Here is a 55,554-nt window from a genome sequence, read left to right as displayed (position 1 = left end):
TGGCGGATGCGGGCAGTCTTCTCGGCCAGCTCATCGGAGCGGCACTCGGCGGCGGCGTGCGCGGCGGCGGCACGCCGGCGCAGGCGGCGCAGGGTCTGCCCGGCGGCCTCGGCGATATCCTCGGGCAAGTGCTCGGCGGCGGCGCGGGCGGCCGCGCACCGGGGGGCGGCCAGGGCGGCCTGCCCGGCGGGCTCGGTGACATTCTCGGCCAGGTGCTCGGCGGCGGTGGCGCGCCGGGCGGTGCCGGCGGCGGGCGCGCTCCGGGCGGACAGGCCGGCCTGCCCGGCGGCCTCGAGGACATCCTCGGCCAGATCCTCGGCGGCGGCGCGCCGGGTGGCGGCGTATCGGGCGGCGCGCCCGGCGGCGGCCGCGCGCCGGGCGGACAGGGCGGCCTGCCCGGCGGGCTGGACGACATTCTCGGCCAGATCCTCGGCGGCGGCGCGCCATCGCCCGGACGGAGCTCCGGCGGGGCGCCCGGCGATCTCGGCGACCTCGCGCAGGATGCCCTCGGCCGCGGCGGCTCTTCGCCTGCCACGCCTGACGATGCATTCCCCGCGCCTCCCCCCTTCCCCGGCTCGGCGGCGCCGGCCCCCGCGCCAGCTCCCACGCCGGCTCCCACTCCTGCGCCGGCGCCGCGCTCCGGCAGCGGCGACCTGATGAAATACGGCGGCCTCGCCGTCATCGGCATGCTGGCGTGGAACGCCTTCCGCAAATGGCAGGCGCAATCGGGCGGACGCACGCCGCTCGCCGCCGGAATGCCGGACGCCTCCGGCTTCGCGCCCACCGCTGCGCCCGGCGGGGCCGATGCCTTCTCCGGCGTGCTGCTGGCCGCCATGGCCGCGGCGGCGCAGGCCGACGGCTCCATCGACGAGGAGGAGCTGGAGCGCATCGGCGGCGGGCTCGCCCGCATGGGCGCCGCCGCCCCCGAGCGCGAGGCGCTGATTGCCTATCTGACGACGCCGGTGGACCCGAACACGGTGGTGGCCGCCGCCACCGGCCCCGAGGCGGCGCTGCAGATCTATGCCGCCTCCGCCCTCGCCATCCGCGCCGACAACGACGCCGAGCATCGCTACCTCGACAGCCTCGCCGGCGCCCTCGGCATCGATCCGGCGCTGAAGGCCCAGCTGGACGCCGACCTCGGCGCCTGATACGGCCGGGCGGGTTCGGTCGGGCAAGCTCGGCCGCTGATGCGGGACGTGGGCGATCGACCGGCCGCCCCCCTCGCGGGGCGCGCCTTGGGGGTGCGGCTCGCCGCGCCGCAGGGCGCGCCGGTCTGGCCGGGCCACCGGCCCCGACCTTGCGCGCCAGCCGCGAAGGCACGAGAGCGACTTGCGCAACGTGGCCTCGGCGCGGCCGCGCAGCCAGCCTCCGAGCCCCGTGCGCGGCCCCCTGTCTCGCCGCGCGCCCACAGCTCGGAGGACGCCGGACGGCGCGCCCGCCGCCAGGCGAAGGAACGGACGTCAGCCGGCGCGGTCAGGCCCCCGAACCGCGCCCGGGCTTGAGGCCCGCACCTGCACACTCCACCGCGCCCGTGGCGGCATCATGCGCCAATGCGCTGAACGGCGGCAGTTGCCCGGCACGGTCAGGCTCTCTGCATCATCCCAGGGCTGGGGGCGCACCAGCACCGTCCACCGCGCCCGTGGCGGCATCTCATTCGCCTACGTGCTGAACGGCGGCAATTGCCCGCCGCTGTCACGCCCTCTGCATCAGGCCGGGGCTTAAGGCCAGCACCAGCACCGTCCACCGCGCCCGTGGCCGCATCTCGTGCGCCAATGCGCTGAACGGCGGCAGCTGCCCGCCACGGTCAGGCTCTCTGCATCATCCCAGGGCTGGGGGGCGCACCAGCACCGTCCACCGCGCCCGTGGCGGCATCTCATGCGCCAATGCGCTGAACGGCGGCAGCTGCCCGCCGCTGTCACGCCCTCTGCATCACGCCAGGGCTGGGGCCCCACCAGCACACTCCGCCGCGCTCGTGGCGGCATCGTGCGCCAACGCGCTGAACGGCGGCGGCGGCCCGACACGGTCAGGCCCTTTGCACCGTGCCGGTGCGGGGGCTGCACCGGTAGCGGCCGCCCCGGCTCCGGCCACTCGAGCCCGACGCCGGCACCGACGGCCCACCCGCTCACGCCATCGTTAGGCGCGCCGCCGCAACGCCGCCGCGGTCGCTGTCGTAATGAAGGAGGCGGGCAGCAGCGCCCGCTTGAGCCGCGAAGGTCCCATGCCCCTGTTCCACGAGCGCTCCGGCAAATTCAGCCCGGAGAAGACGCTGTTCCTCGTCGCCTCCATCCTGCCCGCCGTGTGGCTGGCGGGGCTCGCGGCCAATGGCGGACTGGGCGCGCGCCCGCTCACGGAGGCGATCCACTTCACCGGGCTGTGGGCCATCCGCCTGCTGGTGGCGAGCCTCGCCATCACGCCGCTGCGGCGGCTGCTGGTGCTGCCCAAGCTCTATTTCGGACGGCGCATTCTCGGCCTCGCCGCGCTGTTCTATGCCGCGCTCCACCTTGTGCTGTTCTTCGTGGATCAGGGGGCCGGCCGGGCGCTGAGCGAGATCGCGCTGCGCATCTATCTCACCATCGGCGCCGTGGCGCTGGCACTGCTGATCGCGCTCGGCGCCACCTCCTTCGACGGCGCCATCCGCCGCATGGGCACGGAACGCTGGAACCGCCTGCACGCGGCGGTCTATGCCATCGCAGTGCTGGGCGCCGTGCACTTCTTCCTGCAATCGAAGCTCGACGTGACCGAGCCGGTGCTGATGGCCGGGCTGCTGATCTTCCTGTTCGCCTGCCGCATCGCCTACCGCCTGTGGGGCAACGTGGCGCCGCTGGGCGTCGCCGGCCTCGCGGTGGTCTCCGCCGCGCTCACGGCGGGGGTGGAAGTCGCCTGGTATGGCCTCGCCACGCGGGTCGATCCCTGGCTGGTTGCGGAGGCGAACCTCTCGTTCGACCTCGGCCCGCGTCCCGCCTGGTGGGTGCTGGCCGCCGGCCTCGCGGTGGCCGCTCTCGCGGGCCAGCGCGCGGTGGACGCGCCTCCACAAGGCCGGCGGCGCGCCGGGCGGCCCGCGGCCGGCGTGCCGCAGACCGCCACGGCGGACGGGCGGGGAGCCCCTTGAGCAGCCCCCCGCCCGCGGGTCAGGCCGCGGCGCGTTCCGGCACCGGCAGGCCGAGCCACTCGGTGTAGAAGGCGTCGATGTCCGGCTCGAAGTCGTGGATGACCGGGTACCAGGGGGTCGGAGCCTCCACGTCGTGGAGGGTGCCGCACTCGGGGCAGAAGTATTCCCGGATCACCTGCCACGAGGGCGTGGGCGCCATGAGGCGGGGATAGATCTCCTCCATCTTCGCCGGCGTGTCGCGCACGTGGACGTGGGCGTGGAGCTTCCAGTTCTCGCCGAAGCCGCAGAAGTCGTGGCCGCATTCACAGCGCACGGTCCACTTCTTCGAGACCTTCTGCTGCACCACATAGAGCTTGGGACCGAGCGGCAGGATGATCTTGTCATCCCACGGAACGCGCTCCTGCAGGATCTCCACATAGGTCACGAACCGCTCGGGGTCCTTTGGCGTGGAGAGCATCTGGTGCAGCGTATCGGGATCGATCTTGCCTTCGACGAGATCGACGATCTTGGCGCGGGTGTAGGCCATGGCTTCCTCCTGAACATCTTGATTTGCGAAGAAAAGGCGGGCGGCGGCGCGGACCGCCGCCCGGAGCGCGATCCGATCAGATCGACCAGATCCGACCGGCGCGTGCTCCAGTGGAGGGATCACTCCTCCACGAACTGCACGGTGGTCACGTCCGGCAGCTCGGAGATGTCCATGGAGTAGCGCGAGCCGTAGGTGGGAACGCCGATGTCCTCCTCGTTGAGCACCCAGCTCTCCGGCAGGTCCCAGAACGAGCGGAACTCGCGCTCGAACTTCGGCCCCAGCTTGAAGGACGCGGCGAACATCTGCTGCACCTGGGTGCCCGCATCCTTGGCGAGGATCTTCTCCCGCTCGCCCTTCATCCACTCCCGGGTGGGGATGGACTTGGCGATGCGCTCCCGGCGGATCTGCGCCCGGGCTGCCGCCGTCGCCGCCTCGTCCACGACGACGAGGCCGTCCGCCCCCTTCCTCACCACCACGCCGTAGACATCGCCGGCGAGGCGCTCCAGCACGTAGCCGCCGTTGATGTCGTCGGCGACCGCCTGCGGCTCGCGGTCGAGCGGATCACCGAAGCCGGGGCCGCCGCGCATGTAGTTGAGGTAGAGGTCGTAGTCGGAGAACATCTCCTCGGTGGTGATGGCCTGCTTGTCGCGCTTGATCTGCGCTTTCGGCAGCATCGCATCCCAGGTGGGGTTCTCCGGATCGGTGTCGCCGCCGAGCGGGATGTCGGCGCCGGAGGCGATCAGCTCCTTCAGCCCCGTCTTGTGGGCGGCGAAGCGATAGCCGGAGGCCGCCGGATAGCCGCCCATCAGGCCCCAGTCGGACGAGATGTGGCCGTTGCCCATGAAGAACATGGTCCAGTCCTTGGCATTCCAGACCATGCGCAGGCTCTCGAAGCCGCAGCCGCCGCGATACTTGCCGGAGCCGCCCGAGGACGCCTTGATCTGCCGGCCGAGATAGACCAGCGGCTCGGCCAGTTCCCAGATCTCCATGTCGCCCATGTCGCCTTCCGGGTTCCAGATGGCGGCGGCGTGGGAGAGGCCGTCCTGCACCGCGGTGGCGCCGGTGCCGTTGGCGGCGCACTCGAACGAGTTCACGGCGTGGATCTCGTCATACTGGTTGAAGCCGCCGCCTTGCAGCCAGTTGGAGGTGTTGGCGTTGCCGGCGTTCACCTCCTCCAGATAGCCGCGGCCGAAATAGGAGCGCGACAGGCCGCGCCACAGGGCCGTCCAGGCGGACACCAGGAAGTGCCACGAATAGGAGAAGGCGACGCGGCGGTCGTCCGGGTTCATCCAGGTGCCCTTGGGCAGGCGGAACTCGGTGCCGTAGGCGGCGCCGTCGTTGATCATCTCGGTGGGGATGAGGGTCTGGGTCATCATCACCCAGATGCCGGAGGTGAAGCTCACCTGATGGGCGTTGTAGGTGTGCCAGCCCCAGCGGCTCGCGCCCTCGAAGTCCAGCCGCCACGTGCCGTCCTTGCGGATGGTCATCTCGCAGGGGGCGTGCATGATGGTGTCGAGCTTGGCGAAGTCGGAGGGGACGCGCACGTCCTCGTGGGAATAGGGCACGTCCACGAAGCCCACCTGCCGGTAGGTGCCGGGGATGGTCATGGCCTTGATGCGGGCCTGGAGGCCGAGGCGCCCGTGCTCCACCGCCTCATAGGCGAACTTCCAATAGGCCTCGATGCCTTCTTCCGCGACCACCTCCTCCACCAATTTGCGGATCATGTGGCAGCCGGCGATGCGGGTGCGCTCGTCCAGCATCCAGTAGCGGGTGGTGCGCACCATGCGCTGGCTCTCGTGCAGCCAGTCGCGGAACAGGATGTCGTTCTCGCCCACCTTGCGGCAGGTGATGGAATAGCCATCGCCGAAGCGCTGCACCTGCCCCGTGGCCATGGAGCCGGGCCCCACGGCGCCGGTGTCGATGACGTGGGTGACGCCGCCCACCCAGCCGATCAACTCGCCCTCCCAGAAGATGGGGACGATGGTGTGGATGTCGCACGGGTGGACGTTCCCGATCAGCGAGTCGTTGTTGCAGAAGATGTCCTTGTCGCGGACGCCGGGATTGGCCTCCCAATTGTTCTCGATCATGTATTTGATGGCCGCACCCATGGTTCCCACATGGATGATGATGCCGGTGGAGGTCAGGAGGCTGTCGCCCGCCGCATTGTAGAGGGTGAAGCACAATTCGCCCTCCTGCTCCACGATGGGAGAGGCCGCGATCTTCTTGGCGGTCTCGCGCGCATCCACCACGCCGGCCCGCAGACGCGAGAACAGCTTGTTGTAGAGGATGGGCTCGCTCTCGCGCAGCTCCAGCTTTTTCAGGCCGGCATAGTGGCCGGTCGTCTTGGTCGCGGCCATGAGCCGGTCGCGGTGCTCCTTCAGCGTCTCGCCGCCGCGGACGATGCCACGGGTGGCGCCCTGAAGGGTGTTCTGGTTGACGGTCACGTTCATGGGTTCGTTTCCTCTTGAGATTGTTTGGGTTTGCGCCCCTCTCCCGGCTGAACCCGGCTGCGGCCGCGTCCAGCGCGCGGAGCTCGAGGTCGGCAAGAGCCGGCTTTCAACGGGAGAGGGGGCCGTGTCCGTTCTCGCCCTCACACCTCCTTCAGGTGGAACAGGCGGTGGCCGTCGAGCCAGGTCTCGAAGCCGTCGGGCACCACGAACGTGGTCGCGTCGGACTCGATGATGGCGGGGCCGGTGACGCGGTTGCCGGGGCGCAGGGATTCCATCTTGTAGAGCTGCGCATCCACCCACTTCTTCTTGCGATAGAACTTGCGGGTGCCGATCTTCGCCTCTTCCGGCGGGGTCTCGCCTTCCTCGGGCTCCTTCGGGATCTTCGGCTTGGGGATCGGAACCATGCCGCGCATGATGGCGCCGGTGACCGAATAGCCGAGCTCCGGCGAGCGGGCCGAGGCGGCGTAGACGCGACCGTAGGTGGCGTTGAAGGCGTCGGTCAGCTGGTCCCAGTCACCGGCCGTGCCGGCGGTGGCGATGGGGCTCTCGATCTCCAGGTCGTTGAGCTGGCCGCGATACTGCATGCGGTAGCCGGGCTGGAGCGTCACCTGGTCGGCCGAATAGCCGTTCAGCTTGAACTCCTCCAGCACGTTGTGGGTCAGCTCCTCCCACGCCGCCTGAAGCGTCTGCGCGGCCTTCACCTTGTCGGCCTCGGGCGCGTCCGGCGGCATGTTGATGTCGAGGGACTTGTCGTAACGATACTCGAAGTCCGCCGCCGCGCAGCCGAAGGCGGAGAAGCCGGCGGCCCAGGCGGGCACGATCACGTCCTCGAAGCCGAGGCCCTCGGTATAGCCATAGGTGTGCACCGGCCCGGCGCCGCCATAGGAGAAGCACACGAAGCTCGCCGGCGAGTAGCCCTTGCCGGAGATCATGGAGCGCAGGTAGTCGCGCAGGTCGCTGTCCAGCAGCTCGATGATGCCGGCCGCGGCATCCTCCACCGAAAGGCCGAGCTTGTCGGCGATCTGCACCTTGATGGCATCCACCGAGCGCTGCCGGTCGAGCTTGATGGCACCCCCGAGGAAGTTGTCCGGGTTGAGATAGCCGAGCACCATGTGGCAGTCGGACACCGACACCGTCTCGATGCCGCTGTCCTTCCAGCACACCCCCACCCGGTAGCCGGCGGAATCCGGCCCGAGCTTGATGGCCTTGGTGTAGGGGTCGAGCCGGATGAAGGAGCCGGCGCCGGCGCCCACGGAGTCCATCGCCACCAGCGGCAGCGAGAGCACGAGGCGCGCCATGTCCGGGTCGTTCTTGATGGTCATCTCGCCCTGGGTGATCAGCGCCACGTCGAACGAGGTGCCGCCGATGTCCGAGCAGGCGATGTTCTTGTAGCCCAGCACCTCGCCGAGATACTTCGCGCCGATCACCCCGCCGATGGGGCCGGAGACGATGGTGCGGGCCAGCTCCTTCGCCTTCCAGGAGATGGTGCCGCCATGGGTCGCCATCACGCGGAAGTCGAACTTGGTGCCGCGCTCCTTGAAGGCGTTGGAGATCTTGGAGAGCGTCTGCCGCGAGGGCTCGGCGGCATAGCCTTCGAGGATGGTGGTGTTGGTGCGGTGGGTTTCCTTGCGCACCGGATAGTAATCGGCCGAGGCGAAGACCGGGATCTTCTTGCCGCTCTTCTCCACTTCCTCCAGCACGATGTCGCGCACGCGGCGCTCGTTCACCGGGTTCTTGTAGGAGTGGAGCAGCGAGATGACGATGCCTTCCACGTCGGCGGCGATCAGCTCGCGGGCCGCCTCGCGGGCGCTCGCCTCGCGCAGCGGGATCACCTGCGTCCCCATCATGTCGGTGCGCTCGATGACGCCGCGGGTCAGCTGGCGGGGCACCAGCGGCGGGTCGTAGCGGTGGGTGTTGAGGTGGATGCGGTCCTCATAGGCGTAGCCGAGGTGGCTCTGCACCGCGCGGCCCATGCGGTGGAAGTCCTCCATGCCGCGATTGACGATGAGGCCGCACTTCAGCCCCTTGCGCTGGACCACGCGATTGAGCATCGCGGTGCCCGAATAGACCCCCGTCTGCAGCTGGGCGAGCGCCTCGTGGAGCGACATGCCCCAGTTGGCGAGCCCGTCTTCAGAAGAGGCGATGAGGCCCAGGGCCTCGTTCTGCGGCGTGGACTGGGCCTTGCCGACGACGAAGTCGCCGTCCTGGTCCACGAAGAAGGTGTCCGTCATGGTGCCGCCGGCATCGATGCCGAGCACCTGGACATTGCGCAGGTTTCCCACGGGAACGTTCACGCTGGTCTCCTCCCATTCCTGCCGGCCTGCTCTTTTTCGGGACCGGCTCGGGACAGGAGTGGCAGGATGCGTGCCAGAGACGCGCAACTGTAGAAAACGACGTAAATCCGCACTTATTTTGCATCGCACCATGTAATTATGAAATATTAGCCTGTCCGGTTTCCGGACACTTGTTGTCCGGACCTCAGGCGATCGGACGGAACGACTGCCGCGCAAGCCCCGCGCGGCGCTTGCCCAGGCGCGGCTTCTGCGCTTATCTGTGCGCCAAGGTCGCCGCTCCGGCTTTGATGCCGGGGATCGCAATGCGGCCATTGAGGGAGTGAACCGCCATCGGCCGGGAGCCGCGCCGCCGTCCAGCGCGCGGGAAACCTCCGTCCGCTGGCACAAGGCCCAGGCGGCGTCGATGGGGAACGCCGCGCCGCTTGGCCCGGAGGGCAGAGCTGGTGCCATATCGCGAGATCGCCCGTGCCTGGGAGGCGTTTCACCAGGACGGCGTCGCCTCATCCATCGTCCGGCCCGCCGTGCTGGCGTCCTGGCAGCGCTCGCGTGAGCACGCCATCACCGCCGACCGGCCCGCCGCGCCGCTGGTGAGCGAGGCCGAGCTGCACCGCCGCCGCCAGCGCAACACCCGCCTCATCGCCGCCGCGCGCCCGGCCATGGACGAGGCGCGCCACCTGCTGTCCGACGCCCGCTCCATGCTGATCCTCGCCGACCCCGGCGGCACCATCCTCGAGACCGAGGGCGACGTGCGCGCGGTGGACACCGGGCAGGAGGTGAAGCTCCAGCGCGGTGGCCTGTGGTGCGAGGCGGAGATCGGCACCAATGCCATCGGCACCGCCCTCGCCTCCGGGCGGCCGGTGCAGATCCATGCCTCGGAGCATTTCTGCGCCCCGGTGCAGCGCTGGACCTGCGCCGCGGCGCCGGTGCGCCACCCGCTGGATGGCGAGGTCATCGGCGCGGTGGACATTTCCGGCTCCACCGACACGTTCAACCCGCAGAACCTCGCCCACGCGGTTGCGCTCGCCCACCAGATCGAGGCCGTGCTCGGCCGGCGGATGGAGATGGAGCACGAGCAAGTGCTGCGGCACTTCCTGTCCAAGCGCTCGCTGTGGCTGACCGAGGAGATCCTCGCCTTCGGCCGCTCCGGCGCGCTCATCTATTCCACCGACCGGGCCTTGAGGGAGGTGGCGCGCCGCAACGGCGCCTTCCTTTCCGACGGCCGCCTCGCCGCACTGCGCGACATCGCGCCCGATGACTGGCCGGCGCGGGTGGCGGCGCTCTTGCCGGGCGCCAGCATCGAGATCGTGCGCGAGGACGGGGAGGAGATCGGCGGCGTGGTGGTGCTGCACGCCGCCCGCCGCCCGAAGTCCGTCACCCGCGAGGGCAGCCGCGAGGCCGAGCCCTTCCCCTTCGAGGCCATCATCGGCGAATGCGCGGTGATGCAGGAGGCGAAGGCCAAGGCCCGCCGCATGGCCGAAAGCGGCCTGCCGATCCTGCTGGAAGGCGAGACCGGGGTGGGCAAGGAGGTGTTTGCCCGCGCGATCCATGGCGCGCGTGCCCCGAGCGGGCCGTTCGTGCCGCTCAATTGCGGCGGCCTGCCGCGCGATCTCATCGCCAGCGAGCTGTTCGGCTACGAGAAGGGCGCCTTCACCGGCGCCGACGCATCAGGCAAGCAGGGCAAGGTGGAAGCGGCGGACGGCGGCCTGCTCTGCCTCGACGAGATCGGCGAGATGCCGCTGGAGCTGCAATCCTACCTGCTGCGGGTGCTGGAGGACGGGGTGGTCTACCGCGTCGGCGGGCACACCGGCCGGCGGGTCAACCTGCGGCTCGTCTCCATGACCAACCGCGACCTCTCCGGCGAGGTGGCGGCGGGGCGATTCCGCAAGGACCTGTTCTACCGCATCGCCGCGCTGCGCCTGCGCATCCCGCCCCTGCGCGAGCGCGGCGACGACATCCTGCTGCTCGTCGATCACCTGGGCCACGCGGCCGCCGCGCGCGCCGGGGTGGCGCCGCCCCGCTTCACCGAGGCGGCGCGGCAGGCGCTGCTGGCCTATGGCTGGCCCGGCAACGTGCGCGAGTTGCGCAATGTGGTGGAGATGCTGCTGGCCATGGGCGGCGCCGGCGGGCTCATCGACGCCGGCGACCTGCCGGCGGAAATCCGCGAGGGCGCGGCGCCGGTCGCCGGGGCCACCGATCTGAAGGCGGTGGAGGAAGCCGCCATCCGCGCTGCGGTGGAGGCCTGCGGCGGCAACCTCTCCCGCGCCGCGCGGCGCCTGGGCATCGCCCGCTCCACCCTCTACATGCGCCTCGCCGCACTAGAGGCCGCCGACGCCGCCCGCCGGCGCTGAAGCGGCCGGCCGCGGCGCGCCGAACATCCCGAGGCGCCGCAGATGGGCCGTCGCCGTCTCCCTCCCACGGGTGAGCACGGCGGGCCGCCGGCCATGCGCCGGCATCGGCGTGACGGCCATGGCGCCGTTCCCCCGGCGCCGATGTTCTGAGGCGGCTGGACACGCATGGGCATGAGGCAGACCCGACGCCCGCGGGCCGGCCGGCGCACACCCGCCACGGGCGCGTGGGGCGGGTCGGCAGCAGCGGACGGCATCGCCAACCGCGCGCGAGGCCAACCGCGCGCGAGGCCAACCGGGCGCGCAGGCTTCGGCCGGACGCGGGCGGAGCGCGGCCTCAGCCGGCCACCAGCTCTGCCGCCACCAGATCCTCCAGCGCGGCGCCTACCGACTTGAACAGGGTGACAGGCGCATCCTCCATCCGGCCCGGCCGGGCGCCGCTGCACAGCTCGTGCAGATCGGCTGCCACCTGCGCGCGGTTCCAGCGGCCGGCCGCCTCCGGCTGGAGCAGGTCGCCGGCCTCGGCCAGCGCGCCGCGATAGGTGTCCACATAGACCGTGCTCGCGGCCACCAGATCGTCATCGCTCTCGCGCATGGCGGGGGTGAAGGCGCCCACGAGATCCACATGGGTGCCGGGGCGCACGTCCCGCCCCAGCACCAGCGGCGCGGTGGAGGTGGTGGCGCAGGTGACGATATCCGCCGCCGCCACGGCCGCGGGAAGATCCGCCACCGGCATGGCGGGAAGCCCCTCCGCCGCCAGCGCGGCGGCCATCGCCCCGGCCTTCTCCGGCGAGCGGCCCCAGACCAGCACGCGCTCGATGGGCCGCACCGCGCAATGGCCCTGCGCCAGATGGAAGGCGAGGCGGCCGGAGCCGATCACCGTCAGGGTGCGGCTGTCCATGCGCGAGAGAAAGGTGGAGGCCAGCGCCGAGGCCGCGGCCGTGCGGCGATTGGTGAGCGCCTCGGAATCGAGGATGGCGCGCGGCACGCCGGTCGCTCCGTCGAACAGCACGTAGAGGCCGTGGACCGCGCCGAGATCGCGCGCGCCGTTGCCGGGAAAGACGTTCACCAGCTTCACGCCCAGCGCCGCCCCGCGGCGCCACGCCGGCATGGCGAGAAGATGCGCGGGCTGGCCCGGCACGCCGATCTCGTGGGCGTGTCGCAGAGGCGCTTCCACGGCGGCAGCGGCGAACGCCTCGCGCAAGGCGGGGATGAGCCGCTCATAGCCGAGCGCGGCCTCGATCTGCGCGCCATCGTAGAACCGGATCATGCATCCCCTCCCCTGCCGCCGGCCGCTGCCGGGCCGCGCTCCCGGTTTGCGGGATGGAGCGACGCCCGGCAAGCCTTCCCGCCAAACCCGCGGCGGCGACGTTCCAAGCCTGCGGCCGGTGAAGGCCCGGATTCCAGCAGTCACCGGACCCCGCGCCCTGCCGCCTCCGGTTCGGCGCCGGGAACCAAAGCAGTCGGCCACAACTTTGATCTGCAACAGGAGATCACGCCATGCTGTACGATTCCTTCGATCGCACAAGTCTCAGACGCTACTTGCCGGCCCGTCCCGACACCCTCCAGGCATCCGCTGACGGCGCTCCGATACTTGAATGGAGCGCGGAGTGCGCGGGCGCGCGCACCCTGTCGCGGGACGGCGTGCCGCTGGTCCGCCTCACCTGCCGGGGCCGGCGCTGGTGCTGGCGGGTGCTGGCCGCCGAAGCGCCGCCCATCCGCAGCGGCTCGGAGGCGGAAGCCCGCCAGCTCGCGCTCTTCTACGCCCGCCGCACCGCAGGAGCCTGAGCAAGGGGCGCCGGCGGCGGATGGGCCGGCCGCGCTCCGACCGCGAGGCGATGGATCGACGAGGGCCTCTCAACGATGCGGCAGGAGCATGCAGGGGCGGCCTCAGCGCATCACGGCTGCGGCCTCCCTGGGAAGAGGCCGCAGCGCGCGGCAGCACGCAAGAAGGCGATGCGCTGAAACGATCCCGGTCCGGAACCCGCACCGTCCCGCGCTCCAAGAGCCGGCACCATCTCCCCCACCGGCAGGCGCCCACGTCCCAACCGGCCGGGTCTCCCCGGCCGGCCGGGCGGCGCCAGGCTCAATCGCGCGCGGCGTGCGCTGGCTTGCCCTTGCGCCTGGTCGCGGCGAGATCGTGCAGCTCCTTCTCGCTCATGGTCTCGACCATCTGCCGGGAAGCACCCTTCAGCTCGCTCTTGCTGCGCTCGCCCCGCTTGGCCGAGAGGGCGGCACCGGCCGCCATCTGCTGGGCCCTGGATTTCGCCGGCATTTCATCCTCCCTTTCAGAACGTGCCGCGGGCCTTGAGCACCTGAAGCTCCGCCTGCTCCCAGAACTCGCGGTCGCGGCCCTGGGGAGAGCCGGCCTCCCGCCACAGCCCGTGGGCGCGGCGGCGGATCTGGTCGCGCTCGGTATCGCTCAGGCCGGACACGGCCGTGGCCGGACCGCTGGATTGCCGGGTGGCTTGATCTGTCTGGGGCATGGTTTCCCTCCGTTCGTTTCCGGGGGCGCGCCGGGGCGTCCCCCTTCGGGATGCAACGAGGCCGCACGGCGCCCGGTTCCCCGCGCGGCCGCAAAGCCGGGGACGGACGACGCAGCCGCTGCCCAAGCGCGCCGAAAATGCTCTAGAAAGAGCCACGGACGACATCGAGGAGACGGCCATGGCGAGCTTCCCCCAGACCGGCGCGATCGCCCCCGAGGCCAAAGCGCTGCTGGAACGCCTGGGCGTGCCCGCGGAGCGGCTTGCGGGCACCCTCGTCGCCCGCTCCCCCCTCACCGGCGAGGAGCTGGCGCGGGTGCCCGACATGAGCCCGGACGCCGTCGAGGCCGCCATCGGCCAGGCCCACGCCGCGTTCCTGGCGTGGCGCACCGTGCCGGCACCGCGCCGCGGCGAGCTGGTGCGCCTCCTGGGCGAGGAATTGCGCGCCGCGAAATCGGACCTCGCAGCCCTCGTCACCATCGAGGCGGGCAAGATCGCCTCCGAGGGCGCCGGCGAGGTGCAGGAGATGATCGACATCTGCGATTTCGCCACCGGCCTGTCGCGCCAGCTCACCGGGCTGACCATCGCCACCGAGCGGCCCGATCACCGCATGATGGAAACGTGGCACCCCATCGGCGTGGTGGGGGTGATCTCGGCGTTCAACTTCCCGGTGGCGGTGTGGTCGTGGAACGCGGCGCTGGCCTTCGTGTGCGGCGATGCCGTGGTGTGGAAGCCGTCCGAGAAGACGCTTCTGACCGCGCTGGCGGTGGAGGCGCTGTTCGTCCGCGCCGCCGCGCGCTTCGGCGGCGTGCCGGACGGGCTGTTCACGCTGGTGCCGGGGGGACGGGCGGCCGGCGAGGCGCTGGTGGACGACCCGCGCGTGCCAGTTATCTCCGCCACCGGCTCGACCGCCATGGGCCGGGCCGTGGCGCCGCGCATCGCCCGCCGGTTCGGCCGTGCCATCCTGGAGCTGGGCGGCAATAATGCCGCCATCGTCTGCCCCTCGGCCGATCTCGATCTCACGGTCCGCGCGGTGGCCTTCGCCGCCATGGGCACGGCCGGCCAGCGCTGCACGACCCTGCGACGGCTGATCGTGCACGAGAGCATCTACGACACGCTGGTCCCCCGGCTGAAAGGCGCCTACGCCTCCGTCACCGTGGGCGACCCCCGCGCGCCGGACACGCTGGTCGGGCCGCTGGTGGACGCCGCCGCCCATGGCGCCATGGAGATCGCGCTGGAGGCCGCGCGCGTCGCCGGCGGCACGGTGACCGGCGGCGAGCGCGTGGGCGCCGAGGATGCGCTCGACGCTTATTACGTCCGCCCGGCGCTGGTGGAGATGCCGGCCCAGACCGACACCGTGGCGGCCGAGACCTTCGCGCCGATCCTCTACGTGCTGCGCTACACCGATTTCGAGGAGGCCGTCGCGCTCAACAACGCGGTGCCGCAGGGCCTTGCATCCGCGGTCTTCACCACCGATCTGCGGGAGGCCGAGCGCTTCCTGTCGGCTGCGGGCTCCGACTGCGGCATCGCCAACGTCAATATCGGCCCCTCGGGCGCCGAGATCGGCGGCGCGTTCGGCGGCGAGAAGGAGACCGGCGGCGGCCGCGAGGCCGGCTCGGACAGCTGGAAGGCCTACATGCGCCGCGCCACCAACACCATCAACTACGGCTCGCGCCTGCCGCTCGCCCAGGGCGTCACGTTCGAGGTCGGCTGAACCCGGCCCCCGCTGCCACGCCAAACGAGGAGACCCCCATGCACCTGCCCAGTCCGCTCCCGCTCGTGGCCAAGGCGCCGGTGGTGCCCGTGGTGGTGGTGGAGCACGTGGCCGACGCCGTGCCGCTCGCCCGCGCGCTGGTGGAAGGCGGCCTGCCGCTGATCGAGGTGACCCTGCGCACGCCGGTGGCGCTGGAGGCGGTGCGCCTCATCGCCGCCGAGGTGGAGGGCGCCATCGTCGGTGCCGGCACTGTCATCGAGCGGGCGCAGATCGAGGCCTCGCTGGAGGCCGGCGCCACCTTCCTGGTGAGCCCCGGCACCACCCCGGATCTCGCCGCCGCCTTCGTCGAGACGCCGATCCCGGTCATGGCCGGCTGTGCCACGGCGTCCGAGGCCATGCGCCTCGCCGAGCTGGGCTTCGAGGTGCTGAAGTTCTTCCCGGCCGAGGCATCGGGCGGCGCGGCCTTCCTGAAGTCCATCGCCGGCCCCCTGCCCCATTTGCGCTTCTGCCCCACGGGCGGCATCGGGCCGGCCAATGTGGCGGACTATCTGGCGCTGCCGAACGTGGTGGCGGTGGGCGGCTCCTGGGTGGTGCCGCAGGACGCCATCCGTGCCGGAGATTTCGGCAAGGTGCGCGACCTCGCCCGCGCTGCGGCGGGCCTGAAGCGCGCGGCAAGCTTCGTCTGACCGACTGACACGCCCACGCCCTGAAACGACGAAAGCCCGGCCTGAGCCGGGCTTCTTGTTTGTGCGTGGTGCGATGATCGCGACCGACGGGGCGCCCGCCCTCAGCCGGCCTTCTTGCCCTCGCCCTCGGCCAGGAAGTGCTCCAGCCAGTGGATGTCGTACTGGCCATCGGCAATGGCGCGGGTGCGCACCAGCGTGCGGAACAGGGGCAGCGTGGTGTCGATGCCGTCCACCACGAACTCGTCCAGCGCCCGGCGCAGGCGGCGCAGGCACTCGTCGCGGGTCTTGCCGTGGACGATGAGCTTGCCGACCAGGCTGTCGTAGGTGGGCGGGATGACGTAGCCCTGATAGGCGTTGGAATCCACGCGGATGCCGAGGCCGCCGGGCACGTGATAGTGCGTGATCCTGCCCGGCGAGGGGCGGAAGGTGGTGGGGTGCTCGGCGTTCACGCGGCACTCGATGGCATGGCCCTCGATCACCACGTCCTTCTGGGTGAGGGTCAGCGGCTCGCCGGCGGCGACGCGGATCTGCTCGTTGATGAGGTCGATGCCGGTCACCATCTCCGTCACCGGATGCTCCACCTGGATGCGGGTGTTCATCTCGATGAAGTAGAACTCGCCGTTCTCGTAAAGGAACTCGATGGTGCCGACGCCGAGATAGCCAAGCTTGCGCATGGCGCTGGCGCAGGTCTCGCCGATCTGCTCGCGCTGGGCGGCGGTGATGACCGGGGACGGCGCCTCCTCCCACACCTTCTGGTGGCGGCGCTGGAGCGAGCAGTCACGCTCGCCGAGGTGGATGGCGTGGCCCTTGCCGTCGCCCAGCACCTGCACCTCGATGTGGCGCGGGGTGCTCAGATACTTCTCGAGATAGACCGCGTCGTCGCCGAACGCGGCCTTGGCCTCGGTGCGGGCGGTGGAGAGGGCCTGCGACAGGTCCTCGGCGGTCATGGCGACCTTCATGCCGCGCCCGCCGCCGCCGGCCGCCGCCTTCACCAGCACCGGGAAGCCGATCTCGGCGGCGACGCGGTGCGCCTCTTCATCCGAATGGATGCCGCCGTCGGAGCCGGGCACCACCGGGATGCCCAGCGCCTGCGCCGTCTTCTTGGCCTCGATCTTGTCGCCCATGATGCGGATGTGCTCCGCCTTGGGGCCGATGAAATGGATGTTGTGGTCCGCGAGGATCTCGGCAAAGCGGGCATTCTCGGCCAGGAAGCCGTAGCCCGGATGCACCGCGTCCGCGCCCGTGATCTCGCAGGCGGCGAGCAGGGAGGGGATGTTGAGGTAGCTCTCGCGCGCCGGGGGCGGGCCGATGCACACGCTCTCGTCGGCGAGGCGCACGTGCATGGCGTCGGCGTCGGCGGTGGAGTGGACGGCGACCGTCGCGATCCCCAGCTCCTTGCAGGCGCGCAGGATGCGCAGCGCGATCTCGCCGCGGTTGGCGATGAGGATTTTTCTGAACATCAGCGGTGCCTGCCTTCGCGGCCCGGCCCCGCGTCGCGATGACACGGGTGGGCCGAACGTTTCTGCTTCAACGCGCCGTCTTCACGCCAGCGGGCGCGCTCACTCGATGATGAGGAGCGGCTCGCCATATTCCACCGGCTGGGCGTTGCCCACCAGCAGGCGCGTCACCGTGCCGGAGCGCGGGGCGGGGATGGCGTTCATGGTCTTCATGGCCTCGACGATCAGCACCGTCTGGCCTTCCTTCACGCTGGCGCCCACCTCCACGAACGGGGCGGCACCGGGCTCGGCGGAGAGATAGGCCGTGCCGACCATGGGCGAGGCGACCACGCCGGGATGCTTCGACAGGTCGGCCGGGGCCTCGGCGGCCGGGGCCGTCGCGGCCGCAGCCGGAACGGGCGCTGCCGCGACCGGGAAAGCGCCGGCGAAGGGCGCGGCCTGGGCGATGGTGACCGGCGCGGGCGCGCGCACCACGCGGATGCGCAGGCCCTCGTGCTCCACCTCGATCTCGGTCAGGTCGCTGCCCGAGAGGAGCTCGGCGATCTCCTTGACGATGGCGGTGTCGATGGGGGGATTGGAGGGCTTCATGATGTTCCTGCTCTTGCCGGCCGCTCGGGGCCGCTCGAGGCGTTCGGTTCGGTCACGGGGTGGGCGGCAGGCCGGCGAGGGCCCGAAGGCCGAGCACGTAGCTCTGCGGTCCGAAACCGCAGATCACGCCGCGCACCACGGGCGAAAGATACGAATGATGGCGGAATGCCTCGCGCGCGAACACGTTGGAGAGGTGCACCTCGATGGTGGGCACCCCCACCGCTGCCACCGCGTCGCGCAGGGCGACGGAGGTGTGGGTGTAGGCCGCCGCGTTCAGCACGATCCCGCGGGCGCCGCGCGCCGCCTGGATCAGATCCACCAGCGCGCCTTCCGAATTGGTCTGCCGGAAGACGATCTCGAAGCCGAGCGCGGCCCCTTCGGCGCGGCATAGGGCCTCCACGTCGGCGAGGGTCGCCGCTCCGTAGATGCCGGGTTCGCGCGTGCCGAGAAGGTTCAGGTTCGGTCCGTTGAGGACGTGGACGGTGTCGGGCATCCGTTACTGATCTGCCGCCGGCACCCATTGGCCGGGTCGCAGCCTTATAGGGGCGCGCGCGCCGCAAGGAAAGAGAGGGCGGCGTCCCCGCATGACAGACATGTGTAAGCCGCCCCCGGGCCGATGCCCGCAGGCGGCGCTGCGGCCGGAGCCGCCGGTCACTTCTTGGGCGGGGCCTTGCGCGCCTCGGCGATGGCCGCCTTGAGCCGGTCCGAGCCCACGGCGCCGATCACCACCTGGTCGCCGACCACGTAGGACGGGGTGCCGTTGAGCGCCAGCGCCTCGGCGATCTTCATGCTCTCGTCGAGGGTGGCGTTGAGCTCCGGCGAGGTCGCCTGCTTCTGCAGCAGGGCGGTGTCGATGCCCACCTCCTTGGCCGCCGCCAGCGCCTTGGCGCGATCGGCCTGGCCGCGGCCGCCGAGCAGCGCCTGATGGAACGCCATGTACTTCTCGGGCGCCACCATGCGCACCGCCACCGCCACCTGCGCCGCCTCGACGGAGCCCGGGCCAAGCACCGGGAATTCCTTCAGCACCACGCGCAGGTTGGTGTCCTGCTTCATGATGTCCTGCAGGTCGGAGAGGGCCTTCTTGCAGTAGCCGCAGTTGTAGTCGAAGAACTCCACCAGCGTGACGTCGCCCTTCGGGTTGCCGACCACCACGCCGCGCGGGCTGTCGACCAGCAGCTGCTTCATCTCCTGCACCGCCTTCTGGCGCTGGGCGGCGTCGGCCACCATCTGGCGGCTCTCCAGCACGGAGATGGCCTCCTGCAGCACCTCGGGATGCTGGAGCAGGTAGTCGCGGATGATCGGGCCCATCTCCTGCTTCTCCGCCTCGGTGAAGGCGGCCGCCGGGCGGGCGACGAGAACGGCCGAACCGATGGCCAGCGCCAGCGCGGCGATGCGGGTGGCGAGAGGCCGGGAAGCGGCGCGGGGCGAGCCCGGATGGCGGGGCATACGTGTCTCCATGGGGTAGGGAATCGTCATGACAGGACGCGCTATTGGTTTGACGCGCTTTTGGGCGGCTTGAAATTCACGAGATCGTCGGCCTTCAGCCAGCCGGGCGAGCCTTGCGGGAACCGCTGGCGGGCGCGGGCGGCCAGCTCGCGGCCGGTCTTGAACTCGCCCGATGCGAAGAAGCCCTGCGCCGCGGCAAGATCGGCATTGGCGAGATCGCCGGAGCGGCCATAGGCCATGGACAGGGCGCGCCAGCCGGAGGCCGAATTGGGATCGCGCTGCGTCGCCTGCACCAGCTCGCGGATGGCCTCGCCCGTGTAGGCCGGATTGCCGGATTCCACCAGCGCCTGCCCCAGCATGGCGCGGATCAGCGGCGAGCCGCCGGTCATGGACACGGCCTTGCGCAGCGGCGCGACCGAATCCGCCGCCCGCCCGCTTTCCAGCAGCGCCTGTCCCTTCAGCTCGTAGAAATAGGGGTTGGCGGGATCGCGCGCGATCAGCGCGTCGATCTGGCTCACGGCGGAATTCACGTTGCCGAAGCGGTAGGCGGAGATGGCCCGCGCGTATTGCGCCGCCATGGAGGTATCAGAGGCCGGATAGCGCCGCGCCACCGCCTCGGGCCGCTCCATGAAGCCGACGAGCTTGGCGCGCATCAGGTCGTGGCGGGCCTGCAGCGCCGGCGAATCCTTGGTATTGTAGTAAGGACTTGCCTTGGCCAGCTCTTCGAGCGTCGCAATACGCTCGCGCGCCATGGGATGGCTGAGCATGTAGGGATCGACGCGCTGGCTGATGAACAGCTGGTCGTTCTGAAAGCGCTGAAAGGTCTCCAGCATGCCCTTGGCCGACTGCTGGGTGGCGTCGAGATATTTCACCGCCGACCGGTCGGCGGCCTGCTCCTCGCCGCGCTGGTAGGACAGCAGGGAGCGACGGATCATCTCCTGGGGTGCGGAGATGGCGGCGCCACCCACATTGCCGAGGTCGCGCCCGTTCATGCCGCTGGCAGCACCCGCCGCCACGCCGCCGGCCGCCAGCAGCATGGCCACGATGGCCATGGTCTGCGCGCCGGCCAGCTGCTCGCGCATGCGGGCGAGATGGCCGCCGGCGATGTGGCCGGTCTCGTGGGCGAGCACGCCGATGATCTGGTTCGGCGTCACCGAATCGACCAGCGCGCCGGTGTTGACGAAGATGCGCCGCCCGTCCGCCACGAAGGCATTGAACGAGCGGTCGGCGATCAGCACCACCTCGACATTCTGCTGGGCGAGGCCCGCGGCCTTGAGGATGGGCCGGGTGTAGTCCCTCAGCAGCGCCTCGATCTCGGCATCGCGAATGGTGGTGGGCGGCTTGCCGGTGGCCCGTTCCTGCGCAAGCGCGGCCTGCGCCGGGAGCGCCATGGCCGCGGCGAGGCACAGCATGCGCCCGAGCCGTGCGGCTCCTGCCCGCAGCACCGGCCTGCGCCGCAGAGCCGGAGCGGGGGAAAGCCCTTCAGGCGCCCCGCTCGCCATCGCGGCGCGCGCCGGGGCGGATGTCTCCACGGGCATCCTTGCAAGCATCGACATGGCTGCTCGGTCTCGTCTCTCTTTCTCGACCCCTGGGCCCTGCCCCGCCGGACAGCGCAGGACCCTCACCACTTGGCGCCCGGGGCCATGCAGGCTACGAGACTGCCGGACACTGGCGCCCGCCCGACCTTCGGTCAATGCGCCGGTCTTCACGTTGAGGCGAAGCTGCGCCCGGGCACGCGCGCGGCGATCCTGCCTCAGGGACAGTCAGAATGCGGCGGCAACACGGCGGCGCGGCCTGCGCGCGGCGTGGAAGGTCGCCCGCCATCAGGAAAGCCGGTCGTTTCCCCATGACCCATGCGCCGTTTCCCCCCGCCTCCGTCCGCCTCTCCCGCCGCAGCGCGGTGGAGCCCTTCATCGTGATGGACGTGATGGAACATGCCGCCCGCATCGAGGCGCAGGGCGGCCGCGTGATCCATCTGGAAGTCGGCCAGCCGGCCGCCCCCGCCCCCATGGTGGCGCGCCGCGCGGCCGCCGCCGCCATCGAGGCCGGCCAGGTTGGCTACACCGCCGCCCTCGGCATTCCGGCCCTGCGCGCGCGCATCGCCCGCCACTATGCCGAGACCCATCGGGTGGAGGTGGACCCGGAGCGCATCGTCGTCACCAACGGGTCGTCCGGCGGCTTCCTCCTCGCCTTTCTCGCCCTGTTCGAGCCGGGCGACCGGGTGGCCATCGCCGCGCCGGGCTATCCGCCCTACCGGCACGTGCTCTCCGCCCTGGGCTGCGAGCCGGTGCTGATCGAGACCCGGGCCGAGGACCGCCACGCCCTCACCCCCGAGCGGCTGCTGGAGGCGCATCGCGCCCGCCCGCTCAAGGGCGTGCTGGTGGCGAGCCCCGCCAATCCCACCGGCACCATGATGGACCGCGCCGCCCTCACCGCGCTCCACGCCTGCGCCCGCGAGCTCGGCCTCGCCTTCATCTCCGACGAGATCTACCACGGCCTCGACTATGCCTTTCCCGCCGTGAGCGCGGTGGAGATCGGCGACGACGTGACCGTCATCAACTCCTTCTCCAAGTACTTCTGCATGACAGGCTGGCGCGTCGGCTGGATGGTGGTGCCCCCCGGCGTGTCGCGGACCATGGAACGGCTGCAGCAGAACTTCACCATCTCGGTGCCGACCCTGTCGCAGATCGCCGCCGACGCCGCCTTCGACGGCCGGGCCGAGATGGACGCGGTGAAGGCCGGCTATCTGGAGAACCGGCGCATCCTCACCGAGGGGCTGCCGGCGGCCGGCCTCTCCCGTTTCCTGCCGGCGGACGGCGCCTTCTATCTCTACGCCGACGTGTCGGACTTCACCGACGATTCCGCCGCCTTCGCCCGCCGCATGCTGGATGCGGTGCATGTGGCGGCGACGCCGGGGGTGGATTTCGACCCGTTCCACGGCCGCAACTTCCTGCGCCTGTCCTATGCCGGATCGGCGCCCGACATGGCCGAGGCGGTGGAGCGGATCGGCGCCTTCCTGCGCCGGGGCTGACGCTCCGGCACCCCGGCGGGTCTCACGCGCGCGCCATTTCCTGCTAATGTGGGGCATGAGCCGGCTGAGCGACCAGATCGTCGAGATCACCCCCGATGTGCTGCTGAAGGCTTATGCCTGCGGCATCTTTCCCATGGCGGAGAGCGCGGACGATCCGGGGCTGTACTGGATCGAGCCCGAGCGGCGCGGCATCATCCCGCTGGAGAGCTTCCATATCTCCTCCCGCCTCGCCCGCACGGTGCGGCAGGACCGGTTCGAGGTGCGGGTCGACAGCGATTTCGAAGCGGTGATCGACGGCTGCGCCGAGCCGCAGGACGGCCGCGAGAAGACCTGGATCAACGAGCGCATCCGTCGCCTTTACGGCGAGCTGTTCGCGCGCGGGCGCTGCCACACGGTGGAGGCCTGGCGCGACGGGCGCCTCGTGGGCGGGCTCTACGGGGTGCGGCTCGGCGCCGCCTTCTTCGGGGAAAGCATGTTCCACCGCGAGACCGACGCCTCCAAGGTGGCGCTGGTGCATCTGGTGGGACGGCTGATCGCCGGCGGGTTCCGGCTGCTGGACACCCAGTTCGTCACCAGCCACCTGAAGACCTTCGGCGCGCTGGAAGTGTCGCGCCGGCACTACCACCGGCTGCTCGACCACGCGCTCCAGGCGGAAGGCGACTTCTACTGCTGGCCGCGTGCCGTGGCCGGGGCGGAGGCCCTGCAGCCGATCAGCCACACGTCGTAGATGGGGTGCTCCACCGCGTGCAGGCCGGGGCTCGATGCGAACATCCAGCCGGTGAAGATGCGCTTCGCCTGCCCCTGCAGCGTCACCTCGTTCACCTCGGCGAAGGCGGTGGTGTTCTGCGTCTCGTTGGCGGGGCGGGTGTAGCACGCGCGCGGCGTCACCTGGAGGGCGCCGAACTGCGCCGTCTCGCCGATGGCGACATCGAACGAGGTGATGCGGCCGGTGATCTTGTCGAGGCCGGCGAACACGGCGAGGGCATTGGCGATCTTCTGGGTCGGCGGCTGCACCACCACCACGTCGCCGCCCTCATCGGACCCCGGAGCGGCCGGAGCGGCCGGGGCAGCGGGCGCCGCAGGAGCGGGCGCGCCGACAGGCGGCGGCGGCAGGGTGCTGCGCTGGATGCCGCCCTGCGCGCCAGGCGGCGGCAGCGGACGGGGCGCGGTTCCCGGCGGCAAGGCGCCGGGAACGGGCGCGGCAGGACGCGGCGCCGGAATCGTGCCGGGCGGCAGCTGCTGCTGGGAAGTGTCGAACGTGTTGCGCGGCTGCGCGACCGCCCCGGGCGCGGTTCCGGCGAGTAGAGCCGCCGCGAGAAGCGGGACGGTGCGAAGAAGGCGCATCAGCACAAGAACCCGTAATCAGCGGCCGTGGGCCGCGCGCAGCGGCGCGGACAGGACCCGTCGGCCGCCGGACCATGACGAAGGGCACCCGCCGGCCGGACCGTGACGCATCCGGACCCGGACGGAAACCGGGGATCCCCTCTCAACCGCCGGATTCGGGCAGCGGCAAGGCGACCGGAAGGTCGCCTCACTCGCCGGGCGTCCAGGCCTTGTAGTCGCCGGTGACGCGGGGGCGGACGCCGCCGGCCAGCACCGAGCCCTTGGGCCGGTAGGCGCCGGGAGAGCCCGTCATGTTGCGACGGTGCGGCTTCTGCCAGGAGCGGGCGGTGTAGTTTTCCTCGGCCGGAGGCGTGTCCACGCGGTGGTGGATCCAGCCCCACCAGCCCGGCGGAATGGTGGTGGCATCGGCATAGCCGGGGTAGATGACCCAGCGGCGCTCGAAGCCGAGCGCCGGGTCCAGCTTGCCACCCTTGGTGCGGTAGTAGCGGTTGCCGAACTCGTCCTCGCCCACCAACTCGCCGAAGCGCTTCGTCCACCACATGGTCCCGATGGTCTGCTTGTTCCACCAGGTGAAGATGTAGAGCAGGAGGTTCTTCACGGCCCGCGCCTTCGTTCAAAAATCGGGCGGAACATGCCATCTGGCACACCGGAAGTCCACCGGCCCGCATGCTCCGCACCCGCCTTTATGGCATGAACAGCAGCATCACATAGACGAAGAAGACGATGATGTGGACCACGCCGTTCAGCGCGTTGGTCCGCCCGGTGCCGAACGAGAGGATGGACAGGACGAACGTCAGCAGCAGCATCGTCCGGTCCTCGTTGTCCAGCCCCAGCACCATGGGCCGGCCGATGAGGCTCGCGATGACCGCCATGGCCGGGATGGTCAGCGCCACCGTCGCCAGCGCCGAGCCGAGCGCGATGTTGAGCGAATGCTGCAGGTGGTTGCGCGCCGCCGCCCGCACCGCGCTGATTCCCTCCGGCAGCAGGATGAGCATGGCGACCAGCGCGCCCGTCACGGCGTCCGGGTCCTCCAGCGCGAACTGGCCGAGGAAATCCTCGAACGCAGACGCCACGTGCTTGGACAGCGCCACCACCACGGCGAGGCTGAACACCAGCATGGCGAGCGCCCCGGCGAAGACCCAACCGGTCGGCGGCTCGCCGGAATGCCCCTCGGGCTGGCTCTCGTAGTGCTCGCGGTAGCGCACCGTCTGCATGTAGAGAAAGGCGCCATAGAGGGCGATGGCGATGAGCGACATGTAAGTGAGCTGCGCCGCCGAGAACGCGCCGGTGGCCCCCGCATGGGTCTCGCTCGGCAGGATCAGAAGCATGACGCCGAGGGCGATCATCACCGACAGATAGCCGGAAACCCCCTGCTGCTGGATCGTCTGCTCATGGTGCTTGAGGCTGCCGAGCAGCAGGCACAGGCCGATGAGGCCGGTGTTGACGATCATCAGCACCGAGAGCACCGCCTCGCGGGCGAGGGTCGGGTTGTTCTCGTTGTGCAGCATCATGGAGCCCATGACGGAGACCTCGATCACCGTCACCGACAGGGTCAGCACCAGCGTGCCGAAGGGCTGGCCGAGCCGCGCGGCCACCACGTCCGCGTGCCCCACCGCGGTATAGGAGGTGCCGCACAACAGAAGCACGGCGCCCACCGAGAGCAGGACCACCACCAGCCCTTCCGCTCCGGGGGCGACCGCCGGATAGAGCCAGAAGGCCAGCGCCAGAAGGAAGCCCAGAGCGGGCAGGACATAGGAAACGGCCTTGGCCCTGCTGCCCGTCATGCCCCGCCTCCGGCCTGTTGCGCGCAGGCTGTTCCCACATCCCGGCGGGAGCCGCAAGCGTGGCAGCTCGCGCCGGGATGCGCGGGTGTCAGAGCGTCACGGCCCGGCCGCCGATCTTCCGCTCCGCCAGGAGGCAGAGATAGACCGACGCGAGGGTGGCGCCGGCGAGGGCAGTGATCTCGGCATGGTCGTAGGGCGGCGAGACCTCCACCACGTCGAACCCCTTCAGGTCGAGCCCGCCCAGCCGCCGCAGGCAGGAAATCACCTCACGCGTCGAAAGGCCGCCGCAGACCGGCGTGCCGGTGCCCGGCGCGAACGCCGGGTCCAGCGCATCGATGTCGAACGACAGATAGACCGGCGCATCGCCCACCCGGTCGGCGATATGGGCGGCGAGCGCCATCGGCCCCATCTCGCCGGCGGTGATGCCGTGGACGATCTCCAGCCCGTAGGTCTGCGGCGCGTGGGTGCGGATGCCCACCTGGATGGAACGCTCCACGCGGATCAGGCCGTCCTTCACCGCGCGGGTGATCATGGTGCCGTGGTCCACCCGCTCGCCGCCATCGTCCCAGGTGTCCTGATGCGCGTCGAACTGCACCAGCGCCACCGGCTCGCCCAGCCGGGCCACCAGCGCCTTGAGGATGGGATAGGTGAGGAAGTGATCCCCGCCCAGCGTCACCAGATGGGCGCCGCGGTCATAATGCGCCGCCGCCTGCGCGGTGATGGCGGCCGGGATGCCGGCGGGCAGCCCGTAGTCGAACACGCAGTCTCCCGCATCCACCACGTCGAGCGTCTCGAACGGGTCGATGCCGAACGGGTAGAAGGGGTCGCCGTCGAGGATGGTGGAGGCGGCGCGGATGGCGCGCGGCCCGAAGCGCGTGCCAGGACGGTTGGAGACGGCCACGTCCAGCGGCACGCCCCACACCGCCACCTCGGCCCCGCCCCCGTCGCGCGCATAGCGCCGCCGCAGGAATGAGGTCACCCCCGAATAGTTGGGCTCGGTGGACTGGCCGTGGCGGAACGCGGGATCGAGCGCCCGATCCACGGGGCGCGGACGCAGCGGATCGGCATGGGCATCGCTGGACATGGTTTTCCTCGATGGATGACGGCCGTTCCGGCCGCGCCGGCACTATAGCGGAAGCCGGGCCGCCGGCATGGGCCCCGTGAGGACAAATCGGCGGCGGCACGGCGGCGGCATGTGCGGGCGTGCGCCGACGCCGGCTTTCCGGTCCGCGTGCAGCCGGCAGCTCACCGGCCTCGCGGCCTTTTCCGGCTGGAAGCGCGACCCGGACACCTCGAGCCGTCGCGGCCGGAGCGTAGCCATCGGCGGGATGCCGGGCGGACGGACAAGCCATGCCCTTGCGCGGCCGCCGGCATGCGGCGCCGGGCGGACATGCGTCCGTGCCATGCCCTCGAACCAGCTTGTTTCCGGTGGACGCCATCCCCCGAATGGCGCCGCCATCGCCGGCCATCCGGTGAGGCGCCCTGCCCCGACATCCCCCTTCAGCATCACCTGAGCGCCGGCATCACCCGCCGGCGCGGGCGGATCGCCGGGCGACCCGGCTCGTTCCGCCCCTATTCCGCCACCGTCGGTCGGCGCGACGGAGGTGCCGGCCGCGCCGGGCACAGCGTGTCCCGGCTGGCGGCCACGCGCCGAGACGGGGCGAGGCCGCCCCGCGCGCGCCTCATTCCAGCCGCCCGCAATCGCGATGCGCGCTCCGGACGGCCCGCATGCGGCAGGGCGGCAGTCCTTCGGGGAACGCCCTATTCCGGCGCCAGTCGCCCGCGATAGACGATATTGCCGTCCGGCCCATCCTGCGGCGGTTCCGGCGGGGCGGAAGCAGGGCCGCGGGTGACCACCAGCTCCACCGCCCCCAGCCGCCCGCGGCCGAGCGCGCCCAGCTCCGGCGCGCGCACCGCGAAGCCGGAGGAGAAGGTGCCGACGAGGTGCGTGCCCCGGCCGGGAACCGTGACCCACAGGCGGTTCACCTCGCCATCCGCGGGGGCCGGCGCGAAGCTGCGCACCAGCATGACGCCGCTGTCGGGATCGATGCGCACGGCGATGGCCGGCAACGGCTCGCCCTGCAGCACGCCTACCCACTGCCCGTCGCGCGGCCAGAACCACTCGCGATAGATCACGAACGCGCCGAGCAGGAGAACGACGACACCCAGCGCCAGGGCTGCGCCGCGCCAGGCCATGCCGGTCCGCACCGCATAGGGCGGCGTCACCGGCGGCGGCTCGGCGGCCGTCTCCGGAAGGGCGGACACGGCGCCCGAGGCAACCGCCGCGGCCCAGCCGGGCAGCGGCACCGCCTCTTCGCCGCGCGCGGCCGCAGCCGGATCGGCGGAGGGCGCCTCCGCCACGCCCCCCTCTGGCGCCAGTGCAGCCTCGGTCGTCTGCCGGGCTTCGGCCGCGGCTTCCGGCGCGGGCCGCGGGCCGGCCAGCTCGCTGACGTGGGGCGTCGGGACGACGGCGCCCGACAGGGCATCTCCCGCACCCGGAGGCACGGTTGGGGCGGGGCGGCCGCCGGGCGTGTCCACCAAGAGCGATGGTGCGCCCGCCTCCGCGGCAGCTTCGGGCGCGGCTGGCGGAATGGGGCGGGCAGCTTCCGGCGGAGCGGCTGCGCCGGCGACGCGCGAGGCCGGCGCACCTGGAGCCGGACCGCCACCGCCTGCTGCCGAGGCAGGTGCCGGCGTGGCGCTCGTTGCCGATGTCATTCCCGCGGTGGTGGTGGACGCGCCGGCGGGGGCCAGCGCGTGTTCCGCGGCCAGAAGATCGGGCGCCGAGATCGCAGCGCCGGCGGGAGGGGCAGCATCTTCCGCGGTAGCCGGGGCGTCCTGATCAGCGGGCGCGTCGGTCGGCGCGTGGAAGGTCCGAGGCGCCGACTGGTCCAGGCCGGTTGCGGCCCGTTCGCCCAAGTCCGGCGCCGCGCCTGCCATGCCCGGCGCGAGTGGCGATATGTCCGGCACGGGAGCGGCGGCCTGATCGAGGCGGGTCTCCGCCGGATCGGCCGGATGCGGCGCGGGCGGCGCGGCGCCGGCAGCGGGCGGGACGTGGACCGGCGGCAGAGGTGCGGGCAGATCCGTTGCCACGGCCTCGGGTGCTCTGAGGTCCGCCGGACCCGCCGACGGCGGCACAGAGGCCGCAGGCTCGTGCAGATCGGCACCGGGAGCGGGCCAATCAGACGCCGCCTCGCCCGGCGCGCCCGCGTGCGGCGTAGCATCGGCGGGCGACAGGTCCGGAGGCTCCATGGTGGTTCCGGCTTCGGGCCGGGTCGCCATCCCGGCATCGCCGGAGGCGGGCATCGGCTCGCCCCCGCTGAGAGCGGGCGGCACGGCCTCCATCCCGAAACCGCTGCCGGACGCGAAGCCTCCGGGGACCTCCGGTGCCCCGGGCGCCGGTTCCTGCTCGGCGAACATGAAGGGAGGGGGAGTGTGTGGTGCGTCGGCGGCGGGGGCTGCCCCGGCCGTTCGCGGCGACGCCTCGGGAGCGGCGGCGCGTTCCTGCTCGCCGACGAACGACGTCGGCGTGGCCGGTGCCGCCTCGCCGGTGAAGGATGGCGCGGAGCCGAGCGGGAGCGACGCGATGGCAGGTGCGGCCGGCGGCCCCTCAGGACCGCCGGGCACGGGTTCCAGCGCGTGGCTGAACGCAGGCTCCCCAAGCTCCTCCGGAGCGACGGAGGCAGGCGGCTCCGTTGCGGCCCCGAGCGGCTCCGGTTCGACAAGGCTGAACGCCGGCGGCGCAGAGGCAGCGGATGGCACAACCGCGCCGGGCACCGCCTCGAGCCCCCCGGAGGCCGGCGCGCGATCAGAACCGTCGCCCCCTCCTGCGCCGGCAGAAGCGCCCGCCGCCGTGTCCAAAACCCCGGGCGGCGGTTCCGGCTCGGAAGGGCCGGGCGCAGGCGGGGCAGGCGCATCGGCGGCCGGCTCCGGCGCGGGAGGTCCGGGCGGGGGCTCCGGTTCCAGGAAGATGAAGGCCGGCGGAGGCGCCAGCGGCTCGGGGGGTGGACGCGGACGGGGTGGGGGCGCGGGGATTGCGGCGGCGGGCGGGGCAGGATCGGCCGCGGCCGGCGTGGGCGGGACCGGCGCGGGCGTCCGGGACGGCGGCAGCAGGCCCGCGGCCACCGCATCCTCGATGGCATCGCCCAGCGTCGCGCCACCCGGCCTGCGCAGCGCGGGCGGCACAGGCGCGGCCGGCGGAAGCTGGGCCGGTGGCGACGGGCGCTTGCCACGTCCGGCCACCGGCGGCGCACCGGGCGCGGCAGCGCGGGGGGCCGGACGGGTGGGCGGCGCCTCGAGCCCGAACAGCCGCCGCACCGCAGCCAGCGGCCCCGCCGCGGCCCGTGCCGCAGGCCGTGCGCCACGCGGCGCCCCGGCACCGGGTGGCCGGGTGACGCCGCCGATCTGGCCGGGGGCTCCGAGCGCCGGCGCCAGGCGTTCCGCGCGGCGCGAGGCCCGCAGGTCGGCGGCGATGGCGGGCCAGAGCGTGAGCGGGGGCGCAACCGGCACCGCGAGCTCGTGCAGCGGGGACAGGCGTCGCTCCCACAGGCGCACCGCGCCGGCGAAGGCGGGATCCACCGCCATGCGGGCGCGCACGCGCTCGCGCTCGTCCGGATCAAGGGTGCCGAGCACATATTCGGCGGCCAGCACCCGATCGGCGTCGGTGAGGGTTGCGACGGACTGCAGCGGCGGGCTCATGTCCGCCGTCCCAGGCATTCCCCGAGCTGGGTCACGCCCCGGGCCAGCCAGGCGCGGATGCCGGCGGCCGGCGCATCGAAATAGATGGAGAGAGCGTCGCGGCTCCAGCCGTCATAGAAGGCGAGCAGCACCATGCGGCGCCGCTCCTCGGGCAGCTTGCCGAGGCAGGAGAGCAGGCGGTTGAGCGCCGGGCTGCGGCGATCGGCGGCGAGCGGGTCCTCGCCGCGCTGGGCGGCATCGAACGGCTCGAACGCGTCGGCCACGGGCCGCTTCCACGCGATATCCAGCGCGCAGGTGCGGGCGATGGACACCATCCAGCAGACCGGGTCTTCCTGCGGGCGGCGGGTGTGGATCTCGGCATGGATGCGGCCATAGGCCTGCCGCAACGCCTCCGCCGCCAGCTCCGGGCGGCGCAGCAGGCGCAGCACCAGCCCGTACAGCTTGGGGCTGGTGACGTGGTACAGCTCCTCGAAGGCATAGGGGTCGCCGGCTGCAACCCGGTCGAGAAGTGCGTTGACCTTGCGGTGCGGCGTCACGGAGCGCTCGTGCTCGGAGGATATCCGCCCGAAAGGTACCGGAGCGGCACCGCCGAATGGAAGCCTCGAATGCAGCGCGCGGCGGCGGCGGGGGGCAAAAAATGCGCTGCGCCGCAGCGTTTGCTACCGCCCTACCGCCCTCCTGCCGCCTGCCGGGTCAGAACCGGGCGGTCTCGCCCGCGCGCAGCGGCGGCCGACGCCCGGGGCTCTCGATCCGCGCGGCGCGATCCATCTCGCCGGCGGCTTCCACCAGTGCGAGGTCGGCCTCGGCCTCAGTCAGGGTCGCGCGGGCGGCGTCCTGCTGCACCTTCAGCTCGTCGGCCGAGCGGTGCAGGTTGTCGCGCCGGTTGCGGGCGGCGAGCGCCAGCGGGGAATAGGCGAAGTGGCGCGGGTCGGTCAGGCCGGTCCGCTCCTCCTCGGCCGCGATGTCGCGGTCGAGCTCGCCGGCCATGCGCTCGAACTCGGCGATCATGGTGTCGATCTGCGCGAGGCGGCGGCGCGCATCGTCGATCTGGAATCGCTTGGCACGGATCAGGGGGTCACGCGACTTCATCGCCTCAGCTCCGGGTACGCAGGAGAACGCGGCCCGCGCGCCCGTGTGCGCCGGTGCCTCCGGGGTCAGAGAATGTCCGCCGCTGGTTGCCCTTTCCTTACCTCCGCCGGGTCAGGCGCGGAAAATCGCGCCGATCTGCCGGCCGGCAACCAATCGTTTACCGCCTTCGTTAATGATGACGCTACGGTTCGGATGACGCGCCCGCACGCTCGTCATCCGGACGCCGCCCCGGGGCTCCGGCAGGGGGTGGGTCGCGGCACGTGGCAGAGGGGGTGTGTGGATAAGACCTTAAGTGCTTGATGAAGAGTCAGTCTTGACTCCGCTGCACAAAGTTTTTTCCGCTCGCCCTTGTGGAACAGAATCGAGTTCTGTTAACGATTCTACACACGTAACGCGAATCACCCGATGGCCGAGCAACGAAAGTCGGCAGCGCCGCCTTTCGGGAAGTTGCGAGGAAAGGGATAGCCATGCGCGTCTTGCTCATCGAGGACGACAGTGCTACGGCCCGAGGCATCGAGCTGATGCTGAAGACCGAGAGCTTCAACGTCTACACCACCAACCTCGGTGAGGAAGGCGTAGACCTTGGCAAGGTCTACGAATACGACATCATCCTGCTCGACCTGAATTTGCCCGACATGTCGGGCTTCGAGGTCCTGCGATCCTTGCGCGTCGCCAAGGTGAAGACCCCGATCCTCATCCTCTCCGGTCTTGCCAATACGGAAGACAAGGTGAAGGGCTTCGGCTTCGGGGCTGATGATTACCTGACCAAGCCCTTCCACAAGGACGAGATGGTGGCCCGCATCCATGCCATCGTCCGCCGCTCCAAGGGTCACGCCCAGTCGGTCATCCAGACCGGCGACCTGGTGGTGAACCTCGACACCAAGACCGTCGAAGTGGAAGGCAACCGTGTCCACCTCACGGGCAAGGAATACCAGATGCTGGAGCTGCTTTCGCTCCGCAAGGGCACCACGCTGACCAAGGAGATGTTCCTCAATCATCTTTACGGCGGCATGGACGAGCCCGAACTGAAGATCATCGACGTCTTCATCTGCAAGCTGCGCAAGAAGCTGGCGAACGCCTCCGCCGGCAAGAACTACATCGAGACGGTCTGGGGCCGCGGCTATGTGCTGCGCGAGCCCATGCTCGGCGCCGAGCGCATCGCGGTCTGATCCGTCCCCCTTTCCCGCATCCCGCATTGGAAGCCCCACCCGCACGGGTGGGGCTTCCTGCGTTCTGGGGCTACTTCTTCGCCGCCTTGGCGTCGGCCGCGGCCAGCCATGCCTTCATGAAGGCGATCTCCGCCTCCTGCGCCTTCACCACGGCTTCCGCGAGCTTGCGGATCTCCGGGTCGGTGCCATAGGCGAGCTCCACCTTGGCCATGGCTACCGCGCCCTCGTGGTGCGGGATCATGCCGCGCACGAAATCCGTGTCCACATCGCCGGTGAGGGGCACCGCCATGTCGCGGTGCATGCGCTCCATCGCGGCCTTGAAGCCGGCGACGGCGGGCGCCTCGGCAGGCGCGGCGGGCATGGACATGGGCATGTGGGCGCCGTGGTCCATAGGCATGGACTGCGCCATGGCACCACCCGCGGCGAGGAGGGGAACGCCCAGCGCGAGCGCCAGGGCGGCGAGGTGAACGACGGGAGGGCGGAACATGCCGGGACGGGCCGCGGCACGGTTCGGACGAACAGGGGACCGCATGGGTCTCTCCATACATATGGGAAGGAAGATGAACATGGGGGCGCGTGCGGCACGCCCGGCCGTCAGGCGACGGCGCGCGGGGGCGGCTCGGCTACCTCGAGGGCTGGTCCGGTGGGGTCGGGCGTTTCCCGCAGAACCCGCAGCGCCACGCCCACGGGCATCGCCAGCAGCGGCACGACCACCGGCAACAGGGGATGGCATGCCATCCAGCAGTTGCCCGGCCCGCAACAGCCCGGCGCACCGCGAGCGCCATGGTGGCCGTCGCGGTCGCCGGCATCATGGGCGGCATGCGGCATGAGGGAAGCGGAGCGCTCCGCGTGGGCATGCGGCCCGGCGGCCGGCGTGGCCGGGTGGTCGTGATGGCCGTGGGCCGAGCGCGCCTGCGCCGCCTCAAGCCCTGAGCGAAGCTGCCACGTATCCAGATGCCCCGCGTCGAGATCCGCCCGCTGCTGTCCTCCATGCCGCAGCGGCAATGGGTCGGCGCCGGCGGCCACGGGGGAGGCCAGCGCCGGGCCGAGCACCAGCACGACCGCCATCAGCAGGCGCAGGAGCACGAGGGGCAGGCGCGATGAACGGAGCATGGCGCGGCCGGTTTCGGGGATGATCACGAAATGCAGGCTGCCACGCCCGGTCGGCCGGCGCAAACTCAGGAGGCCGTGAGCGTCACCGTCTCGCCGTCCAGCGCGAAGCGGATGGCGAGGCCGCAGTCCCGCGCCAGCATGCCGGCATAGAAGGGCTGCACCGAATGGGCATCGAGCCCGCCCTCCGGCGCCGCGCCGGAGACCAGCGCCTCCAGCCCGGCCGGAATGCGCGGGCTGGTGCCGGTGGAGGCGAGCACGAAGCCCATCGCGTCGCCCTCCCCCGTCGCCGATACCTTGATGGTGCCGCCGCGGGGAATGGTCGCAACCGCCAGCAGCACGAGATTGAGCAGCAGCTTCACCCGGTTCTTGGGCAGGAGCTCGCGCGGCAGGGTCCATTCCACGCGGGTGCGGCCGTCCTCGATGACGGGGCGCACCACCTGCTCGGCATCGCCCAGATCGAGCCGCGCGCCGGCCGAGCCCGCCGCCCCGAAGGCGAGGCGGGTGAACTGGAGCCGGGCGGAGGCCTGCCGGGCGCTCTTGGCGATGAGGTCGAGGGCCACGTCGCGCATGTCGGCCGCGCCCTCGTCCTCCAGCACTTCAAGGCCATTGACGATGGCGCCCACCGGGCTGATGACGTCGTGGCACACGCGCGAGCACAACAGCGCGCCCAGGTCGAGCGCGGTCACCGCAAGCGGAACGGTTTCGGTGGCGGCTTCGGTGGGGGCTTGCGTGGACATGGCCTCTCCCGCGGGGCGACGGCCGGAAAGTGCCCGAATCCGTCTCGGATCGAAGTGTGCCAGATACACCGCCCGCCCGCCGCGCCACAAGCCGCGCCGCCGCATCGACAGCGCCGCCGCGCGGGATTAAGCACGGCACACTCAAACGGAGCCGACAGCCGCCATGACCAGCACGCCCACCCCCGCCCCGACCGATGCCGCCCTGCTTGCCGGGCTGGCGGAAGCGGCGCTCGCGGCGGGCGTCGCCATCCGCCGGATCGAGGCGGAGGGGATCTCCCACGCCCACAAGGCCGACGCGAGCCCGGTGACGGAGGCGGATCACGCCGCCGAGGCCATCATCGTCGCCGCGCTGGGCGCGCTCATGCCCGGCGTGCCGGTGGTGGCGGAAGAAGCCATGGCGCTCGGCGCCTCGGTCTCCTGCGGCAACCGCTTCGTGCTGGTGGACCCGCTCGACGGCACCCGCGAGTTCATCTCCGGCAATGGCGAGTACACCGTGAACATCGCGCTGGTGGAGGATGGCACGCCGGTGCTGGGCGTCGTCTATGCCCCGGCGCGGGCGCTGCTGTTCGCCGGGCGCCCGGGCGCCGCCTTCCGCGCCATCCGCGCCCCCGGCGCCCGGGTGGATGCGCAGGACTGGACGCCCATCACCTGCCGCCCGGTTCCGGAAGGGCCGCTGGTGGTGGCCGCCAGCCGCTCCCACGGCGATCCCGCCACCGATGCGCTCATCGCCCGCTATCCGGTGGCCGAGCGCATCCCGGCCGGCTCGGCGCTGAAGTTCGGCCTGCTGGCCGAGGGCAAGGTGGATCTTTATCCCCGCCTCGGCACGGTGATGGAATGGGACAGCGCCGCCGGCCATGCGCTGGTGAGCGCGGCGGGCGGCAGCGTGACCCGGCCGGATGGCAGCGCTCTCACCTATGGGCATGCCGACGCCGGCTACAAGGTCCACGGCTTCGTCGCCTGGGGCGCGGGCGGCCCTGCCCGGCCGGCTTAACCCTGCGCTAATCCCCGCTGCGCATCGTGTTCTGACTGCAACACCCGCCCACAACCGGCGGGCGGGGCGCCCTGTCGTCGCTGCTCGCCATAATTTGAGCGATTCACGCAGACGCCATGGGGGCCACGTAACGTCGAAGCCCAACGCGAGACCCCCCATGCGCTTCTCTTCGAGCTTCCTCAGGACCGCCCGCGATACCGCTGCCACGGGGGCGAGGGCGTTCCGGCACGGCGCCGCTCGCGGCCTCGCCGGCCGCGCGCTCGGCCTGGCCCTGGGCCTTGCCGCCATGCTCGCCGCCGCGCCGGCAAGCGCGCAGGCTCCGGGCCAGGGGCCGACGCCGCAGAGCTATTCCACCAACGAACTGGTCAGCAAGGGCCACTCCTTCTTCGGCAGCGTCTCGCGCGGGCTGGCGCTCTCCATCGAGAAGGCGGTGAGCCAGTGGGGCCAGCCCAACGGCTACATCCTCGGCCAGGAAGGCGCCGGCGCCTTCATCGGCGGCCTGCGCTACGGCGAGGGCGTGCTCTACACCCGCAACGCCGGCGACATGAAGGTCTACTGGCAGGGGCCCTCCGTCGGCTGGGACTTCGGCGGCGACGGCGCCCGCACCATGATCCTCGTCTACAGCCTGCGCAGCGTGGACGACATCTTCCGCCGCTTCGCCGGCATCTCCGGCTCGGCATACCTAGTGGCCGGATTCGGCATGACGGCGCTCGGCGCCGACGGCATCGTGGTGGTTCCGATCCGCTCGGGCGTGGGCGTGCGCCTCGGCGCCAACCTCGGCTACCTCAAGTTCACGCCCAACCCCACCTGGAACCCCTTCTGAGGCCGCGCGGGCGGTTCTGCACGGTGCTGCGCCGCCGAAGCGCTGGCACGCGCGGGCGCGCCATGGCATGAATGAGGCTGGTTCACGGAAGCCGGGCCGTTCCGGCTTCCGGGCGGACGGATGGCGAGAGGCATGACGGCCCTTCCCGCTCGCGCAGGCGAGGGGGAGCCCGGCGGGCCGGCTCCAGGCGAAGGGCGAGTGCGCGCGTGATCGAGCAGATCATGTACTTCACGTTGGGCGTGCTGATCGCGACGCTCGTGGCCCTGCTCGTGCTGCCGGCGGTGTGGCACCGGGCGGTGCGGCTCACCACCAAGCGGGTGGAGGCGGCCGTGCCCATCTCCATCTTCGAGGTGCAGGCCGACAAGGACCAGCAGCGCGCCTTCTTCGCCCTCAACCAGCGGCGCATCGAGCTGCAGACCGATGCCATGCGCGACACCATCGTCGCCCACGCCGCCACCATCGAGACCCAGCGCCAGCAGACGTTCGAGCTTCAGACGGCGCTGACGGCGCTGGAAGAGAAATATGCCCTCGCCACCGCGACCGGCGCCGAGCGCGACGTGCTGCTGGGCGAGACCCAGGACCAGCTGGCCGATCGCATCGCCATGCTGGAGCGGACCGAGAGCGAGCTCGGCACCCGCACCACCGCCCTCGCCGCGATCGAGGATGCCCATCGCAAGCTGGAAGCCGAGGCGGCCGAGCTGACCGCCCTGCTGAAGACCAGCGAGGCCACCGTCGCATCCGAGCAGGCGCGTATCTCGGCCCTGGAGGCGGAAGTGGCATCCCTGTCCGCCCGCCTTGCCGACACCACCCGCCGGCTGGAGGAGACCACCGCCACGCTGGAGGCCGAGCGCGCCGCCGCCCTCTCCGCCCGGACCGTCGCCGCCGAGGCCGCGACCCGGCTTTCGGCCGACCTTGCCGAGACCCAGGCCGCCCTCGCGCTCAAGACCACCGAGAGCGACACCCGGCGCCAGTCCGTCACCGCGCTGGAGAGCGAGCGCGACCGTCTCGCCGGCCTGCTCGCCACCGCCGAGGCCGATCTCGACGCCAGCCGGGCCGTGGTCCATGCGTTCGAGCAGCGCCGCGCCACCGAATTCGCAGCAGCCGAGGCCGAGAACCGCCGCCTCGGCGACACACTGGCCATGCTGAAGGCCGATCACGCCCTGATGGAGCAGGCCGTGCGCGGGCCGCGCGGCGTGGAAGCTCCGGCCGTGCCGGAGGCCCCTGCTCTGCCGGCGGACGGCATGGCCGCGCTGCGCGAGAGCGTCACTGACGTCGCCGCGCGCCTCGCCGCCCTCACCGCACGGCTGGAGGGCGCCGGCTCCCCCGTGCGGGCCCTGGTCGCGGACGCGGGCGATGACGACCTCGCCGGCCGCATCCGCGCGCTGCTGGACCAGCCGGACACGACCGATCAGGCCCCGGCCTCGGACGGACGCCTGCCGGCGCATGACGCCGGGCCGGCCGAGCAGGGCGCCGAGGAACAGGACGCAGCTGAATCTGCCGCGAGCGCCGATGCACCCGCCGCCAAGCGGGCCAAGTCGCGGAGCCGCGCCGCGGCGGTCTAGGACCACTCCGCGTTTTGCCCGAGATGTGAGGAGCTGTGCCCGTCTTCGCCCGTGGGCGGTGACGGCGAGCGTTCAGCGCCTTCCGAACGGACGAAGAGGACAGCCTCCCGGGCGGGCCCGCAGGCCGCTCAACGCGAGGCGACTTCCAGCTCCGACAGGCGGGCCCTCATGTCGCGCGGCAGGTCCGGGAAACGGGCTGGCGGCACGAAATCCTCATCGCGATAGGGCGGACCTTTCCGGCCCCCTGCGAACACCCGGCCGCCCTCCTGCGTCATCACGATATCGCCGCGACGCAAGGTCGGATCGTCCTTCACATCCACCGCGCCAAGCCCGCCGACGCGCGTGCCGGCGGTGCAGGTGCACCCCTCCACCAGCCGCTGGCGGAACACATAGGCGGTGGGCAGCTCGGTATAGGCCTTGCCCTCGCGCGTCACCGCACCGTCGATGCCGCGGCTGCTGTCGGACGTGGTGTAGACCGCCATGCGCGCCGCCGGGCAGAAGGCGTTGCACTGGGCCAGCGCATCGCCCGTATCGCCCGCACGCCCCTGCAACGGGAAGAAGCGCCCGTCGCAGGTCCGCACGCAATAGGCATGGTTGCCGCCGCTGACGATCACCCCGTCGCGCGCCCGCGGCTGGAGAATGATGCGCGGGCGGTCCGGCTCGCCATAGCGCGACGCCGATCGCAGCCCGCCGAACAGCAGGGAGAAGATGTCGCGCACGGGCGAGCCATGGCTCGCTGCGCCGCTGCCCGGAAAGAAGCCGCCGCGGCTGCCCTGCGCCCAAGCCGGCGCCGCCGCGCACAGCAGCAGCATGCCCAGCGACAGCGCGAGGCCCGGACGGAACCCGCTCATGGATTGCTCCCGCGAACAGGCGTGGCGGCTCGGGACCAGCCACGGCAACGCCGTGCGCGCGCAGGCTTCAGCCATCGCCAGCCAGCGCCATGGCGCCCGCCCGCAGACGAGACGCGCCAGACCAAAGCCGCCGGATATCCGGTAGACTGATCCGGCCGGCCCGGGCGACCGGACGACCGCACACAAGCGTGGCGACGGGCGCGCCGCCGCGCCTCACGCAGCATCAGGCGAAAGCGGAGGGTGAGGGCAGAGGCCGCGGCGTCTCGACAGGCGGACGCTCATGCGGCTGGGTCAGCACGGCCAGCGTGGGGGTCGCGACGAGAAGCGTCGCGAACAGCATAGCCACCAGCGAAATCAGAACCGAACCATGAGCCAGACTGGGCATGGCGGTGCTCCTGTGCCCCGTGTTGGGTCTCTCGGGCCTCCGGTCCGCCGCACCGTCGCCGAGCGTAAACATAACCTTAATAGAGACCCGAAAGTTCCCGGCCTGCTTCTCACGTTCGCGAGAGCACGGGTTGCAAGGGCAGCAGATGCACCCTTTCCGCCGTTACCGGCACACCTGCTGCCAGTGCGCCTGCCCCTGCGGCCCCACGCGGCGCACATATTCGCAGCGCGGACGCGTCGGCGGACCCCAGCTCTGGGCATAGACCGGCACGCGCACGCGCGAGTGCGGACGCCACACGCAGCGCCCGTAGGTGCACACCCAGCGCACGGTTTGCGGGCTCACGGCCGCCTCCCCCATCGCTGCGGCGACCCCCGGGGCCACCGGACCCGCCGAAGCGGGAGTTGCCGCCCCCGCGAGGGCGGCCACAGAGATGGCGCAAGCGAAAAGCAGGTGACGCATGGGGGCCTCCGGGCGCGAAACAGGGTCCGGAGGTAGCGCGAATGGGCGGGGTCCACAACCGTCGTGGAGAACGCTGCGCTGCGGCGACGAACATGCCTTGCGTCGGGCCATGCCGCGCCCTGATATGGAACCATGATAGACAAGCTCGAATATCTGATCGCCCTGGCCCGGGAACGCCACTTCGGCCGCGCCGCCGAGGCGTGCGGGGTGACGCAGCCGACCCTGTCGGCGGGCATCAAGCAGCTGGAGGATACGCTGGGCGTGCTGCTGGTGCAGCGCGGCTCCCGCTTCATGGGCTTCACGCCGGAAGGCGAGCGCACGCTGGAATGGGCGCGGCGGATCGTGGCCGATTCGCGCGCCATGCGTCAGGATATCGATGCGCTGAAGCGCGGCCTTGCCGGGCCCCTGCGCATCGCCGCCATCCCCACCGCCTTGCCCATGGTGGCGGCGCTGACGACGCCGTTCCGCGCCCGCCATCCGGACGTGCGCTTCACGGTCATCTCCCGCACCTCCATCGAGATCCTGAATCACCTGGAGAATCTCGAGATCGACGCCGGCCTGACCTATCTCGACAACGAGCCGCTGGGCCGGGTGAACACCGTGCCGCTCTACCGCGAGCGCTACCGTCTGGTGACCTCCCCCAACGCCCGCTACGGCGACCGGGAGACGGTGACCTGGGCCGAGGTAGCCGAGCTGCCGCTGGCGCTGCTGACGCCGGACATGCAGAACCGGCGCATCGTCGACGGCCTTCTGGCCGCGGCGGGGGCGAGCCACAAGCCCACGCTCGAATCCAACTCCATGATCGTGCTGTTCACCCATGTGCGCACCGGCCTGTGGGCGAGCGTGATGCCGGCGATGCTCGCGGACTCGCTGGGGCTGACCTCGGTGGTGCGTTCCATTCCCATCGTGGAGCCGGACATCTCCCACTCCATCGGCCTCGTGGTGCCCCATCGCGAGCCCACGACGCCCATCACCGCCGCTCTGGTGGCGGAGGCGCGGCGCATCGCCCCGAAGCTCGATCAGACCACGCTCGCCGATCCGGCCATTGCTGCAATGCAATAATTCGGACGGCCGAACGCCGGGGCTCCCGCCCTGCGAACATAGAAAATCACAATCGATATACCAGGAACGGTTCCAGCCTGGCCCGAATGCCGCAGGTCAAACGCCTGAAACCCGGCGGAACCCCTGCCGCGGGCAGCCCTCCTTGATAGAGATGTTCTATCGCAACATCCGACAGCTGCCTTGATTGGGGTGCCGTGTATGCCAGACTTTCCCGCAAGCAAGACGAAGCGGCGGCAACGCGCCTCCACGCCTTTCGGGAAAGCGAGACGACCATGGCGGTCTATGAGGATTGGAGCACCGAGCGCGCAGCGCAGGTGATCGCGGAGCACCGGCACCTCGAGGGGGCGACCATGCCCATCCTGCACGCGCTGCAGGAAACCTTCGGCTTCGTGCCCGATCCGGCGGTGCCGATGATCGCCGACAGCCTCAATCTCTCGCGCGCCGAAGTCTATGGCGTGCTCACCTTCTACCACGACTTCCGCCGCTCCGCGCCCGGGCGCACCGTGGTGAAGCTGTGCGCCGCCGAGGCGTGCCAGTCCGTGGGCGGCGCCGCCCTCGCCGCCTATGCCGAGGAGAAGCTCGGCGTGGACATGGGCGAGACCTCCCCCGACGGCCGGGTGACGCTGGAGCCGATCTACTGCCTCGGCCTGTGCGCCTGCGCGCCCTCCGCGCTGGTGGACGGCCAGCTGATCGGCCGCCTCGACCGCGAGGCCATCGACGAGATCGCCACCTGCGTCTCCTCCGGCAAGCGTTACGGAGAGATCTGATGAAGTCCCCCCGCATCTTCGTCCCGAATGACGCGACCGCCGTGGCCTGCGGCGCCGACCGCGTCGCCCGCAAGCTCGAAGCCGGGCTGCTCGCCCGCGGCATCACCGCCGACATCACCCGCAACGGCTCGCGCGGTCTGTTCTGGCTGGAGCCGCTGATCGAGGTGGAGACCGAGCACGGCCGCGTCGGCTATGGTCCGGTGAAGCCCTCCGACGTGGAGGAACTGCTCCATGCCGGCTTCCTGCACGGCGCCGATCATCCCCTGTGCGTCGGCGTGGTCGACGAGATCCCCTGGCTGAAGAAGCAGACGCGCCTGACCTTCGCCCGCATCGGCATCATCGATCCGCTCTCCCTCACCGACTACAAGGCCCACGGCGGTTATCGCGGCCTTGAGCGCGCCATCACGCTTGGCCCGGCGGCGACGGTGGAGGAGGTGGTGGACAGCGGACTGCGCGGCCGCGGCGGCGCGGGCTTTCCCACCGGCATCAAGTGGCGCACGGTGGCCGCCGCCCCGGCCGACCAGCGCTACATCGTCTGCAACGCCGACGAGGGCGATTCGGGCACCTTCGCCGACCGCCTCATCATGGAGGCCGACCCCTTCTGCCTCATCGAGGGCATGACCATCGCCGGCCTCGCGGTGGGCGCGACCAAGGGCTACGTCTACTCCCGCTCGGAATATCCCCTCGCCTTCGTGGTGATGGAGAAGGCCATCGAGAAGGCGCGCGAGGCGGGCCTGCTGGGCGACAACATCCTCGGCTCCGGCCTCTCCTTCGACATGGAGATGCGCATGGGCGCCGGCGCCTATGTGTGCGGCGAGGAAACCGCGCTGCTGGAAAGCCTGGAGGGCAAGCGCGGCCTGGTGCGCGCCAAGCCGCCTCTGCCGGCCCACAAGGGCCTGTTCCAGAAGCCCACCGTCATCAACAACCTGGTGTCGCTCGCCACCGTGCCGGTGATCCTGGACAAGGGCGGCAAGTATTACCGCGACTTCGGCATGGGCCGCTCGCGCGGGACCATGCCCATCCAGCTCGCCGGCAACATCAAGCACGGCGGCCTGTTCGAGACCGCCTTCGGCATCCCGCTGGGCGAGTTGGTGAATGACATCGGCGGCGGCACCGCCTCCGGCCGTCCCGTGCGCGCGGTCCAGGCGGGCGGCCCGCTCGGCGCCTACCTGCCTGTGCACCAGTTCGACACGCCGTTCGACTATGAGGCCTTCGCGGCCAAGGACGCGCTGATCGGCCACGGCGGCATCGTGGTGTTCGACGACACGGTGGACATGGCCCATATGGCCAAGTTCGCCATGGAGTTCTGCGCCCACGAGAGCTGCGGCAAGTGCACCCCGTGCCGCATTGGCTCCACCCGCGGCGTCGAGACCCTCGACAAGATCGTCGCCGGCGAGAAGCGCGAGCAGAACCTCGCGCTGCTGGAAGACCTTTGCCACACCATGAAGCTCGGGTCCCTGTGCGCGCTCGGCGGCTTCACGCCCTACCCCGTCATCAGCGCCCTCACCCATTTCCCGGAAGACTTCGGCGTCGCGCCGAAGCTGCCGGCCGCTGCCGAATGATCCGGAAGGAACGCCCGATGTCCCTCGTCCATGAAATCGACTACGGAACGCCGGCCTCCAAGTCGGAGAAGATGGTCACCCTCACCATCGACGGCATGTCCGTGAGCGTGCCGGAAGGCACCTCCATCATGCGCGCGGCCATGGAGGTGGGGAACCAGATCCCCAAGCTCTGCGCCACCGACATGCTGGACGCCTTCGGCTCCTGCCGGCTCTGCCTGATCGAGATCGAGGGCCGCAACGGCACCCCCGCCTCCTGCACCACGCCGGTGGCCGAGGGCATCGTGGTGAAGACCCAGACCGAGCGGCTGAAGCAGATCCGCAAGGGGGTGATGGAGCTCTACATCTCCGACCATCCGCTGGACTGCCTCACCTGCTCCGCCAACGGCGACTGCGAGCTGCAGGACATGGCCGGCGTCGTCGGCCTGCGCGACGTGCGCTACGGCTACGAGGGCGAGAACCACACCAAGATGGGGAAGGACGAATCCAACCCCTACTTCACCTACGAAAAGTCGAAGTGCATCGTCTGCAACCGCTGCGTCCGCGCGTGCGAGGAGGTGCAGGGCACGTTCGCGCTCACCATTTCCGGCCGCGGCTTCGGCAGCCGCGTCTCGCCCGGCATGGACGAGAGCTTTCTCACCTCCGAGTGCGTCTCCTGCGGCGCCTGCGTTCAGTCCTGCCCCACAGCGACGCTGAACGAGAAGTCCATGTTCGACATCGGCACTCCCGAGCATTCGCTGGTGACGACCTGCGCCTATTGCGGCGTGGGCTGCACCTTCAAGGCGGAGATGCGCGGCGACGAGCTGGTGCGCATGGTGCCCTACAAGGACGGCAAGGCGAACCGCGGCCATTCCTGCGTCAAGGGCCGCTTCGCCTATGGCTATGCCACCCACAAGGACCGCATCCTCAAGCCCATGATCCGCTCGTCCATCCACGAACCGTGGAAGGAGGTGAGCTATGAGGAGGCGATCGCCTACGCCGCCTCCGAGTTCAAGCGCATCCAGGAGAAGTACGGCAAGCGCTCGGTCGGCGGCATCACCTCCTCGCGCTGCACCAACGAGGAGACCTACCTCGTCCAGAAGCTGATCCGCGGCGGCTTCGGCAACAACAACGTGGACACCTGCGCCCGCGTCTGCCACTCGCCCACCGGCTACGGCCTCTCCCAGACCTACGGCACCTCCGCCGGCACGCAGGACTTCGACAGCGTCGAGGCGTCCGACGTGGTGCTCATCATCGGCGCCAACCCGACCGACGGCCATCCGGTGTTCGGCTCGCGCCTCAAGAAGCGCCTGCGCGCCGGCGCCAAGCTGATCGTGGTGGACCCGCGCCGCACCGACATCGTGCGCTCGCCCCACATCGAGGCGGCGTTCCACCTGCCGCTCCGCCCCGGCACCAACGTCGCCATCGTCACCGCGATGGCCCATGTCATCGTCACCGAGGGGCTGGTGAACGAGCAGTTCGTGCGCGAGCGCTGCGACTGGGCGGAGTTCCAGGAGTGGGCGGCCTTCGTCGCCGACGAGCGCCACTCCCCCGAGGCGGTGGAGAAGTACACCGGCGTTCCCGCCGCCGACCTGCGCGGCGCGGCCCGGCTCTATGCCACCGGCGGCAACGGGGCCATCTATTACGGTCTCGGCGTCACCGAGCATTCGCAAGGCTCCACCACGGTGATGGCCATCGCCAACCTCGCCATGGCCACGGGCAACATCGGCCGCGACGGCGTGGGCGTGAACCCGCTGCGCGGCCAGAACAACGTGCAGGGCTCGTGCGACATGGGCTCGTTCCCGCACGAGCTGCCGGGCTACCGCCACATCTCGGACGACGCCACCCGCGCCACCTTCGAGGCCATGTGGGGCGTGCCGCTCGACTCCGAGCCGGGCCTGCGCATCCCCAACATGTTCGATGCGGCGGTGGAAGGCACCTACAAGGGCATGTACGTGCAGGGCGAGGACATCCTCCAGTCCGACCCCGACACCAAGCACGTCTCGGCCGGCCTCGCCGCGCTGGAGTGCCTGGTGGTGCAGGACCTGTTCCTGAACGAGACCGCCAATTACGCCCACGTCTTCCTGCCGGGCTGCTCCTTCCTGGAGAAGGACGGCACCTTCACCAACGCCGAGCGCCGCATCCAGCGCATCCGCAAGGTGATGGCGCCCAAGAACGGCTATGCCGACTGGGAAGTCACCCAGATGCTGGCGAACGCCCTCGATTTCCCCATGAGCTACGCCCACCCCGGCGAGATCATGGACGAGATCGCCGCGCTCACCCCGTCGTTCGCGGGCGTGAACTACAAGCTGCTGGACGAGATGGGCTCGGTGCAGTGGCCGTGCAACGAGAAGGCGCCGGAAGGCACGCCCATCATGCACATCGGCGGCTTCGTGCGCGGCAAGGGCAAGTTCATCCTGACCGAATACGTGCCCACCGACGAGAAGACCGGCCCGCGCTTCCCGCTGCTGCTCACCACCGGGCGCATCCTCAGCCAGTACAATGTCGGCGCGCAGACCCGGCGCACCGACAACGTGGTCTGGCATCCCGAGGACGTGCTGGAGATCCACGCCCACGACGCCGAGAACCGCGGCATCCGCGACGGCGACTTCGTGAAGCTGGACAGCCGTGCCGGCTCCACCTCGCTGCGCGCGGTCATCTCCGACCGCGTGGCGCCGGGCGTGGTCTACACCACCTTCCATCACCCGGTGACGCAGGCCAACGTGGTGACCACCGACTATTCGGACTGGGCCACCAACTGCCCCGAGTACAAGGTGACGGCGGTGCAGGTCTCGCCCTCCAACGGCCCGACCCAGTGGCAGGAGGATTACGAGGACCTCAGCCGCAAGAGCCGTCGCATCGCGGCGGAGTGAGAGCGCGCCGGCGCGACCGGCCTCCCCTCCCAGCCGGGGCGCCGTCTCCTGCGTTCGCGCTCCCTCTCCTGTTGCGGAGCGGGCCAGGGTGAGGGCTTGCAACTTCCCCCCGGGGACACCCCGGGCGGAGAACAGGCCGCCCTCCCACTCCCGCCGGGGGAGGGGCCGCAAGCAGGCAACACCGCCCCTACCGGGCGCGCTCCGGCGCTCCCATGTGATTGGACAAGATGACCGACGAACCCGCCTGCCCGCTCCCCCCTGACCTCCCCGCGCCCGCCCCGGCGCGGCGGGTGGAGCGCGCGCAGATCCGGGACGGCATCCTCTCCCGCGGCGCCCGCGCGGTGCCGGAGGAGGTGCCGGTGGCGCTCACCTTCAACGGCACCACCCATGCGGTGATGATGGCGAGCCCCACCGACATTCCGGCGTTCGCGCTGGGGTTCGCGCTGACCGAGGGCATCGTCGCCGCCCCCGCCGAGATCCTCTCCCGCGAGGTGATCGTGCTGGAGGAGGGCATCGAGGCGCGCATGTGGATCGCCGAGGAGAAGATGAAGCATCTCTCCGCAAGGCGCCGCGCGCTCGCCGGTCCCACCGGCTGCGGCCTGTGCGGGGTGGAAAGCCTGATCGAGGCGGTGAAGCCGGCCGCGCACGTCACCGCCGCCGCCACCTTCGCGCCGGACGTGGTGCTGGGCGCCATGGCCGCGCTCGGGCCGCTGCAGGCGCTGAACCGCGAGACCCGCGCGGTGCATGCGGCCGCCTTCTTCGAGCCGGGCCGGGGCATCCTGGCGCTGGCCGAGGACGTGGGCCGCCACAATGCCCTCGACAAGCTGGTGGGCATGGCCGCAGAGGCGGGCTTCGACACCGCGCGTGGCCTGCTGCTGCTGACCAGCCGCGTCTCCATCGAGATGGTGCAGAAGGCGGCGGTGCTGGGCGTCGGCGTGATCGCCGCCGTCTCCGCTCCCACCTCCCTCGCCATCCGCACCGCGGAGGCGGCAGGCATCACGCTGTGCGCCATCGTGCGCGACGACGGCTTCGAGATTTTCACCCATCCCGGGCGCATCGCGCCCGCTCCTTCGGAACGGCAGGACCATGTCGCATAGCAGCGCCGACAAGCTCGTCTACATGGCGAACCAGATCTCCACCGCCTTCGCCGCCATGAAGCACGAGGCGGCGGTGGAGGAGACCCGCTCCCATATCCGCAAGTTCTGGGATCCGCGCATGCGGGCCAAGATCGCCGAGCACATCGCCCATGGCGGCGAGGGCCTCTCGCCCGTCGCCCGCGAGGCGCTGGAAGGCCTCGGCACGGCGAAGGCGGCCTGAGCTTCGGCGTCAGACCACGTCGCGGGGGGCGAGGGCGCAGGCCATGCGCCCCTCTTCCACCTGAAGCACCGGATGGGCGATGCCGAAGCGCGCCTTGAGCCCCTCGCAGGTCGCGCTGAGGAAATCGTCGTCCAGCCCCGCCCCCGGCCGCACCAGATGCACCGAGAGGGCGACCGAGGTGGTGCTGAGGCTCCAGATGTGCAGGTCGTGCACCTCGCTCACCCCCGGCCGGGCGGCGAGCCAGCGCTCCACCTCCTCGGGCTCGATGCCTTCCGGCACCATGTCGAGCGCGAGGTTGAAGCTGTCGCGCAGCAGCCCCCAGGTGCCCGCCACGATCGCCGCGGCGATGGCGAGGGACACCACCGGGTCCAGCCACAGCCAGCCCGTCAGCGCGATCACCGCAGCAGCCGCCACCACGCCCAGCGAGATGGCGCCATCCGCCACCATGTGGATGAAGGCGCCGCGGACGTTCAGGTCGCCCTTGCGGTTGGCCATGAACAGCATGGCCGTGCCCATGTTCACCGCCACGCCCACGAGCGCCACGGCCATCACGATGCCGGTCTTCACCGGCTCGGGATCGGACAGGCGGGAGACGGCCTCGAGAATGATGCCTCCGGTACCCACCAGCAGCAGCACGGCATTGGCGAGGGCGGCGAGGATGGAGGAGCGGCCGTAGCCATAGGTGCGGCGGGCGGTGGGCGCGCGCCGCGACAGCCAGGCGGCGCCCCAGGCCAGAACCAGCCCCAGCACATCGGAAAGGTTGTGCCCGGCATCGGCCAGCAGGGCGAGGGAGCCGGCATAGAGGCCGAACCCCACCTCCACCAGGACGAAGCCGAAGTTCAGCCCGGCGCCGATGGCGAAGGCCCGCAGCGAATCCGGCACCGCATGGGCGTGGCCGGCATGCGAGTGGCCGGAGTGGGAATGGCCGGCGTGGCCGTGGTCATGGTCGTGATCGCCATGGTCGTGGTCGCCATGGCCATGGTCGCCGGGATGGCCATCATCGCCGGCCACGCACAAACTGTCGTTCCCGTTCGCGGAGTTGGGTGTCGGTTCGCCATGCGCATCCGCGGCGGACGCGCGCGCGGGCGGATGCGGGGAATGATCGTGACCGTGGTCGTGATGGGCGTGCGTCCGGTCTGCGCCGGAGGCGGTCGGGACGGCGCCGAGCGGCCGGGTGTCCGGGCCGAACGCGTGGGAACGGCCGTCTTGCGGCGACACCATCCGATCCTCCTGCCAGCCTGAACGAGGCTTCGTCGCGCATGTTCCACAGCGGAGCGGCGAAGTCACGCGCGCGCAACGTCGCGCGGGCGGCGGGCGGTTCAGCCGAGGAAGCCGTCGACGGCGCGCACGAACGCCTCGGGCTGCTCGAGGGCGGAGAGGTGACCACCCGCCAGCCGCTCCAGCCGGGCGCCGGGAATGGCCTCGGCGATGGCCTCGCCCCAGCCCGGCGGCGTGGACCGGTCCTGCTCGGAGACGATGACCAGCGTCGCGGTGCGGATGCGCGCCAGATCGCGGCGGAAGTCCATGTCGCGCATGGCGCAGCAGGTGCCCATGTATCCCGAGGGCGGGGTTGCGGCCACCTGCGCGCGCACCATCGCCACCCGCTGCGGCGCGGCAGCGCGGAAGGCCGGCGAGACCCAGCTGTCCACCACCGCGTCGGCGATGGGCGCGAGGCCCTCGCGCCGCACCGCGCGGATGCGCTGGTCCCAGAAGCGGACAGGGGCCGCATGGGCGGTGGTGTTCGCCAGAACCAGCCGGGTCAGGCGCGCGGGCGCGTTGAGCGCCAGCCACTGGCCCACCATGCCGCCGAGCGAGAGACCGCAGAAATCGGCGCTGGCAAGGCCGAGCCGATCCATGATCGCCAGCACGTCGCGGCCGAGGTCGCCCATGGAATAAACCTGATCCGGCGCCGCGCTTTCGCCGTGGCCGCGCGCATCATAGCGCACCACCCGGCGTCGCCGGGCAAGCAGCGGCACCACCGCGTCCCACATGGCGAGATCGAGGCCGAGCGCGTGGGAGAGGATGAGGGGCGGCCCATCCTCCGGCCCCGTGAACTCGACGCGGAAGCGCTCCCCCGAAAGATCCAGGACAGGCACGGCTCGCCCCTATTCGTATTCAATATACCAGATGTGTAGCGCCTCCACCGCCGGACGCAAGGGCCGACGGGCGCGCACCGGTGAGAAGCGGAAGGCTCTGCACCGCCCGGTCGCACGCGTATGCCGGCCGAGCAGAAAGCGGGACGGGTCCGGCGGCCGCCGACATGGCATCGTCCAGTCCGGGCGCGGATCGCTTCCTCCGGCAGGATGCGACTGACGTGCCCAGCCGCCCATCTTCGGCGGTCGCATACCCCCGCCCATCCGCTCCCGCAGGAGCGGCGGACCGGAATGGGCCCGCCGGAAGTCCCGCCGCGCCGCATCTGCGCAGGTCGCGGGCGCCGGCGCCGGAGGCATCGCACAGCGCCCGCCCGTCGAGCTTCGCCGAGGGAGCGTCCTCTACCCGCACCGCTCCTGCCAGCGGCACCCGGCGCCATCGCCGCGCCGCCGCTGCAAGCCGCGGCGGCGGCCGGACGGTCCCGGCGGCATTGGACGGGCACCTGCCGCCCGAGAACGGGTCAGCCGCAGCCTTGATGGCAAAAGCCCGCCGCACATTCAGATAGGGGCGTGGCGGACCGCATCCGTGTCGCTCCCTCCCACCTTCGACACCGCCGCGAGGGGATGCCATGATGCGGCAGGTTCGCCCATGCTCCGCATTCTCGCCTCCCTCTTCACGCTGCTGGCGCTGCTTGCCGGCTCGCCCTGGCTGCTGCCGCTGGCCAAGGAGAGCGTGAAGCTCGTCGCCGCGCGGGATGATCCGGCGGCGCTGGCGGATCTCGGCCTGGCCGGCTTCACCGCCGACGATGCCGCCCGCGCCATGGAGGCTGCGCTGGCGGCGGACGACGCCGCGCTCGCGGCCTCCTATCTCGCTCTCGCCGATGCCCGCGGCCTCGCCATTCCCGAGGCGCTGCGCAGCCGGGTCGACGTCGCCAATAGCGCCCTCGCCGAGACGATGCGGGCGGCGAAGGCGTTCGGGCTCGGCTTCGTCACGGGCACGCCACAGGACCTGCCGGGGCTCGCCGGAGCCGCCGCCAGCGACCTGATGGTGTGGGGCGACATCCGCGACGCCGGCCGGGAGGGGCTGAAGCTGGCGCGCGGCGAGGAGGCGGACCAGCTCATCCTCGGCCTCTCGGCCGTGGGCCTCGCCATCACCGCCGGCACCTACGCCACCGGCGGTCTCGGCCTGCCCGCGCGCATGGGCATCTCCCTGGTGAAGGTGGCGAAGCGCACCGGCAAGCTCTCCGCGGCGCTCGCGCGCAGCCTGACCCGCGCCGTCCGCGAGGCGGTTGATTTCACCGCGCTGCGCCGCCTCGCCGCCCATCCCGGCACCGTGGACGGCGCCGCGCTGAAGGGCGTCGTGCGCTCCGACCGGGTCGCGACCCTCTCCCGCATGCTGGACGATACCGCGCGGATCGAGGCGAAGGCCGGCACCCGCGCGGCGCTGGAGGCGCTCTCGGTGGCCGATGGCGGCCGCGACCTCGCCCGCGCCGCCCGCCTCGCCGATGCCAAGGGCGTGCAGACCCTCGCCATCCTGAAGACCCTGGGGCGCGGCGCCCTCGTCATCACCGGCGCGCTGTTCCATCTCATCTGGTGGATCTTCGCCACCGCCGCCTATCTGCTGGCGCTGGTGTCGTCGTTCAATTCCTTCTGTGTCGCCTGCGCCCGGCGCACCTGGAAGCGCCCGCGCCGCCGCGCGCCGCTGGCCCGGCAGGAATGGCGGGTCTGGCGCACCGCCCGGACCGCCGCCGGCGGCAACGGCTGCGCCGCACCGCTCCCGCCCCGGTCCGCCAGCATCTCCATCCCCGCGCCGCCCGTCCCGCCGGCGGTGGCACCCGGCGGCGGCACGCCTGCCATTCCGGCCGCCACAGGCCCCGCCGCTCCCGAAGGACCAGCGGGAGAGCCGGCCGCGCTCTCCGCGTTCGGAGCTGCGGTCGCCACCGCCCACCGGCTGGCAGATGGACCTCCTGCCCTCACCGGGGCCTCCCGGCGTGAGCAGGCCGGACCCTAGGGACGACGTGGAGAATCGGTCTCCGCCGCAGCAGGAGCCGGCGACCGCCGCAATCCATCCCGCCTGACATGGCGGGCACCCTCCGCAGCCGGCGCGGATTGCAAGCGCACCCGCGCCTGCACTAGGGTCGCGCCCGATTTGGCCCCGACCATTGGCGCCGGCCCGCGGCGCACGCGCAGGTTCCCCATGCCCCATTTCTCCTCCGACGGCATCGACATCGCCTATTTCGACGTGGGCGCGGGCGATCCCGTCCTGCTGATCCACGGCTTCGCCTCCACCAAGGAGATCAACTGGGTCGGCCCCTCCTGGACCAAGACGCTGGTGGAAGCGGGCTACCGGGCCATCGGCTTCGACCATCGCGGCCACGGCGAGTCCGAGAAGCTCTACGACCCGGCGCTCTACCACACCCGCCTGATGGCCGAGGACGCGCGGCGCCTGCTCGCCCATCTCGGGTTGGAGCGGGCGGACGTGGTCGGCTATTCCATGGGCGCGCGCGTGGGCGCCCAGATGGCCCTGCATGCGCCGGAGGCGGTGCGCTCGCTGATCATGGGCGGCCTCGGCATCCATCTGGTGGATGGCGTCGGCCTCCCCCAGTCCATCGCCGATGCGCTGGAGGCGCCGAGCCTCGACGATGTGTCCGACCCCATGGGCCGCATGTTCCGCGCCTTCGCCGATGCCAACAAGGCGGACCTGAAGGCGCTCGCCGCCTGCATCCGCGGCTCGCGGCAGACGCTGGAGCGGGCCGAGGTGGCGCGCATCTTCCAGCCGGTGCTGGTGGCCATCGGCACCCGCGACGCCGTCTCCGGCCCCGGCCAGCCGCTGGTGGACCTCCTGCCCGACGGCACGCTGCTCGACATTCCCAACCGCGACCACAACCCTGCGGTGGGAGACAAGGTGTTCAAGTCCGGCGCTCTCGAATTCCTGAAGCGCCGACCCTGACATGCGTTCCCGGAACCTCTCGCGTTCGCACCGCTTGTGCTAGAAAGACGGCAAGCTGGATCACCCGAGGAGGCAGGAATGCCGCAGATCAACATGCCCGCGCCGCTCGCCGTGAAGCCCGGCGCCGACGGCCAGACGCCGCGGCTCACCCGTGCCGGAACCGAGCGCTGGCACGACGTGGTGGATCCGGTGTGGGCGCGCGTGCGCAACGAGGCGGACGAGGCGGCCGAGCGCGAGCCCCTGCTCGCCGCCTTCCTCTCCGGCGCGGTGCTGGGCCAGCCGAGCCTCGAGGCCGTGGTGGGCGAGCGCATCGCCGCCCGGCTCGATCATCCGGACCTGCCGGGCAGCGCCATCCGCGCCGCCTGGCTGGAGGCCACCGCCCGCGACAAGACCATCTCGCAGGCCCTGCGCGCCGACATCATGGCGGTGGTGGACCGCGACCCGGCGGCCACCCGCGCGCTGGAGCCGGTGCTGTATTTCAAGGGCTTCCACGCCATCCAGACCCATCGTCTGGCGCATTATCTCTGGCATGCCGGCCAGCGCGACTTCGCGCTCTACCTGCAGAGCCGCGCCTCCTCCGTCTATGCGGTGGACATCCACCCGCAGGTCCCCATGGGCCGCGGCATCTTCCTCGACCACGCCACCGGCGTGGTGATCGGCGCCACCGCCGTGATCGAGGATGACGTCTCCATCCTGCAGGGCGTGACCCTCGGCGGCACCGGCAAGGAGACCGGCGACCGCCATCCCAAGATCCGCCGCGGTGTGCTCATCGGCGCCGGCGCCAAGGTGCTGGGCAACATCGAGGTGGGCCGCTGCGCCCGCGTCGCGGCAGGCTCCGTGGTGCTGAAGCCGGTGCCGCGCAACAGCACGGTGGCCGGCATTCCGGCCAAGGTGGTGGGCGAGGCGGGCTGCGCCGAGCCGTCGCGCTCCATGGACCAGATGTTCGAGGACAACATCTTCGCGGGCGCCGATATCTGAGCGCCGTCGCGCGGCCCCGCTTGATGCCGGGCGCCGGCCCGGCCATAAGGCGGCCATTCGTTCGCAAGGAGACCCACGTTGGAAAAGACCGAGCTCGAGCGCGTGCAGCGCTATCTGCGGACACTGTTCGGCAATCCGCAGATCAAGGTGACTGCCCGCCCGAAGAAGAAGGACTCGGCCGAGGTGTATCTGGGCGAGGAGTTCATCGGCGTCCTGTTCAAGGACGAGGAGGATGGCGACCTCTCCTACAACTTCCAGATGGCCATCCTCGATTCCGACCTGGAGTGAGCGCGCAGAGGGGCGGAGCGCGCCAGCCGCGCGCCTGCATCCCGTGCCCTGACAGATGATCCGACGGCCGGCCCTGCGCCGGCCGTTGGCGTTTAAGGGGCCTCGCGATCAGGCTGCGATGCGTCCGGCGGAGGGCGCCGGACCCGGCGCGGTCAGGCGCCGTAGATCCAGCCGTAGCGGTCGAGCAGCGCCGCGCCCTGCCGGCGCAGCACCAGGTCCCGGGCGATGCGCGGCGGGCCGGACAAATGATAGACGATGCCGTTGCGCCGGGCCTCGCTCTGGATGCGGGCGGTGCGGCCGCGCCGCTCGGCCTCGTAGGCACGGAGCGCGGCCGCGGCATCGCTCTCCCGGCCGATGGCGGCGGCGAGAGCGGCGGCATCCTCGATGGCCTGCGCCGCCCCCTGCGCCAGGAACGGCAACATAGCGTGGGCCGCATCCCCCAGCAGGGTCACGCGGCCGGTGCTCCAGCGTGGCAGCGGCTCGATATCGTAGAGGCCCCAGCACAGAAAGTGCGAGGCGCCCGCCAGCAGGTCGCGCACCTCCGGCGCCCAATCGGCGAAGGCGGCGTGGACGGCGGCGCTGTCGCCGGGCGCGCTCCAGCGGGCCACCGGCGTGTCCTGCCGCACGATGGCGACGAGGTTGAGCGTGTTGCCGCCCTGCACCGGATAGGCCACGAGATGGGCGTCGCGCCCCAGATACAGCCGCACGTCCGGCGGATGGCGCGCCGGCAGGGGAACCGTGGCGCGATAGGCCAGCCGGCGCGAGAACACCGGCGGCCGGGCGACGCCCAGATGGGCCCGCACGGCGGAGCGCACGCCATCGGCGCCTACGAGAATGTCGGCGCCGTGGGCGATCAGGTTCTCGCCCTGCTTCACCACCGCGCGCACGCTGCCGAACGCCGGCTCCACGGCGGTGAGATCCGAGCCGAGGGCGAGGATGGCGCCCTCCTCCTGGGCCGCCTCGGCCAGCAGGTTCTGCAGGTCCGCCCGGTGCACCACGAGGAAAGGCGCGCCATAGCGCGTCACCGCCGGCCCGTAATGGGCGCGGGTGATGGTGGCGCCGGAGCGGCCGTCGCGCACATCGAGCGAGCGCGGGGCGACGGCCACCTGCTCCAGCCGCTTGAGCAGGCCGAAGTCGCGCAGGATGCGCGTGGCGTTGGGGGTGAGCTGAAGCCCGGCGCCCACTTCCTTCAGCTTGCGCGCCTGCTCCACCACCTGAACGGTGAGGCCGGCACGGCGCAGGGCGATGGCGCAGGCGAGACCGCCGATGCCGGCGCCAACCACGACGGCGCTGCGCGCGGCGCGCTTGGCTGCGGGCGGGCGCGGCTTCGGCCGGAAGGGAATGGGATCGGCCATGGCGGGACCCGGCTCCGCGGAGCCGGCCGGATCGATTCTCGTTCAAGGCGGCCAGCCGGCAGGCGTGGCCGCGAGGGATCAGACCCCGGCGATCAGGCCGCGGCCGGCGCGTCGTGCCACACGCACGCTTCCGGCTTCGCCTCGCCCGCCGAAAGGGCGGGGTTGTAGCGGTAGAGCGTGGAGCAATAAGGGCAGACGGCGTCGTTGTCCCCGCCCAGATCGATGAAGATGTGCGGGTGGTCGAACGGCGGGTTGGCGCCGATGCACATGAATTCCTTGCTGCCCACCTCGATCAGGGTGACGCCGAGGTCGTTGCAGAAGTGGGGAATGCCGGTGTCCGCCATGGTTCCGCCCGTGCGCGATCAAAAATCGGCCGCGACCTTAGCGTCTCATGCGCCGCGGTGAAAGGCCCCGTTCCGCGGCACATCGGCCGATGCGCACGGGGCAAGCCGGATCCGATCCGGATGGCGGCGCCCTGCCGTCACACCATCCACAGGCACGCACGCCACAGGCACGCACGAGGGAGGGGTTCCATGCAGCACATGATGTCCGGCCAGCCCATCCCCGATCGCGGCCGGTTCCGGCGCACCCACCACACCGACATCATTCCCAGGCGTCCGCGCCGCTAGGCCCTCCTCCGGCCCCGCGCCCGCGCCCCGCCCGACGCCTTGCCGCGACGGGGCGGCGGCCCGCGCGCCTGCCGGATGGTTCCGCCTCTGCCGATGTCCACCGGCGCGCCCGCGCCGACCTCTCTTTGTCCGAACCAGGGACCGGCCCTGCGCCTCGCGCGGCCGGCACATGTCATGTCGCTCTTCCAGACCCACCGGCGCGGCGTCAGCATCCGCGCGCTGTTCTCCTTCCTTGCCGGGCACTGGCGCCGCAGGCCGGGGCTGATCGCCGGCACGCTCACGGCGGTGCTGGCGGCAACGCTCGCCGAGGTGTGCGTGCCGCTGTTCGCCGGCCGGCTCATCGATGCCGTCTCGGGCACCGACCGCGCGGCCGCGTGGCAGGCGGCGACGGCTGCCTTCCTCGCCATCATCGGCCTTGGCACAGTGATGGTGGCGGCGCGCCACGCCACCTATGTCGTCCTCGTGCGTCTCACCCTGCGCATGATGTCGGACCTCGCGGCCGATGCCTTCGCCCGGGTGCAGCGCTTCCCCGCCGACTGGCACGCCTCCACCTTCGCCGGCTCCACCGTGCGCAAG

The 55,554-nt window shown here is 71.4% G+C and carries 52 protein-coding genes (2 of these 52 cut by a window edge); 24 read left to right on the top strand and 28 right to left on the bottom strand.

All coding sequences use genetic code 11. The annotated features are described in order from the left end of the window. Positions 1 to 1,148: the 3' portion of a tellurite resistance TerB family protein gene (locus V5F49_RS19190; RefSeq protein WP_394117932.1), read on the top strand. Its footprint begins 1 nt before the window's first position; only the last 1,148 of its 1,149 coding nucleotides appear in the window; the start codon is cut by the window's left edge — 2 of its three bases fall inside, at positions 1 to 2; the stop codon is at positions 1,146 to 1,148. A 1,070-nt stretch (positions 1,149 to 2,218) separates the two neighbouring features. Continuing rightward, positions 2,219 to 3,109: a ferric reductase-like transmembrane domain-containing protein gene (locus tag V5F49_RS19185; protein ID WP_509210715.1), complete on the top strand. Its 891-nt coding sequence runs from the start codon at positions 2,219 to 2,221 to the stop codon at positions 3,107 to 3,109. 19 nt (positions 3,110 to 3,128) lie between these two features. Here the strand turns inward: V5F49_RS19185 and V5F49_RS19180 are convergent, their stop codons facing one another. The 3 genes from V5F49_RS19180 to V5F49_RS19170 form a co-directional block, all read right to left on the bottom strand. Further along, entirely contained in the window at positions 3,129 to 3,635 is a 507-nt protein-coding gene (locus V5F49_RS19180; protein WP_394117930.1) for an acetone carboxylase subunit gamma, read from the bottom strand. 119 nt (positions 3,636 to 3,754) lie between these two features. Continuing rightward, positions 3,755 to 6,085, bottom strand: coding sequence for a hydantoinase B/oxoprolinase family protein (locus V5F49_RS19175; RefSeq protein WP_394117929.1), 2,331 nt, complete (start codon positions 6,083 to 6,085; stop codon positions 3,755 to 3,757). A 140-nt stretch (positions 6,086 to 6,225) separates the two neighbouring features. Continuing rightward, entirely contained in the window at positions 6,226 to 8,379 is a 2,154-nt protein-coding gene (locus tag V5F49_RS19170; protein ID WP_394117928.1) for a hydantoinase/oxoprolinase family protein, read from the bottom strand. A 443-nt stretch (positions 8,380 to 8,822) separates the two neighbouring features. Here V5F49_RS19170 and V5F49_RS19165 point away from each other — a divergent pair, with 443 nt between their 5' ends. Continuing rightward, positions 8,823 to 10,727 carry a sigma-54-dependent Fis family transcriptional regulator gene (locus V5F49_RS19165; protein ID WP_394117927.1) on the top strand — a complete coding sequence of 635 codons (1,905 nt, stop codon included), beginning with the start codon at positions 8,823 to 8,825 and terminating at the stop codon, positions 10,725 to 10,727. Positions 10,728 to 11,061: 334 nt separating this feature from the next. Here V5F49_RS19165 and lhpI read toward each other — a convergent pair whose 3' ends face one another. After that, the gene (gene lhpI / locus V5F49_RS19160; RefSeq protein WP_394117959.1) at positions 11,062 to 11,991 is read right to left on the bottom strand and encodes a bifunctional Delta(1)-pyrroline-2-carboxylate/Delta(1)-piperideine-2-carboxylate reductase; all 930 of its coding nucleotides are present in this window, start codon (positions 11,989 to 11,991) and stop codon (positions 11,062 to 11,064) included. 233 nt (positions 11,992 to 12,224) lie between these two features. On the opposite strand from lhpI, the gene V5F49_RS19155 reads away from it, so the two are divergent. Further along, positions 12,225 to 12,512 carry a hypothetical protein gene (locus tag V5F49_RS19155; RefSeq protein WP_394117926.1) on the top strand — a complete coding sequence of 96 codons (288 nt, stop codon included), beginning with the start codon at positions 12,225 to 12,227 and terminating at the stop codon, positions 12,510 to 12,512. A gap of 298 nt (positions 12,513 to 12,810) precedes the next feature. Here the strand turns inward: V5F49_RS19155 and V5F49_RS19150 are convergent, their stop codons facing one another. After that, on the bottom strand, positions 12,811 to 12,999 hold the full coding sequence (locus tag V5F49_RS19150; RefSeq protein WP_394117925.1) for a DUF3008 family protein: 189 nt from the start codon (positions 12,997 to 12,999) through the stop codon (positions 12,811 to 12,813). Positions 13,000 to 13,012: 13 nt separating this feature from the next. Continuing rightward, positions 13,013 to 13,210 (bottom strand): DUF2934 domain-containing protein, encoded by a 198-nt coding sequence (locus V5F49_RS19145; protein WP_394117924.1) that lies wholly within the window; start codon positions 13,208 to 13,210, stop codon positions 13,013 to 13,015. Positions 13,211 to 13,388: 178 nt separating this feature from the next. Here V5F49_RS19145 and amaB point away from each other — a divergent pair, with 178 nt between their 5' ends. After that, positions 13,389 to 14,921 (top strand): L-piperidine-6-carboxylate dehydrogenase, encoded by a 1,533-nt coding sequence (gene amaB / locus V5F49_RS19140; RefSeq protein ID WP_394117923.1) that lies wholly within the window; start codon positions 13,389 to 13,391, stop codon positions 14,919 to 14,921. A gap of 38 nt (positions 14,922 to 14,959) precedes the next feature. Continuing rightward, the gene (eda, locus tag V5F49_RS19135) at positions 14,960 to 15,607 is read left to right on the top strand and encodes a bifunctional 4-hydroxy-2-oxoglutarate aldolase/2-dehydro-3-deoxy-phosphogluconate aldolase (RefSeq protein ID WP_394117922.1); all 648 of its coding nucleotides are present in this window, start codon (positions 14,960 to 14,962) and stop codon (positions 15,605 to 15,607) included. Between the two features lie 101 nt (positions 15,608 to 15,708). Here the strand turns inward: eda and accC are convergent, their stop codons facing one another. From accC to V5F49_RS19110, 5 genes are all read right to left on the bottom strand, one after another. Next, complete coding sequence (gene accC / locus V5F49_RS19130; protein WP_394117921.1) at positions 15,709 to 17,067, bottom strand: acetyl-CoA carboxylase biotin carboxylase subunit; 1,359 nt, start codon at positions 17,065 to 17,067, stop codon at positions 15,709 to 15,711. A gap of 99 nt (positions 17,068 to 17,166) precedes the next feature. After that, positions 17,167 to 17,652 carry an acetyl-CoA carboxylase biotin carboxyl carrier protein gene (gene accB / locus V5F49_RS19125; RefSeq protein WP_394117920.1) on the bottom strand — a complete coding sequence of 162 codons (486 nt, stop codon included), beginning with the start codon at positions 17,650 to 17,652 and terminating at the stop codon, positions 17,167 to 17,169. A 52-nt stretch (positions 17,653 to 17,704) separates the two neighbouring features. After that, entirely contained in the window at positions 17,705 to 18,145 is a 441-nt protein-coding gene (gene aroQ / locus V5F49_RS19120; RefSeq protein WP_394117919.1) for a type II 3-dehydroquinate dehydratase, read from the bottom strand. A 158-nt stretch (positions 18,146 to 18,303) separates the two neighbouring features. Beyond that, entirely contained in the window at positions 18,304 to 19,098 is a 795-nt protein-coding gene (locus V5F49_RS19115) for a DsbA family protein (RefSeq protein WP_394117918.1), read from the bottom strand. 41 nt (positions 19,099 to 19,139) lie between these two features. Then, positions 19,140 to 20,510, bottom strand: a complete 1,371-nt coding sequence (locus V5F49_RS19110) for a M48 family metalloprotease (RefSeq protein WP_394117917.1) — start codon at positions 20,508 to 20,510, stop codon at positions 19,140 to 19,142. Between the two features lie 434 nt (positions 20,511 to 20,944). On the opposite strand from V5F49_RS19110, the gene V5F49_RS19105 reads away from it, so the two are divergent. Then, positions 20,945 to 22,129, top strand: a complete 1,185-nt coding sequence (locus V5F49_RS19105; protein ID WP_394117916.1) for a pyridoxal phosphate-dependent aminotransferase — start codon at positions 20,945 to 20,947, stop codon at positions 22,127 to 22,129. A gap of 55 nt (positions 22,130 to 22,184) precedes the next feature. Further along, a complete protein-coding gene (gene aat / locus V5F49_RS19100; RefSeq protein ID WP_394117915.1) occupies positions 22,185 to 22,856 on the top strand; it encodes a leucyl/phenylalanyl-tRNA--protein transferase in 672 nt (223 codons plus the stop codon). Here aat and V5F49_RS19095 read toward each other — a convergent pair. The 7 genes from V5F49_RS19095 to V5F49_RS19065 all read right to left on the bottom strand — a co-directional run bounded on the left by V5F49_RS19095 (position 22,793) and on the right by V5F49_RS19065 (position 31,041). Next, complete coding sequence (locus V5F49_RS19095; protein ID WP_394117914.1) at positions 22,793 to 23,473, bottom strand: DUF2155 domain-containing protein; 681 nt, start codon at positions 23,471 to 23,473, stop codon at positions 22,793 to 22,795. The two genes, aat and V5F49_RS19095, sit on opposite strands and share 64 nt — an antisense overlap. A 187-nt stretch (positions 23,474 to 23,660) precedes the next feature. Beyond that, a complete protein-coding gene (locus V5F49_RS19090) occupies positions 23,661 to 24,071 on the bottom strand; it encodes an NADH:ubiquinone oxidoreductase subunit NDUFA12 (RefSeq protein ID WP_394117913.1) in 411 nt (136 codons plus the stop codon). A gap of 85 nt (positions 24,072 to 24,156) precedes the next feature. Then, complete coding sequence (locus V5F49_RS19085) at positions 24,157 to 25,257, bottom strand: calcium:cation antiporter (RefSeq protein ID WP_394117912.1); 1,101 nt, start codon at positions 25,255 to 25,257, stop codon at positions 24,157 to 24,159. A gap of 88 nt (positions 25,258 to 25,345) precedes the next feature. Further along, positions 25,346 to 26,341: an agmatinase gene (speB, locus tag V5F49_RS19080; protein WP_394117911.1), complete on the bottom strand. Its 996-nt coding sequence runs from the start codon at positions 26,339 to 26,341 to the stop codon at positions 25,346 to 25,348. A 677-nt stretch (positions 26,342 to 27,018) separates the two neighbouring features. Further along, positions 27,019 to 27,618 carry a hypothetical protein gene (locus V5F49_RS19075; protein ID WP_394117910.1) on the bottom strand — a complete coding sequence of 200 codons (600 nt, stop codon included), beginning with the start codon at positions 27,616 to 27,618 and terminating at the stop codon, positions 27,019 to 27,021. Positions 27,619 to 29,948: 2,330 nt separating this feature from the next. Beyond that, positions 29,949 to 30,488 (bottom strand): sigma factor-like helix-turn-helix DNA-binding protein, encoded by a 540-nt coding sequence (locus tag V5F49_RS19070; protein WP_394117909.1) that lies wholly within the window; start codon positions 30,486 to 30,488, stop codon positions 29,949 to 29,951. A 157-nt stretch (positions 30,489 to 30,645) separates the two neighbouring features. Then, on the bottom strand, positions 30,646 to 31,041 hold the full coding sequence (locus V5F49_RS19065; RefSeq protein ID WP_394117908.1) for a flagellar export protein FliJ: 396 nt from the start codon (positions 31,039 to 31,041) through the stop codon (positions 30,646 to 30,648). A 467-nt stretch (positions 31,042 to 31,508) separates the two neighbouring features. Between V5F49_RS19065 and ctrA the strand changes: the two genes are divergently transcribed. Then, the gene (gene ctrA, locus V5F49_RS19060) at positions 31,509 to 32,210 is read left to right on the top strand and encodes a response regulator transcription factor CtrA (RefSeq protein ID WP_394117907.1); all 702 of its coding nucleotides are present in this window, start codon (positions 31,509 to 31,511) and stop codon (positions 32,208 to 32,210) included. Positions 32,211 to 32,280: 70 nt separating this feature from the next. On the opposite strand, the gene copM is transcribed toward ctrA, so the two are convergent. From copM to chpT, 3 genes are all read right to left on the bottom strand, one after another. Beyond that, on the bottom strand, positions 32,281 to 32,697 hold the full coding sequence (gene copM, locus V5F49_RS19055) for a CopM family metallochaperone (protein WP_394117958.1): 417 nt from the start codon (positions 32,695 to 32,697) through the stop codon (positions 32,281 to 32,283). A gap of 107 nt (positions 32,698 to 32,804) precedes the next feature. Next, positions 32,805 to 33,323, bottom strand: a complete 519-nt coding sequence (locus V5F49_RS19050; protein WP_394117906.1) for a hypothetical protein — start codon at positions 33,321 to 33,323, stop codon at positions 32,805 to 32,807. Between the two features lie 65 nt (positions 33,324 to 33,388). Further along, positions 33,389 to 34,060, bottom strand: a complete 672-nt coding sequence (chpT, locus tag V5F49_RS19045) for a histidine phosphotransferase ChpT (RefSeq protein WP_394117905.1) — start codon at positions 34,058 to 34,060, stop codon at positions 33,389 to 33,391. Positions 34,061 to 34,223: 163 nt separating this feature from the next. Between chpT and cysQ the strand changes: the two genes are divergently transcribed. From cysQ to V5F49_RS19030, 3 genes are all read left to right on the top strand, one after another. Beyond that, entirely contained in the window at positions 34,224 to 35,051 is an 828-nt protein-coding gene (gene cysQ / locus V5F49_RS19040) for a 3'(2'),5'-bisphosphate nucleotidase CysQ (RefSeq protein ID WP_394117904.1), read from the top strand. A 286-nt stretch (positions 35,052 to 35,337) separates the two neighbouring features. Continuing rightward, on the top strand, positions 35,338 to 35,874 hold the full coding sequence (locus V5F49_RS19035; RefSeq protein WP_394117957.1) for a DUF1134 domain-containing protein: 537 nt from the start codon (positions 35,338 to 35,340) through the stop codon (positions 35,872 to 35,874). Between the two features lie 206 nt (positions 35,875 to 36,080). Continuing rightward, entirely contained in the window at positions 36,081 to 37,436 is a 1,356-nt protein-coding gene (locus tag V5F49_RS19030) for a coiled-coil domain-containing protein (protein ID WP_394117903.1), read from the top strand. Positions 37,437 to 37,564: 128 nt separating this feature from the next. Here V5F49_RS19030 and V5F49_RS19025 read toward each other — a convergent pair whose 3' ends face one another. The 3 genes from V5F49_RS19025 to V5F49_RS19015 all read right to left on the bottom strand — a co-directional run bounded on the left by V5F49_RS19025 (position 37,565) and on the right by V5F49_RS19015 (position 39,014). Continuing rightward, positions 37,565 to 38,287: a DUF2865 domain-containing protein gene (locus V5F49_RS19025; RefSeq protein ID WP_394117902.1), complete on the bottom strand. Its 723-nt coding sequence runs from the start codon at positions 38,285 to 38,287 to the stop codon at positions 37,565 to 37,567. A gap of 223 nt (positions 38,288 to 38,510) precedes the next feature. Beyond that, the gene (locus tag V5F49_RS19020; RefSeq protein WP_394117901.1) at positions 38,511 to 38,672 is read right to left on the bottom strand and encodes a hypothetical protein; all 162 of its coding nucleotides are present in this window, start codon (positions 38,670 to 38,672) and stop codon (positions 38,511 to 38,513) included. A gap of 162 nt (positions 38,673 to 38,834) precedes the next feature. Next, positions 38,835 to 39,014: a hypothetical protein gene (locus tag V5F49_RS19015; RefSeq protein ID WP_394117900.1), complete on the bottom strand. Its 180-nt coding sequence runs from the start codon at positions 39,012 to 39,014 to the stop codon at positions 38,835 to 38,837. A gap of 249 nt (positions 39,015 to 39,263) precedes the next feature. Here V5F49_RS19015 and V5F49_RS19010 point away from each other — a divergent pair, with 249 nt between their 5' ends. From V5F49_RS19010 to V5F49_RS18985, 6 genes are all read left to right on the top strand, one after another. Further along, entirely contained in the window at positions 39,264 to 40,193 is a 930-nt protein-coding gene (locus V5F49_RS19010; RefSeq protein WP_394117899.1) for a LysR family transcriptional regulator, read from the top strand. A 272-nt stretch (positions 40,194 to 40,465) separates the two neighbouring features. Next, the gene (locus V5F49_RS19005; protein WP_394117898.1) at positions 40,466 to 40,960 is read left to right on the top strand and encodes a formate dehydrogenase subunit gamma; all 495 of its coding nucleotides are present in this window, start codon (positions 40,466 to 40,468) and stop codon (positions 40,958 to 40,960) included. Next, on the top strand, positions 40,960 to 42,522 hold the full coding sequence (locus tag V5F49_RS19000) for a formate dehydrogenase beta subunit (RefSeq protein WP_394117897.1): 1,563 nt from the start codon (positions 40,960 to 40,962) through the stop codon (positions 42,520 to 42,522). Before V5F49_RS19005 ends, V5F49_RS19000 begins: the two co-directional genes overlap by 1 nt. A gap of 17 nt (positions 42,523 to 42,539) precedes the next feature. Further along, positions 42,540 to 45,371, top strand: coding sequence for a formate dehydrogenase subunit alpha (fdhF, locus tag V5F49_RS18995; RefSeq protein WP_394117896.1), 2,832 nt, complete (start codon positions 42,540 to 42,542; stop codon positions 45,369 to 45,371). A gap of 227 nt (positions 45,372 to 45,598) precedes the next feature. After that, positions 45,599 to 46,468, top strand: a complete 870-nt coding sequence (gene fdhD, locus V5F49_RS18990; protein ID WP_394117895.1) for a formate dehydrogenase accessory sulfurtransferase FdhD — start codon at positions 45,599 to 45,601, stop codon at positions 46,466 to 46,468. Further along, positions 46,458 to 46,688, top strand: coding sequence for a formate dehydrogenase subunit delta (locus tag V5F49_RS18985; RefSeq protein ID WP_394117894.1), 231 nt, complete (start codon positions 46,458 to 46,460; stop codon positions 46,686 to 46,688). The genes fdhD and V5F49_RS18985 overlap by 11 nt, the downstream gene beginning before the upstream one ends. Before the next feature lie 9 nt (positions 46,689 to 46,697). Here V5F49_RS18985 and V5F49_RS18980 read toward each other — a convergent pair whose 3' ends face one another. Beyond that, entirely contained in the window at positions 46,698 to 47,699 is a 1,002-nt protein-coding gene (locus V5F49_RS18980; protein WP_394117893.1) for a cation diffusion facilitator family transporter, read from the bottom strand. 87 nt (positions 47,700 to 47,786) lie between these two features. On the opposite strand from V5F49_RS18980, the gene V5F49_RS18975 reads away from it, so the two are divergent. After that, the gene (locus V5F49_RS18975) at positions 47,787 to 47,930 is read left to right on the top strand and encodes a hypothetical protein (RefSeq protein ID WP_394117892.1); all 144 of its coding nucleotides are present in this window, start codon (positions 47,787 to 47,789) and stop codon (positions 47,928 to 47,930) included. A gap of 77 nt (positions 47,931 to 48,007) precedes the next feature. Here the strand turns inward: V5F49_RS18975 and pcaD are convergent, their stop codons facing one another. Next, positions 48,008 to 48,784, bottom strand: a complete 777-nt coding sequence (gene pcaD, locus V5F49_RS18970) for a 3-oxoadipate enol-lactonase (protein ID WP_394117891.1) — start codon at positions 48,782 to 48,784, stop codon at positions 48,008 to 48,010. A 643-nt stretch (positions 48,785 to 49,427) separates the two neighbouring features. On the opposite strand from pcaD, the gene V5F49_RS18965 reads away from it, so the two are divergent. The 4 genes from V5F49_RS18965 (at position 49,428) to V5F49_RS18950 (ending at position 52,994) form a co-directional block, all read left to right on the top strand. Beyond that, positions 49,428 to 50,789, top strand: coding sequence for a hypothetical protein (locus V5F49_RS18965; RefSeq protein ID WP_394117890.1), 1,362 nt, complete (start codon positions 49,428 to 49,430; stop codon positions 50,787 to 50,789). Positions 50,790 to 50,975: 186 nt separating this feature from the next. Next, positions 50,976 to 51,728 carry an alpha/beta fold hydrolase gene (locus V5F49_RS18960; RefSeq protein WP_394117889.1) on the top strand — a complete coding sequence of 251 codons (753 nt, stop codon included), beginning with the start codon at positions 50,976 to 50,978 and terminating at the stop codon, positions 51,726 to 51,728. A 78-nt stretch (positions 51,729 to 51,806) separates the two neighbouring features. Next, positions 51,807 to 52,706: a serine O-acetyltransferase gene (gene cysE / locus V5F49_RS18955; RefSeq protein WP_394117888.1), complete on the top strand. Its 900-nt coding sequence runs from the start codon at positions 51,807 to 51,809 to the stop codon at positions 52,704 to 52,706. Positions 52,707 to 52,784: 78 nt separating this feature from the next. After that, positions 52,785 to 52,994 (top strand): DUF3126 family protein, encoded by a 210-nt coding sequence (locus V5F49_RS18950; protein ID WP_394117887.1) that lies wholly within the window; start codon positions 52,785 to 52,787, stop codon positions 52,992 to 52,994. A 152-nt stretch (positions 52,995 to 53,146) separates the two neighbouring features. Here V5F49_RS18950 and V5F49_RS18945 read toward each other — a convergent pair whose 3' ends face one another. Both V5F49_RS18945 and V5F49_RS18940 read right to left on the bottom strand, forming a co-directional pair. Further along, positions 53,147 to 54,349, bottom strand: a complete 1,203-nt coding sequence (locus V5F49_RS18945) for an FAD-dependent monooxygenase (protein ID WP_394117886.1) — start codon at positions 54,347 to 54,349, stop codon at positions 53,147 to 53,149. Positions 54,350 to 54,441: 92 nt separating this feature from the next. Then, positions 54,442 to 54,693, bottom strand: coding sequence for a zinc-finger domain-containing protein (locus V5F49_RS18940; RefSeq protein WP_394117885.1), 252 nt, complete (start codon positions 54,691 to 54,693; stop codon positions 54,442 to 54,444). 459 nt (positions 54,694 to 55,152) lie between these two features. Here V5F49_RS18940 and V5F49_RS18935 point away from each other — a divergent pair, with 459 nt between their 5' ends. Further along, on the top strand, positions 55,153 to 55,554 hold the 5' end (the start) of the coding sequence (locus tag V5F49_RS18935; protein WP_394117884.1) for an ABC transporter ATP-binding protein. It continues 1,398 nt past the right edge of the window; the window shows 402 of its 1,800 coding nt (coding positions 1-402); the start codon lies at positions 55,153 to 55,155; its stop codon lies off the right edge, out of view.

Origin of the sequence: Xanthobacter lutulentifluminis, assembly GCF_043194675.2 — a bacterium.
Taxonomy (GTDB): domain Bacteria; phylum Pseudomonadota; class Alphaproteobacteria; order Rhizobiales; family Xanthobacteraceae; genus Xanthobacter.
The sequence above is the reverse complement of the archived record's forward strand: the minus strand, read 5'-3'. Positions and strand labels throughout refer to the sequence as shown.

What these genes read in the sequence shown, in the direction of transcription:
- ctrA (WP_394117907.1), top strand. Translation starts at nt 31,509, where the DNA reads ATGCGCGTCTTGCTCATCGAGGACGACAGTGCTACGGCCCGAGGCATC.
- V5F49_RS18940 (WP_394117885.1), bottom strand. Translation starts at nt 54,693, where the DNA reads ATGGCGGACACCGGCATTCCCCACTTCTGCAACGACCTCGGCGTCACC.
- V5F49_RS19025 (WP_394117902.1), bottom strand. Translation starts at nt 38,287, where the DNA reads ATGAGCGGGTTCCGTCCGGGCCTCGCGCTGTCGCTGGGCATGCTGCTG.
- V5F49_RS19000 (WP_394117897.1), top strand. Translation starts at nt 40,960, where the DNA reads ATGAAGTCCCCCCGCATCTTCGTCCCGAATGACGCGACCGCCGTGGCC.
- V5F49_RS19115 (WP_394117918.1), bottom strand. Translation starts at nt 19,098, where the DNA reads ATGCCCCGCCATCCGGGCTCGCCCCGCGCCGCTTCCCGGCCTCTCGCC.
- fdhD (WP_394117895.1), top strand. Translation starts at nt 45,599, where the DNA reads ATGACCGACGAACCCGCCTGCCCGCTCCCCCCTGACCTCCCCGCGCCC.
- eda (WP_394117922.1), top strand. Translation starts at nt 14,960, where the DNA reads ATGCACCTGCCCAGTCCGCTCCCGCTCGTGGCCAAGGCGCCGGTGGTG.
- V5F49_RS19145 (WP_394117924.1), bottom strand. Translation starts at nt 13,210, where the DNA reads ATGCCCCAGACAGATCAAGCCACCCGGCAATCCAGCGGTCCGGCCACG.
- V5F49_RS18985 (WP_394117894.1), top strand. Translation starts at nt 46,458, where the DNA reads ATGTCGCATAGCAGCGCCGACAAGCTCGTCTACATGGCGAACCAGATC.
- V5F49_RS19095 (WP_394117914.1), bottom strand. Translation starts at nt 23,473, where the DNA reads ATGCGCCTTCTTCGCACCGTCCCGCTTCTCGCGGCGGCTCTACTCGCC.
- fdhF (WP_394117896.1), top strand. Translation starts at nt 42,540, where the DNA reads ATGTCCCTCGTCCATGAAATCGACTACGGAACGCCGGCCTCCAAGTCG.
- V5F49_RS19050 (WP_394117906.1), bottom strand. Translation starts at nt 33,323, where the DNA reads ATGCTCCGTTCATCGCGCCTGCCCCTCGTGCTCCTGCGCCTGCTGATG.
- amaB (WP_394117923.1), top strand. Translation starts at nt 13,389, where the DNA reads ATGGCGAGCTTCCCCCAGACCGGCGCGATCGCCCCCGAGGCCAAAGCG.
- aroQ (WP_394117919.1), bottom strand. Translation starts at nt 18,145, where the DNA reads ATGCCCGACACCGTCCACGTCCTCAACGGACCGAACCTGAACCTTCTC.
- V5F49_RS19110 (WP_394117917.1), bottom strand. Translation starts at nt 20,510, where the DNA reads ATGCTGTGCCTCGCCGCGGCCATGGCGCTCCCGGCGCAGGCCGCGCTT.
- cysE (WP_394117888.1), top strand. Translation starts at nt 51,807, where the DNA reads ATGCCGCAGATCAACATGCCCGCGCCGCTCGCCGTGAAGCCCGGCGCC.
- V5F49_RS19065 (WP_394117908.1), bottom strand. Translation starts at nt 31,041, where the DNA reads ATGAAGTCGCGTGACCCCCTGATCCGTGCCAAGCGATTCCAGATCGAC.
- V5F49_RS18945 (WP_394117886.1), bottom strand. Translation starts at nt 54,349, where the DNA reads ATGGCCGATCCCATTCCCTTCCGGCCGAAGCCGCGCCCGCCCGCAGCC.
- V5F49_RS19010 (WP_394117899.1), top strand. Translation starts at nt 39,264, where the DNA reads ATGATAGACAAGCTCGAATATCTGATCGCCCTGGCCCGGGAACGCCAC.
- aat (WP_394117915.1), top strand. Translation starts at nt 22,185, where the DNA reads ATGAGCCGGCTGAGCGACCAGATCGTCGAGATCACCCCCGATGTGCTG.
- V5F49_RS19005 (WP_394117898.1), top strand. Translation starts at nt 40,466, where the DNA reads ATGGCGGTCTATGAGGATTGGAGCACCGAGCGCGCAGCGCAGGTGATC.
- V5F49_RS18975 (WP_394117892.1), top strand. Translation starts at nt 47,787, where the DNA reads ATGATCGTGACCGTGGTCGTGATGGGCGTGCGTCCGGTCTGCGCCGGA.
- V5F49_RS19155 (WP_394117926.1), top strand. Translation starts at nt 12,225, where the DNA reads ATGCTGTACGATTCCTTCGATCGCACAAGTCTCAGACGCTACTTGCCG.
- copM (WP_394117958.1), bottom strand. Translation starts at nt 32,697, where the DNA reads ATGTTCCGCCCTCCCGTCGTTCACCTCGCCGCCCTGGCGCTCGCGCTG.
- V5F49_RS19150 (WP_394117925.1), bottom strand. Translation starts at nt 12,999, where the DNA reads ATGCCGGCGAAATCCAGGGCCCAGCAGATGGCGGCCGGTGCCGCCCTC.
- V5F49_RS19020 (WP_394117901.1), bottom strand. Translation starts at nt 38,672, where the DNA reads ATGCCCAGTCTGGCTCATGGTTCGGTTCTGATTTCGCTGGTGGCTATG.
- accB (WP_394117920.1), bottom strand. Translation starts at nt 17,652, where the DNA reads ATGAAGCCCTCCAATCCCCCCATCGACACCGCCATCGTCAAGGAGATC.
- V5F49_RS18965 (WP_394117890.1), top strand. Translation starts at nt 49,428, where the DNA reads ATGCTCCGCATTCTCGCCTCCCTCTTCACGCTGCTGGCGCTGCTTGCC.
- speB (WP_394117911.1), bottom strand. Translation starts at nt 26,341, where the DNA reads ATGTCCAGCGATGCCCATGCCGATCCGCTGCGTCCGCGCCCCGTGGAT.
- cysQ (WP_394117904.1), top strand. Translation starts at nt 34,224, where the DNA reads ATGACCAGCACGCCCACCCCCGCCCCGACCGATGCCGCCCTGCTTGCC.
- V5F49_RS19085 (WP_394117912.1), bottom strand. Translation starts at nt 25,257, where the DNA reads ATGACGGGCAGCAGGGCCAAGGCCGTTTCCTATGTCCTGCCCGCTCTG.
- V5F49_RS19185 (WP_509210715.1), top strand. Translation starts at nt 2,219, where the DNA reads ATGCCCCTGTTCCACGAGCGCTCCGGCAAATTCAGCCCGGAGAAGACG.
- V5F49_RS19035 (WP_394117957.1), top strand. Translation starts at nt 35,338, where the DNA reads ATGCTCGCCGCCGCGCCGGCAAGCGCGCAGGCTCCGGGCCAGGGGCCG.
- chpT (WP_394117905.1), bottom strand. Translation starts at nt 34,060, where the DNA reads ATGTCCACGCAAGCCCCCACCGAAGCCGCCACCGAAACCGTTCCGCTT.
- V5F49_RS19105 (WP_394117916.1), top strand. Translation starts at nt 20,945, where the DNA reads ATGACCCATGCGCCGTTTCCCCCCGCCTCCGTCCGCCTCTCCCGCCGC.
- accC (WP_394117921.1), bottom strand. Translation starts at nt 17,067, where the DNA reads ATGTTCAGAAAAATCCTCATCGCCAACCGCGGCGAGATCGCGCTGCGC.
- V5F49_RS19180 (WP_394117930.1), bottom strand. Translation starts at nt 3,635, where the DNA reads ATGGCCTACACCCGCGCCAAGATCGTCGATCTCGTCGAAGGCAAGATC.
- V5F49_RS19175 (WP_394117929.1), bottom strand. Translation starts at nt 6,085, where the DNA reads ATGAACGTGACCGTCAACCAGAACACCCTTCAGGGCGCCACCCGTGGC.
- V5F49_RS18960 (WP_394117889.1), top strand. Translation starts at nt 50,976, where the DNA reads ATGCCCCATTTCTCCTCCGACGGCATCGACATCGCCTATTTCGACGTG.